Origin of the sequence: Pseudomonas sp. LFS044, assembly GCF_047978245.1 — a bacterium.
Lineage (GTDB): Bacteria > Pseudomonadota > Gammaproteobacteria > Pseudomonadales > Pseudomonadaceae > Aquipseudomonas.
In genome coordinates this window covers 1-55,706 of sequence record NZ_JBFPFX010000037.1, presented here as the reverse complement: position 1 = coordinate 55,706, position 55,706 = coordinate 1, and the positions used below count along the sequence as shown (strand labels likewise).

The window sequence follows — 55,706 nt, the reverse complement described above, 5'->3', positions numbered from 1 at the left end:
CCACGCGCAGGCGCTCTGGCGCCTGGCTGTCACGCCAGGCCTTGAAGCGCGCCAGCTCATCGGCCACGGTCTTCAGCACCCAGCCGAGCACGGCAATGTCATCCAGGAAGCCCACCCCCAGCAGCCAGTCCGGAATGGCATCGATGGGGCTGACGAAGTACAACAGGCCGGCGACGATGGTTACCAGGGCCTTGGGGCTGATTGCACGGTACTCGCCGCGCCACCAGGCCAGGCACAGCGACTGCAGCAGCTTGATGTCACCGCGCAACTGGCCGAGGCGCGGGCCTTTGCGGGCCACTGCAAACAACAGGGCCGGCAACCGGCCGCGGCTGAGCAGGCGCTCGGCCAAGGGCAGGAAGCGGGCGAAATTCCAGGGTGCGCTCATGGAGCCTCCAACGGGGAAAGGTTATCCACATTTATTGTGGATAACCTTGTGAACAGGGCGAAGTTTCTGACGGCAGGTGCCCACAAGGCAAGGGCCCCGGTCAGATCGGGCGTTTTTTACACAGTCGTTTCAATGGCGCAAACGATTTGCGTCAGAAGCCTCCTGCTTCTCCACGCTGCATTCTCTCGGACACTTTCAGGCCCACGAGGTTCGGCCCGGTGCCGGGCGCAGAAATGACAACGCCCCGTCGAGACGGGGCGTTGTGCTGCTACCGGCCAGTATTACTTGGCAGGTGCTTCAGCTGGGGCTTCGCCTTCCGGCGCTTCACCTTGCAGCTGGGCTGGATCCTTGATGGCGATCAGCTCCAGGTCGAAGACCAGCACCGAGTTTGCCGGGATCAGCGGGCTTGGGCTCTGCGCGCCGTAAGCCAGTTCAGCCGGGATGAACAGCTTGTACTTCTCGCCGACGTGCATCAGTTGCAGGCCTTCGACCCAACCCGGGATGACGCCGCTGACCGGCAGGTCGATCGGGCTGCCACGCTCTACCGAGCTGTCGAACACCTTGCCATCGGTGAGCTTGCCTTCGTAGTGGACAGTGACCACGTCGGTAGGCTTGGGCTGAGGGCCATCAGCCTTCTTGATCACTTCGTACTGCAGGCCCGAAGCGGTGGTAACGACGCCAGGCTTCTTGGCGTTCTCTTCGAGGAATTTCTTGCCGGCAGAGGCGGCTTCTTCGCTGGCCTTGGCCAGGCGCTCTTCGGCACGCTTTTGCAGGGAGGTGAAGGCCTCTACCAGCTCTTCGTCCTTGATGCGCTGTTCTTTCTTGCTCACGGCGTCTTCGATGCCGAGGGCGACGGCTTTGGAATCAAGGTCTTCCATGCCTTCCTGAGCCAGGCTCTTGCCCATGTTCAGGCCGATACCGTAGGAGGCTTTCTGTGCCGGAGTTTTCAGCTCGGGGCTGCTGGCTTGTTGATCACAGCCAGCCAGTACCAGGCCTACTAGGGCAACCGCAGCCGCCAAACGATGCTGTTTCATGCTATTTCCTTGTTCATGCGCCATGTGGGCAATCAGGGTAAAGCCGCGAGCTTATCAGGCGGCCATTACCAATGGCTACCGGCATAAGAGCGGGTTCTGGTAAGGAAGTTCAGTACTTAAAAGGTTATTCATCCACGGGCTACAGCCATTGGCCAGTATTGACCCATGATTGCGCTTTTGCCCGAAAATTATGGCGATTTATGTCTGAAGGGTATGAAGCTGCACCATCAAGGGTATGAGCCTTCCCTGTACTGCCCTGCCACCTCCCGCAGCACCTCGCACACCCATTGCCCCGGCAGGCTCTGCGGCGCTGCGGCATTACGGCAAATACCCACCGAGCCACCCGGCTCGCTCACCCCGAGGTCCAGTTCCGCCAGCTCACCGCGGCGCAGGTCGAGCAGCACCGCGTCGCGCGGCGCTACCCACAATGCATCACTGCCCAGCAGGTAACGGCGGCTCAAGGCCAGTGAAAGGGTTTCCAGGCGTTGTGCGGGAAGCTGGATGCCGCACTGCACGAACAGGCTGTCGGCGTGCTGGCGAATGGTGGTGCCGGGGGGCGGCAACACCAGGGGATAACGCCCCACGCGTGCGCGCTCTACCGGTGTGCTGGCCAGCAACGGGTGCCCGGGGCGTACCACCAGGGCCATCGATTCGCTGTACAGGTGCTCGAACGACAAGCCCTGAATCTGTGGGCTGTCGGTCATGCGCCCAACCACCAGTTCCAGCTCGCCCAAGCGCAACTGCCCGAGCAGCTGTGCACTGACCCCGGTCACCACGCTGATCAGCAGCGCCTCGTGACGTTGATGCAGGCGGCACAGCACTTCAGGCATCAACAGGCCCTCGACGGTCGACAGCACACCAATGCGCACCTGCGAAGGCGCCCGCGCTTCACCGCGCAGGCTGCTTACGCCATCGCGCAACGCCTGCACACTGGGCCCGGCATAACGCATGAAGCGCGTGCCGGCGGGGGTCAGCTCGACGCCCTGCCGGCTGCGCTCGAACAGGCGCGTCTCGAGCAGGTCTTCGAGCTCCTTGAGGGTCTTGGAAATCGCCGGCTGGCTGATCGCCAGAACGTCGGCGGCCCTGGCCAGGCTGCCCTGCCGGGCAATCTCCAGGAAACACAGCAGGTGGCGGTATTTGATACGGGTGTCGAGGTTCATGCCGGCAAGCTTAACGCATCGCCACCTGCGGCGTATCCGGGTCGCGCTGCTGGCGACGGAACTGCCCCGGCGGCAGGCCGTGAATCTGACGGAAGCGCCGCGAGAAATAGGCTTCGTCGGCGAAGCCGCACAACCGCGCCACCTCCCCCACCGGCCGGTTGCCGTTAAGCAGGTAGTTGCGCGCCGCGTGCATGCGCCGCTCCAGCACCAGCTCACTGAAGGTCTTGCCGATTTCCTTGCGCAGCCAGTGGGTGAGGTAGCTGGGTGACAGGTAAGTGGCTGCCGCCACCTTGTGCAGGTTGAGGTCGGGGTCGTCGATATGCCGGCGCAAGTACTCGCTCATGCGCCCAAGCGCGGCGCGGCGGCTGAGCTGCGCCGCGTTGCTATCGGCCAGCTCACGCAAGGGCTCGGCGTACAGGCCGCAGACCTGGCCGATCAGTTGCAGCAACAGGCCCTTGAGGACTTCGCGGCTACCGAAGCGGCGGTTGGCATCGAGCTCGCGCATCTGCGCCAGGATGCGCCCAACCTCGGCAAAGTCGGCCTCGGCAAGGCAGAAGTCCAGGTGCTCCTGGAAGCGGAACGGCGACAGTTCGGGGGCTTGCAGAATCGACACTTCTTCCAGGTCCATCGGGTCGCAGGCCAGATGCGGCAGCAGGAACGTCTGGGAAAAGTTGATCACCACAAAATCGCTGTCGGCTGGGTGGGGAATCACATGCACCCGATGCGGCAGGATAAACGCCAGGGTGTTGCGCCGGAACGGCCGCTGCACGTTGCCGATGTGCTGCACCGTGTCACCGCCAAAGTTGACCTGGATCTGAAAGTACTCGTGGCGGTGCGGCGCGGTCTCTGCGGGGCGGCCACGCTGGTCGCGGATGTAGAAATCCATCAGCTCGCTGCGCTGCTGCATGAGGTAGGTCGGCACCTCGCGCTTGGGGGGCATGGGCAATCTCCGGTGTACGGGAAATAAGTTGTACGACGTCGAAACACCTCAATTTAACCCCTTCTGCAAAAACCGGCGCAACCGCAAATGCACGCAGCCCTTGTAGAACGCTGGATTCAGCGAAAAAAACAGGCAAAACCCGGTCGCTCGATTTTTTTGGACAGCGCAGCCAGCCCACGGTCTGAGTGAAAAAAACGGTCTAAAACCACCGTTGCATTCGACTCGTTGTACGACCACCTTAGGGGCGGGACTGCAGCCCAACCTCTACCAACAACAACAAACGAGGTCGACTCATGTCGAGCACGCCTACCTCCCGCACCGCCGCGCCGTCGTTCGCGCGGGACGCGGCCGCATCACAACGCCTGCCCACCCGCCGCCGCTGGTTCATGCTCTCGCTGCTGCTGGTGGCAACCATCATCAACTACGTCGACCGGGTCAACATCTCCATCGCTGCCCCGTTCATGGCCAAGGACCTGGGCCTGGACAAGGTCGAGATGGGCCTGATCTTCTCAGCCTTCGCCTGGACCTACGCCTTGGCGCTGGTGCCCGCCGGGTTCATCGCCGACCGTTTTGGCTCGCGCCTGACCTACGGCGTGTCACTGATCAGTTGGTCGGCGGTGACGGTGGCCCAGGGCCTGGCCACCGGCTTTGCCTCGCTGTTCGGCTTGCGCCTGGCGGTCGGCGCCATGGAGGCGCCGGCGTTCCCCGCCAACAGCCGCGCGGTAACCGTATGGTTCCCGGCCCGTGAACGCGGCGTGGCCAGCAGCATCTACGTGTGCGGCCAGTACCTGGGTACCGCACTGTTCACCGGTGCCCTGCTGTGGCTGGCCACCACCTACGACTGGCGCCATGTGTTCTACAGCACGGGCCTGGTCGGCATCCTGTTCGGCGTGGTGTGGCTGTTCCTGTACCGCGACCCGCTCAATTGCAAGAAGGTCAGCAAGGAAGAACTGGCCTACATCGAAAACGGCGGAGGGCTGGTGAAGAGCAGCCAGCAGCGCACCCGTTTCGACTGGCGGCAAGTGGCCGAGCTTTTCCGCTATCGGCAAGTGTGGGCGATCTGCCTGGGCAAGTTCGCCAGCACCTCGGCGCTGTATTTCTTCCTGACCTGGTTCCCCACCTACCTGATCGAAGAGCGCCAACTGACCTTGATAAAGGTCGGCATCTTCGCGGTGATGCCGTTCATTGGCGCCACCGTCGGCATCCTCCTGGCGGGGATCGTCTCCGACCTGCTGATTCGCCGCGGCTATTCGCTGTCGTTCGCGCGCAAGCTGCCGCTGGTGGTGGGTTCGATGCTGGGCATGTCGATCGTGCTGGTGAACTTCACCGACTCCAACGTGCTGTGCATTGCCGTGCTCACCCTGGCGTTCTTCGCCCAGGGCATCGCTTCGTCGTCGTGGGCTGCGGTGTCGGAAGTCGCGCCCAAGGAGCTGATCGGCCTGACCGGCGGCATCACCAGCCTGGCGGCCAATATCGGCGGCATTGTCACGCCGATCGTGATTGGCGCCATCGTGCACATGAGCGGCTCGTTCGCCCTGGCGTTCTGGTTTATCGGCGCGGTGGCGCTGATGGGCACCCTGTCGTACTCGCTGCTGCTCGGCAAGCTGTACCGCATCGAACTGAAGACCGCGGCATGAGCCGGGATTTGTCCAAGCCAACCCCGCTTTCGTCCAACTTTGCCCGCCTGGCACTGGCTACGCTGGCCACTCCCCAACGGAGGATCCACCCATGACCTACCTGTTCAACCCGCCCGCCGTCGTCAGCCTGCCTGTACTCGGCAGCGCTGCGCGCTTCCCGGTCGGCCGGGTGTTCTGCCTGGGCCGCAACTACCCTTGGCCCGAGACGGCAGGCCCCGCCCCACGCGAGCCGGTGTTCTTCATGAAGCCCGCAAGCAACGTGGTCGAGGCACTGGGCGAACTGCCCTTTCCGCCACTGACCGAGGAGTTCTGCCATGAAATCGAACTGGTCGTGGCCATCGACAAGGGCGGCGCCAACATCAGCCCGGAGCAAGCGCGCGAGCATGTGTTCGGCTTTGCCGCGGGCCTGGACCTGACCCTTCGCGACCGCCAACGGCAAGCCAAGCACGAAGGCCTGCCGTGGGAAGGCGCCAAGGTGTTCGAGGCATCCGCACCGATGACCGCGATCACCCCCGCCAGCCAGCTGCCATGGCCACTGGACGCCTCGCTGTGGCTGGCCGTCAACGGCCAGGAGCGCCAGCGCGCACACCTGAGCCAACAGACCTGGGCACTGGCCGAGGTGATCAGCCGCTTGTCCCGCCAACTGCCGCTGCGCCCGGGCGACCTGATCATGACCGGCAGCCCGCCCGGCGTGGCGCCGCTGAACCCGGGCGACCTGATCCACGCTGGCATAGATGGCATCGGTGAGCTGCACATGCGCGTCGGCCCACGCCCCACCAGCCAAACCGCAGACGCTGCCTGAAACACAGGAGACGGACATGAGCCAAAACAAGAAAGTTGCCCTGGTCACCGGGGCTGGCAGCGGCATCGGCCGCGCGGTCGCCCTCGCCCTGCTGGAAGATGGCTACAGCCTGGTGCTGGCTGGCCGCCGTGCCGAGCCGTTGCAGGCGCTGGTGGAGCAAGCGCAGGCAGCTGGCGGCGAAGCCCTGGCGGTGCCCACCGACGTGCGTGATGAACAAAGCGTCGCGCATTTGTTCGCCACCCTCGAGGAGGTGCATGGGCGCCTGGATGTGATCTTCAACAACGCCGGGGTCAACGCGCCGGCCGTGCCGGTCGATGAACTGCCCCTGGAAAACTGGCGCAACGTCATCGCCACCAATGTCGACGGCGTGTTCCTCTGCGCCCGAGCCGCGTTTGGCCTGATGCGCCGCCAGCAGCCACAGGGCGGGCGGATCATCAACAACGGTTCCATCTCGGCGCATACCCCGCGCCCGTTCACCGCCCCCTACACCGCCAGCAAGCACGCGGTGCTGGGCCTGACCAAGGCCCTGGCACTGGACGGCCGCCCCTACAACATCGTGTGCAGCCAGGTGGACATCGGCAACGCCCTGACCGAGCTGTCCGAGCGCATGACCCGCGGCGTGCGCCAGGCCAACGGCGAGATCGCCGCTGAACCGATGCTCGACGTGCGCCATGTGGCCGACGCGGTGCGCTACATCGCCGCGCTACCGCTGGAGGCCAACGTGCTGAACATGACCGTGATGGCCAGCAACATGCCCTTTGTCGGCCGTGGCTGACCCCTGCATTGAATGGAGTGACTGATGAAACCTGAAGTCCTGCAACTGAGCCCAATTCTTATCCCGGCCATCCGCGAGCGCCTGGAGCAACTGTTCACCGTGCACCGCTATTACGAGCAGGCCGACAAGGACGCTTATGTCAGCCTGCATGGCGGCAACATCCGTGGCGTGATCACCGGCGGCCACACCGGTATCAGCCAGGCGCTCATGGCGCGCCTGCCCAAGCTTGAAGTGGTGGCGGTAAACGGTGTGGGCACCGATGCGGTAGACCTGGCCTATGCCCGCGACCGAGGAATTCAGGTAACCGCCACCCTCGGCGCGCTGACCGAGGATGTCGCCGACCTGGCGATCGGCCTGCTGATCGGCGTGTGCCGCGGCATTGCCACAGGCGACCGCTTCGTGCGCGCCGGCCATTGGGCGACCAGCGCCACCCCCCTGGCGCCGTTGCCACTGGCGCGGCAGGTGTCGGGCATGCGCATCGGCATCGTCGGCATGGGCCGGGTCGGGCGCGCCGTGGCCCAGCGGGCGGCGGCGTTTGGCTGCCCGATCCGCTACACCGACTTGCAGGCGCAGGATGTGCCGTACGGGTTCGAGCAGAACCTGGCGCAACTGGCCAGCGACAGCGATGCGCTGATCCTGGCAGCGGCGGCGGACAAGGGCGAAGCCTTGGTCAACCGCGAGGTCCTGCGGGCACTAGGGCCTGAGGGCTATCTGATCAACATTGCGCGCGGCAAGCTGGTGGATGAACCTGCGTTGATCGCGGCGCTGCAGGCGGGTGAGATTGCCGGTGCGGCGCTGGATGTGTTTGCCGATGAACCACGCGTGCCGCAAGTGCTGTTCGAACGCGAAGATGTGCTGCTGCAGCCGCATCGTGCCAGCGCCACGGTGCAGACCCGGACGCGCATGGGCGAGATGGTGGTGGCAAGCCTGGTGGAGGTGTTTGCCGGGCGTACACCGCAAGGGTTGGTTATCTAAGCGGCCCATACCGCCCTCATCGCCGGCAAGCCAGTGATGAGGGCAGCAGCGATGGTTCAGGCCACCGCCACTTCCACAGCCCCGCCGTTCAAGCGCACCGGCCACACCCGCAGCCGCTGGCCGGCATCTTCCAGGCACTCGCCGCTGTGCAGGCTGAAATGCTGCTTGTAAAGCGGCGCCGCCACCACCAATTCCCCCTGCAGGCTACCCACCAACCCACGGCCGATGATGTTGGCTCCGGAGCGTGGGTCGCGGTTGCCCACCGCGTACAGGGGTTGTTCATGACCGGGCAGGTAGAACAGTGCCACCTGTTCACCCTCGAGCCACACCACCACGCCGGAGTCGGCGACTAGGTCATCGGCCCGGCACACCGCTTGCCAGTTGCGTTGCTTTGCCACAACAGCGTTGGACAGGTTCATCAGACAGCCTCCTCAATGGTTGGGATCAGGTGCAGCGGTGCTACCGGGCGGCGCTGGTCGCGCTCGCGAACAAAGTGCACGTCCGGGTCGGCGCGCCGGTCGTTGACGAACGTGCGGAAGCGCTTGAGCTTTTCCGGGTCGTTGAGGGCGTTGGCCCACTCGCATTCATAGTGGTCGACCACATGCTGCATCTGCGCTTCCAGCTCGGCAGCCAGGCCCAGGCTGTCGTCCAGGACCACCTGCTTGAGGTAGTCCAGGCCGCCTTCCAGGCCTTCACGCCACACCGACGTACGCTGCAGCTTGTCGGCGGTGCGGATGTAGAACATCAGCACGCGGTCGATCAGGCGCACCAGGGTTTCGTCATCCAGGTCCGTGGCGAACAGCTCGGCATGCCGTGGGCGCATGCCGCCGTTGCCGCACACGTACAGGTTCCAGCCCTTCTCGGTGGCGATCACGCCGATGTCCTTGCTCTGCGCCTCGGCGCACTCCCGGGTGCAGCCAGAGACCGCGAACTTGAGCTTGTGCGGGCTACGCAGGCCCTTGTAGCGGTCCTCCAGGCGCAGCGCCATGGCCACGCTGTCCTGCACGCCGTAGCGGCACCAGGTGCTGCCCACACAGGATTTCACCGTGCGGGTCGACTTGCCGTAGGCGTGGCCCGTCTCGAAGCCAGCTTCGATCAATTCGCCCCAGATCAACGGCAGTTCGTGAAGCTGGGCGCCGAACAGGTCGATGCGCTGGCCGCCGGTGATCTTGGTGTAGAGGTCGTATTTTTTAGCCACCTGGCCGATCACGATGAGCTTGTCGGGGGTGATTTCACCACCTGGTATGCGCGGCACGACCGAGTAGGTGCCGTTTTTCTGCATGTTGGCCATGAAGGTGTCGTTGGTGTCCTGCAGCGGCACCAGCGCCGGGTCCATGATCGGCTGGTTCCAGCACGAAGCGAGAATGTTGCCCACCGCCGGCTTGCAGATGTCGCAACCGACGTGGCCCTTGCCATGGCGTGCGAGCAGGTCACTGAAGCTGCGGATGCCGCCGACGCGCACCAGCCCGTAGAGCTCCTGGCGGGTGTAGGCGAAGTGCTCGCACAGGCTTTTGTCCACGGTCACACCACGGGCAGTCAGTTCATGCTCGAAGACCTGCTTGAGCAACGCCGCGCAGCCGCCGCAGCCAGTGGCCGCCTTGGTGCAGCCCTTGACTGCCGCAAGGTCGCCGCAACCGCTGTCGATTGCCGCGCATACCGCGCCCTTGCTGACGTTGTGGCACGAGCAGATGGTCGCGCTGTCGGGCAGCGCATCAGCGCCCAGGGCTGGCGCACCGCCGCTTTGCGGCAAGATCAGCGCCGCAGGGTCGGCCGGCAGGGCGATGCCGTTCTGGGCGTATTGCAGCAGGGTGTCGTAGTAACTGTTGTCGCCCACCAGAACTGCGCCGAGCACGTGCTTGCCGCTGGCATCCACCACCAATCGGCGATAGGACGCGTTGGCCTCGTCGATGAAGCGGTAGCTGCGTGCGCCCGGTGTGGTGCCGTGGGCATCGCCGATGGAGCCGACATCGACGCCCAGCAGCTTGAGCTTGGTCGACATGTCGGCGCCGGTGAATTCGCCAGCCGCCTCGCCCAGCAGCAGCGCTGCCAGGTTGCGCGCCATGCTGTAGCCCGGCGCGACGAGGCCGAACACACTGCCGTTCCACGACGCACACTCACCGATGGCGAAGATGCGCGGGTCGCTGGTGCGGCAGTGGTTGTCGATCACCACACCCCCGCGCGCGGCAATTTCCAGCCCGCAGGCACGGCCGAGGGCATCCTGTGGGCGGATGCCGGCGGAAAAAACGATCAGGTCGGTTTCCAGGTGCTCGCCGCCATCGAAGTTCATGCGATAGCGGTAGGCCTCGCCGGCGCTGATCGACTGGGTGGCACGCGACAGGTGCACGCCGACACCCAGGGCTTCGATCTGGGCCTTGAGCGCTGCGCCACCCTCGCCGTCCAGCTGCACCGGCATCAGCCGCGGGGCGAATTCCACCACGTGCGCTTCGAGGCCCAGCGACTTGAGCGCGTTGGCAGCTTCGAGGCCCAGCAGGCCGCCGCCGACCACTACACCCCGGGTCGCATCGGCGGCAGCGCTGCGAATTGCATCGAGATCGTCGAGGGTGCGGTAGACCAGCCGGGCATTGCCGCTGGAGCCTTCGATCGGCGGCACGAAGGGATACGAACCGGTGGCCAGGACCAACTGGTCGTAGCCGTAGCGCCCCTCTGCGGTGACCACTTCGCGGCGCTCGCGGTCAATCTCCAGCACGGCTTCACCCAGGTGCAGGTGCACGCCGTTATCGCCATAGAAACCTTGCCCACACAGGGCCAGGGTTTCGGCACAGCTGCCGCCGAAGTACTCCGACAGGTGCACGCGGTCGTAGGCACGTTGGCGCTCCTCGCCGAACACATGCAGCTCGAAGCGCGCCAGCGCGCCGCGTTCTACCAATTGCTCGACGCAATGGTGGCCGACCATGCCGTTGCCGACGATGACCAGTCGCTCCCGTTGCCCGCTGCTCGCTGTTGCCTTCATAAGCCGATCCTCGATCAAAAAAAAAGCGCCTGGAGCCGAAGCTCCAGGCGCCTTTGCCTGTATTCATCACGGAGTGCCCCTGGGTTGATCGCCGTTGATCAGTGGGGCTTGTTGTGCTGTAGATAAAGCAGGGAATGTGCCAGTTGTGTTGGCTGGGCTGGCCCCTCGCGGGCAAGCCCGCCCCTGCACGGTTGGAGCGGGCTTGTGGGCGACAGGGCCCACCCAGTCAATGCACATTCACGGTGCAACGCTCCCCATCCTGGAGCACTTCAGTACACATCACGACGGTACCGCCCGGCCTTGCTCAAGCTGTCCATGTAGGCATCCGCATCCACCCGGCCATGCTCGGCAATGATTTCACGCAGCGCCGCATCCACATCCCTGGCCATGTGCTGGGCATCACCGCAGACGTAGAAGTACGCCCCCGCCTCCAGCCACTGCCACACCTGCGCGCCCTGCTCGCGCAGGCGTTGCTGCACGTAGATCTTCTCGGCCTGATCCCGGGAAAACGCCGTGTCCAGGCGCAGGTGGCCGCTGGCCTGCCAGGCCTGCAATTGCGCCTGGTAATAAAAGTCGGTGGCGGCGTACTGCTCGCCAAAGAACAACCAGTTGGCGCCTTTGGCACCGCGCACTTCGCGCTCTTCGAGGAAGGCGCGAAACGGCGCTACCCCTGTGCCGGGGCCGACCATGATCACCGGCACGGCGTCGTCTTCGGGCAGTCGAAAGTGCTTCGACACCTGCGGGAAAATCGCCACTTTGACGGCCTGCCCGCGGTCGGCGAGGAAACTTGAGCAAACACCTTTGCGCTCGCCATAGCGCACGGTCGAAACGGTAAGGTGCACCTGATCTGGATGCGCCAACGGGCTGGAACTGATCGAATAGAGCCGCGGCTGCAACGGCTTGAGCAGGTCAAGCCAGGTGGCCAGCGGCAGGTCCTGGGGGAATGCCTGCAGAACATCGATCAATTGCCGGCCCCAAAGCCAGTCCTGCAATTCTCTTTTGCATTCGGGCCGCAACAGGCGCTGCAGGTCGGCGGTTTGTTGGCTGAACCGCTGCAGTTGCTGCGGGGTGACCTTGGCGATTTCCAGATGCGATTCCATCGCTTCGGCCAAGGGCATGACCGGCTGGCCTTTGAGCTGCACCTGGGCCTGACCATCGAGCTGCATCACAGCCAGCAGTTCCTCGACCAGCGCCGGGCAGTTGCGCGGCCACACACCCAGCGCATCGCCGGCGGCATAGGTGAAACCGCTGCCGGCAAGGTCGAACACCAGCTGGCGGGTTTCCTTGCTGGCGCCCGGGCCATTGAGCAGGCGGTTCTCCAGCAAGGTGGCGGACCAGGGTTGCTGCTTGCTGTAGCTCGCAACGGCTTCGCTCACCGGCAACGGCGCAGCGGCACTGCCCAGCGCTGGCAACAACGCGTCGAGCCAGGTGGCGAAGGCCTCATCGAAGTCGGGCTCGCAGTCGACCCGCGGCAGCAAGCAACGCGCCCCCAGCTCGGCCAGGCGCTGGTCGAGCTTGCGGCCAAACCCGCAGAATTGACCGTAGCTGGAGTCGCCCAGGGCCAGCACGGTATAGGGCACTTCGGCGCAATGAACGCCCTCTTCGCCTTGCAGCGCCTGCCAGAACGCCGTGGCGCTGTCCGGTGCATCGCCATCGCCGAAGGTGCTGGCGATCAGCACCACACTGGCGGCGCCGCGCAACTGCCGCGGGCTCACCGCCTCCATGCAACTGAGCTGCACCTCCAGGCCGGCATTGCGCAAATGCGCAGCGCAGCGTTCGGCCAGTGCCTCGCCGTTACCGGTCTGCGAGGCCCACAGCACCTGGTGACGCGGTACCTCGGCGGGCGCTGCCGGTTGCGCGAACAGCCCGGCCAGCAGACCGTCGACGAACAAGCGTCGCGACGCCGCCAGCGGTGCACTGGCCGGCAAGCTGGGCACGCCCTCGGCACGGGCCTGGTCGAGGCCGAGCAGAAAACCCTGCAGGTAATGACGCTCCTCTTCGGCCAGCACGGGGGCTGGCAGGGTATCCAGGCCGAGAAGGCGAGAAAGGGTCGCGGTGGGCATGCGGGCAGGCTCCGGTATTGGCGTGGCGCCAGTCAGGTCGAGGGCTTCGATGCGTTCGCCAGCAACCCGCTCCAGGGCTACGGCGCAGTGCTTGAACGCGGGTTGCAGCGACAGCGGGTCCACCGCATCACAGGTGACGGCATTGATCGCCAGCTGCTCGCCGACCACATCGTTCCAGTGGAACGGCGCGAAACAATTGCCGGGCATGACCCGGTCGCTGACCCGCGCTGGCAGCACGGCCTGGCCACGGCGGGAACGGATGGCCACCTGGTCCTTGTCGTGGATACCCAGCCGGGCGGCATCCTCGGGGTGGATTTCGACAAAGGGGCCGGGCTCCAGTTTGTTCAGCGCCGGCACCTTGCCGGTCTTGGTCAGGGTGTGCCATTGGTGCTGTACCCGGCCGGTGTTGAGCACCAGCGGGTAGTCGGCGTCTGGCAGCTCTGGCGCGGGGAGCCAGGGCCGGGCGAAGAAACGCGCCTTGCCGCTGGCGGTTGGAAACACCACGCTGGCGGGGTCGCCGTTTTCGACATAACGCAGTGGGCTGCGGTCATCCACCCGGCCGGGGGCGCAGGGCCATTGGCGCGGCTTGTCGCGCAGGGCCTGATAGCTGATACCACGCAGGTCGTAGCCGGTGGCCGGGTTGTAGAAGCGGCGGATTTCGTTGTACACCGCTTCGGCGTCGGGGTAATCGAACGCCTCGGCATAGCCCATGGCGCAGGCGACCCTGGCGATGATCTGCCAGTCCGGCAGGCTCTCACCCGGCGCTTGCACCGCACGGGGCATCAAGGTGAGGTTGCGCTCGCTGTTGATCATCACGCCCTCGCCTTCGGCCCACAGCGCGGCGGGCAGCAGGATGTCGGCGTAGCGGTTGGTTTCGGTATCGAGGAAGGCGTCCTGGGTGATCACCAGCTCAGCGTGGCGCAGGCCGTCGATCACCTGCTGGCGATTCGCGACGCTGGCCACCGGGTTGCTGCAGATGATCCAGCAGGCTTTCACGTCACCCGCCTTCATCTGCTCGAACACCGCCACTGTGCCTTCGCCGCCTTCTGCGCGCAGGCTACCGGGGGCCATGCCCCACTGCGCCTCGACGAAGCTGCGGTCGCCTGCGACCAACGCCGAGCGCTGGCCGGGCAGGCCCGGCCCCATGTAGCCCATTTCGCGCCCGCCCATGGCATTGGGCTGGCCTGTGAGCGAAAACGGCCCGCTGCCGGGCCGGCAGATGGCGCCGGTGGCCAGGTGCAGGTTGCACAGCGCGTTGCTGTGCCAGGTGCCATGCACGCTCTGGTTCAAACCCATGGTCCAGCAGCTCATCCACTGCCCGGCAGTGCCGATCAGCTCGGCAGCTTGGCGGATGTCGGCTTCCGAGAGCCCGGTGATGGCCGCCACGCGTTCCGGCGTGTAGTCGTCGAGGAACGTGGGCAGCTCATCCCAGCCCTCGGTGTGGCGGGCGATGAATTCGCGGTTGGTCTGGCCGTTGCGGTGCAGCAGGTGCAGCAGGCCGTTGAGCAGGGCCAGGTCGCTGCCGGGGCGCACCTGCAGGAACAGGTCGGCCTTGTCGGCGGTGGCGGTGCGGCGCGGGTCGACGACGATCAACTTTGCCCCGGCTTTGACGCGGTCCAGCAGGCGCAGGAAGAGGATCGGGTGGCAGTCGGCCATGTTCGCACCGATCACCAGGAATAGGTCCGCGCGCTCGAAGTCCTGGTAGCTGCCAGGCGGGCCGTCGGCGCCGAGGGACAGTTTGTAGCCGCTGCCAGCACTGGCCATGCACAGGCGCGAGTTGGATTCGATATGGCGGGTACGAATAAAGCCTTTGGCCAGCTTGTTGGCCAGGTATTGGGCTTCCAGCGACATCTGCCCCGAGACATACAGTGCCACGGCATCCGGGCCATGCTGGTCGATGATGCCGCGCAGCCGCTCGGCGGCTTGGGCGATAGCCTGGTCCAGGCTGCTGCGTGCCGGTTCGTGGTCGCGTTGCTGGCGCACAAATGCACGTTCCATACGCCCGGCGGCGGTCAGCGGAATGTGTGCGGTAAGGCCCTTGGTGCACAGCCGGCCGAAGTTGCTCGGGTGCTGCTTGTCGCCGCTGACCTTGCTGACCTTGCCGTCGGCCACGCTCATGACGATGCCACAGCCGACGCCGCAATAGGGGCAGACGCTGCGGACTTCAGTACGGGTCATGGGCGGGTCTCCTGGAGCAAACGCAAAAGGCGCCGGCTGCCCCGGCTTGCTTGGCAAGCGGGGGCAACACGGCGCCTTTGTCGTGAAGGGTTGAAGGCGGTCGACGTTGACGGCCTTGGTAAAGGTCAGTCAGCAATTGTTGGGCCAGCTGCAGTCCTGAGGGGCGCAAGGCCGCACCTTCAGGGCCTCTGTCGTTGCTGCAGGGCCGAGGTGTATCAGGAACAGGCCGCGCAGCAGCCCCAAAACGGTGACCAACGCACCATCAGGTGGCAGCCATGACGCTCATGGCGCTATGCTGAAAGCTTTCCGCCGCAGAGCTACTTCGCCCCCACTATGTCCCAGGTGATCCTCAAGACCCCCGCTCAACTCGACCTGATGCGCAACGCCGGCCGTTTACTGGCCCAGGTGTTCGCCGACCTCGACAGTTTCATCCGCCCCGGCGTGACCACGATGCAGATCAACGACCGCGCCGAGGCGTTCATCGTCAGCACCCTCAAGGCACGCCCGGCGAGCAAGGGCCAGTACGGGTTCCCCTACGCGCTCAATACCTCGGTGGACCATGTGGTCTGCCACGGCATGCCCAAGGCGGATGAAGTGCTAAAGGAAGGGTCGATCATCAATGTCGACATCACCCTGGAACAAGGCGGCTACATCGCCGACTCGTCGAAGATGTACAGCGTCGGTGAGGTGAGCGACAATGCCCGCAGGTTGGTCGAGACCACCTACGATGCGCTGTGGAAAGGCATCGAACAGGTGCGCCCAGGGGCAACGCTTGGCGACATCGGCCATGCCATCCAGCTACACGCCGAGGCTGCCGGCTACAGCGTGGTACGCGAGTACTGTGGGCATGGTATCGGCCAGCAGATGCATGAAGGGCCCGAGGTGCTGCATTTCGGCCAGCGCGGCATGGGCATGAAGCTCAAGCCCGGGATGGTGTTTACCATCGAGCCGATGATCAACCAAGGTGGGCGAGGCACGCGGACGTTGAAGGACGGCTGGACAGTGATTACCCGCGACCACACGTTGTCGGCGCAGTGGGAGCATACCGTGGCAGTGACAGAAGATGGGGTTGAGGTGCTGACGTTACGGCAGGAAGAGCGCAATCGCTGATGCGGGCGTAGAAACAAAAAAAGCGACCCTAAGGTCGCTTTTTTTGTAACTTCCGGGTGTTCAGTGGGCCCTGGAAGTTGAATATGGCGCAGCGGACGGGACTCGAACCCGCGACCCCCGGCGTGACAGGCCGGTATTCTAACCGACTGAACTACCGCTGCGCTATTTCATCGAGTGGTGGGTGATGACGGGATCGAACCGCCGACCCTCTGCTTGTAAGGCAGATGCTCTCCCGGCTGAGCTAATCACCCTTCGTCTCGGTGAGGCGCGCATTCTACGGAGGAACCGACACCTTGGCAAGTGCTTGGCCGGTTTTTTTTCACAGCCCGGCAAGATACAAAATGCAAAACAAAAAAAGCGACCCTAAGGTCGCTTTCTCTGTTACTTCCGGGTGTTCAGTAGGCCCTGGAAGTTGAATATGGCGCAGCGGACGGGACTCGAACCCGCGACCCCCGGCGTGACAGGCCGGTATTCTAACCGACTGAACTACCGCTGCGCTATACATCGAGTGGTGGGTGATGACGGGATCGAACCGCCGACCCTCTGCTTGTAAGGCAGATGCTCTCCCGGCTGAGCTAATCACCCTTCGTCTCGGTGTGGCGCGCATTCTACGGAGGGAGTGCCACCCTGGCAAGCACATTTTTCAACTTTTCTAAAAAAAATTCCCAGGGCTTTCAAAGACCTAGCGCAATCGGCCGTTTCCTGCCGCTTTACCACTGCTGGCCCTGTGACAGGGCTGGCCTGGAACGGCCGCTCGGAGAATAATGCCCCCCTTATGCATTAAGGAGAGACTCACCCTCATGTGGTTCAAGAACCTGCTGTCCTACCGCCTCACCCAGGAAGTGCCGTTCGAGGCTGAAGCACTGGAAGCCGCCCTGGCCAGCAAGCCGGCCCGCCCCTGCGCCAGCCAGGAGCTGACCACCTATGGTTTCGTCGCGCCGTTCGGCAAAGGCGAAGACGCTCCCCTGGTGCATGTCAGCGGCGAATTCCTGCTGATTGCCGCACGCAAGGAAGAACGCATCCTGCCAAGCAGCGTCGTCAACGATGCGGTTAAAGAGAAAGTCGAAGAGATCGAGACCGAGCAGATGCGCAAGGTCTATAAAAAGGAACGCGACCAGATCAAGGACGAGATCATCCAGGCGTTCTTGCCGCGTGCGTTCATCCGCCGCTCGATGATCTTCGCGGCCATCGCCCCGCGCCTGGGCATGATCCTGGTCAACTCGGCCAGCGCCAAGCGTGCCGAAGACCTGCTGTCGACCCTGCGCGAAGTGATGGGCTCGCTGCCGGTGCGCCCGGCCACCGTGAAAATCGCGCCGGTCGCGACCATGACCGACTGGGTCAAGTCGCAACAGGCCGCCGAAGGCTTCTATGTACTGGACGAATGCGAACTGCGCGACACCGCAGAAGACGGCGGCATCGTGCGCTGCAAGCGCCAGGACCTGACCGGCGAGGAAATCCAGCTGCACCTGAGCACCGGCAAGGTGGTGACCCAGCTTGCCCTGGCCTGGCAGGACAAACTGTCGTTCGTGCTGGACGACAAGATGGTCATCAAGCGCCTGAAGTTCGAGGAACTGCTGCAGGAGCAGGCCGAACAGGATGGTGGTGATGAAGCCGCGCAGCAGTTCGATGCCAGCTTCCTGCTGATGATGATGACTTTCACCGAATTCCTGCCGGTGCTGTTCGAAGCACTGGGTGGGGAAGAGATTCCGCAAGGGGTCTGAGCAGGATGATCGACCGGTGCTGGCCTTGAAGTATGCTGCGCCAGCACCGGCCTTTCGCGGGCAAGCCTGCGAAGAGTCCATCGAAAATCACACCTATAAGTACAAGGACTTGCCCATGCGTGCCCTCGCCGCCTTCAGCCGCTTCGTCGGCAACACCTTCGCCCTGTGGGTGCTGGTGTTCGCCTGCCTGGCCTTCCTGCAACCGCAATGGTTCATCGCGCTCAAGGTTGCCATCGTGCCGCTGCTGGGCCTGGTGATGTTCGGCATGGGCCTGACCCTCAAACTCGACGACTTCGCCGCCCTCGCCCGCCAGCCCTGGCGCGTGGCGCTCGGGGTGGTCGCGCACTTCGTGATCATGCCCGGCATGGCCTGGCTGCTCTGCCAGTTGTTCCAGCTGCCAGCGGAAATCGCCGTGGGCGTGATCCTGGTCGGCTGTTGCCCGAGCGGCACGGCATCGAACGTGATGGTGTGGCTGTCCAAGGGCGACCTGGCGCTGGCGGTGGCGATCGCTGCGGTGACCACCCTGCTGGCACCACTGTTGACCCCGGCGCTGATCTGGTTCCTGGCCTCGGCCTGGCTGCCGGTGTCCTTCATGGACATGTTCTGGTCGATCCTGCAGCTGGTGATGCTGCCGATCGTGCTCGGCGTGCTGGCCCAGCGCCTGCTGGGTGCGCGGGTGCAGCTGGCAGTGCAGGTGCTGCCGCTGGTGTCGGTGGTGAGCATCGTCATGATCGTCTGCGCGGTGGTGGCGGCCAGCCAGGCGAAGATCGCCGAATCGGGGCTGCTGATCATGGCGGTGGTGGTGCTGCACAACAGCTTTGGTTACCTGCTGGGCTACCTCACCGGCAAGTTCTGCAAGCTGCCACTGGCGCAGCGCAAATCGCTGGCACTGGAGGTGGGGATGCAGAACTCGGGATTGGGGGCGGCGCTGGCAGCGGCGCACTTCTCGCCGCTGGCGGCAGTGCCGAGTGCGCTGTTCAGCGTTTGGCACAATATTTCCGGGGCACTGCTGTCGACCTGGTTCCGGCGCATGGGGGCGCCTTCACCTGAAGCTGAAAACGGCGAGCCTGTGCGCCACTGACTTGCCATCTCACCTGCAAATGGGCACTCTGGTGCCCACTGTGAGGACGGCCTCACGACGCACCGCGTGACCATTCCGGGGACGGCCCCATCATTCAAACGATGGAGACATACTCATGTCCTGGATCATCCTGTTCTTCGCCGGCCTGTTCGAGGTTGGCTGGGCTGTCGGCCTCAAATACACCGACGGCTTCACCCGCCCACTCCCCACCGTGCTCACCGTCGGCGCCATGGTCATCAGCCTGGGCCTGCTGGGCCTTGCAATGAAGGAACTGCCACTGGGCACCGCTTATGCCATCTGGACCGGCGTGGGCGCAGTGGGCACAGTGATCGCGGGGATCATCCTGTTCGGCGAATCCATGGCCCTGGTGCGGCTGGTCAGTGTGGCGCTGATCGTCTGCGGCCTGATCGGCCTGAAAGTCAGCGCCAGCTGACCACCCCCCGCTTAGCGCAGGTCGCCGCGCAAGCGGCTGACTTGCTCACGCAACAGCTCTGGCTGCGCAGCCTCCACCGGGATGGCGGCGCCCGCCACGATGGTCACGCGTGACCACAAGCGCTTGAAGAAGCCCTTGCCGGGATCACGGCTGAAGAAACTCCCCCACAGCCCCCGCAGCGCCAACGGGATCACCGGCACAGGGGTTTCTTCCAGAATGCGGCTGACACCGCCCCTGAATACATCGATCTCGCCATCGCCGGTCAGCTTGCCTTCCGGGAAGATGCACACCACCTCCCCCGCCGCCAGGTAGTGGGCGATGCGGGCGAACGCGCGTTCATAGATGGCAGGGTCCTCATTGCGCCCGGCAATCGGAATGGCGCCTGCGGTGCGGAACACGAAGTTGAGCACCGGCAGGTTGTAGATCTTGTAGTACATGACGAAACGGATCGGCCGACGGATCGCCCCGCCGAGCAGCAGCGCATCGACGAACGACACATGGTTGCACACCAGCAGCGCGGCGCCTTCGTCCGGGATGCGCTCGAGGTCGCGGTGCTCCACGCGGTACATCGAATGGCTGAGCAGCCAGATCAGGAAGCGCATGGTGAATTCGGGCACGATCCTGAAGATATAGGCGTTGACCAGGATATTGAGCAGCGACACCACCAGGAACAGCTGCGGGATGCTCAAGTCGGCGAGGCCCATCAACACGATGGTAAGGACCGCCGACACCACCATGAACAAGGCATTGAGAATGTTGTTGGCGGCGATCACGCGCGCCCGCTGGTCTTCGGCGGTACGCGCCTGGATCAGCGCATACAGCGGCACGATATAGAAGCCGCCGAACACCCCCAACCCGACGATCGACACGAGGATCCACCAGGCCTGGCCCATGCCTAGCAACTGCAACCAGTCGTGCGGCACTGCCGCAGCCGGCACATCGCCGGAATGCCACCACCAGAGCAGGCCGAACAGGGTCAGGCCGAACGAGCCAAACGGCACCAGGCCGATCTCGACCTTGCGCCCACTGAGGCGTTCGCACAGCAGCGAGCCCAGGGCGATGCCGACCGAAAACAGGGTCAGCACCAGTGTCACCACCGTGCCATCACCGTGCAGCCAGTCCTTGGCGTAGGCTGGGATCTGGGTCAGGTAGATGGCGCCGACAAACCAGAACCATGAGTTGCCGACGATCGAACGCGACACCGCTGGCGGCTGGCCCAGGCCCATGCGCAGGATCACCCAGGACTGCTTGAAGATGTTCCAGTCCAGCGGCATCTGCGGTGATACCGCTGCGGCGCGGGGGATCCAGCGGCTGGCCAGGTAACCCAGCACTGCGGTGCCGACCACCCCGCCCGCCACCACCGTGGCATAGCTGTCGCTGGCCATCATCACCCCGGCGCCAATGGTGCCGGCCAGGATGGCAAGGAAGGTACCCATCTCCACCAGGCCATTGCCGCCAACCAGCTCTTCTTCACGCAGGGCCTGGGGCAGGATCGAGTATTTCACCGGGCCGAACAACGCCGAGTGGGTACCCATGCCGAACAGGGCCACCAGCATCAGCGCCAGGTGGTTGGTGACAAAGCCCAGCGCGCCGATGGCCATGATGGCGATTTCGGCCAGCTTGATCGCGCGGATCAGCGCGTCCTTGGCGAACTTCTCGCCAAACTGGCCACCCAGCGCCGAGAACAGGAAAAACGGCAGGATAAACAGCAAGGCGCAGAGGTTGACCCAGATCGAACGGTCGCCATCGCCAAGGCTGAGCTTGAACAGGATCGCCAAAATCAGCGACTGCTTGAACAGGTTGTCGTTGAAGGCACCCAGTGACTGGGTGATGAAAAACGGCAGGAAGCGCCGTTTGCCGAGCAAGGTGAATTGCGAGGAATGACTCATCGTCCTTGTTCCCTGAGGGGCTTTAGTCATTGGAGGCCCGTAGGCCGCAAGAAGCCACAAATCTGCACGGGAAACCCTGGCGTTGGCAAGCAGTGCGCGCCGGGGCCAACACCTGCATGGCCTGATGGCAGATTGCCCCCAAATTGATTACAGATTTTGTTACATCTGCCGATAATTCATATAGATGACTATATCTGACAGAAGTAACGGACCTACGGTCTCCTCCAACGCATAAGAAAAGGAGCTCAGCAGTATATGTTTACCTGGTTCGGCGACGTGAAAATCGCCCACAAACTTTTCCTCGGTTTCGGCCTGGTGCTGTGCCTGACTTTGATCCAGTCGCTGATCGGTTGGAATGGCCTCGGTAGCCTGGTGCGGCGCAGTGAAGTGGTCAGCGACGTCTCGCGCCTCAACGATGCACTCGGTGACCTGCGCGAAGCCCGCCTGCGCCATGCCATGGCCAACGGCGGGGAAAACGAAGGCAAGGCGTTGCAACAGGCACTGCAAGCGTTTCAGGCGCCGCTGGCGCAGTTGCGCGGGACGCTGGTAAAGCCACAAAGCCTCGCGCTGGTCGACAAGGCCGAGCAGACGCTGAACGGGTATGCCGCCGGCCAGGCACGCAGCTTCCAGTCGTACCAGAAGATGCGCGCAGCGCAGAAGGAAATGGGCACCCTCGCCAGCAACGCGTTCGCCAGCATCGAGGCGATTCGCAAGCAGGTCCGCGCCCTGCCCGACGCCGAGCAGCGCTTTGTGCGCAGCGAAGCGATCAACCAGATCCGCGAAAACCTGATCCTGCTGCGCTACCACGTGCGCGGCTACACGGGTAACACCAACGCTGACACCGAACAGCTGATGAACGCGCAGATCGCCACCACGGTGAACGACCTGCCCGGCCTGGTGGCGCGGTTCAATGGCGGCTTCGCCGAGCAATTCACCACGATGAACCAGCAGGTGCGTGCTTATGCCGAAGCGGTAGAGGCGTTTCGGGGTGAAGTCAGCAAACTGGTCGAGTACCGCGCCGCCATGGCTGCAGGCATCGACACGCTTAACGGCCTGATCGGCCAACTGCTCGATGCCCAGGCGGTGTCGGTGGTCAGCGACAGCCAGTTCGCCAGGAACCTGCAGATCATCACCACGGTATTGGCGCTGTTGATCGGCATCCTCGCCGCCGTGGTCATCGCCCGGCAGATCAGCACCCCGCTGCAGCAAGCCTTGCGCGCCATGCAGCAGGTGGCTGCCGGTGATCTCAGCGAGCAACCTGCCAGCCGCCGCCGCGACGAAGTCGGCCAGTTGCAGAATGCCTTGCAGGGCATGACCCGCAACCTGCGCGAGCTGATCGCCCAGGTGCGCGACGGCATTTCGCAGATTGCCAGTGCCACCGAGGAGCTGTCGGCGATCACCGAGCAGACCAGCGCCGGGGCCAACAACCAGAAGGTCGAAACCGACCAGGTGGCCACCGCCATGCAGGAAATGGCCGCCACCGTACACGAGGTGGCGCGCAATGCCGGCGAGGCCTCGCTCGCGGCCAGTGCCACGGATGAAGAAGCCCGCGAAGGCGACAGCGTGGTCAACCGCGCCGTCGCGCAGATTGGCCGCCTGGCCAGCCAGGTGGACGCCACCGGCGAAGCCATGGGTGCACTGCGCAGCGAAAGCCAGCGCATCGGCAAGGTGATGGACGTGATCAAGGCCGTGGCCGAACAAACCAACCTGCTGGCGCTCAATGCCGCGATCGAGGCGGCCCGTGCTGGTGAGGCAGGCCGGGGCTTTGCCGTAGTGGCGGATGAAGTGCGCAGCCTGGCCCAGCGCACCCAGGCGTCGACCCTGGAGATCGAGTCGGCGATCGGCAGCCTGGAGCAAGGCACCCGCTCGGTGAGCGAGCTGATGGAACAGAGCCAGAGCCTGACCGAGAGCAGCGTGGCACTGGTGCGTGAAGCGGGTGTGGCGCTGGAGGGGATTACCCAAAGGGTGTCGGGGATCCAGCTGATGAACCAGCAGATTGCTGCAGCCTCGGAGCAGCAAAGTGCGGTGGCCGAAGAGATCAGCCGCAGCGTGGTAACGGTGAGGGATATTTCAGAGCAGACGGCTGAGGCCAGCCAGCAGACTTCTGCGTCCAGTGTCGAGCTGGCGCGCCTCGGTGGGCAGTTGCAGCAGATGATCAGCCGGTTCCGGTTCTGATAGTGGGCGGGCAGTAACGGCCCTATCGCGGGCAAGCCCGCTCCTACAGGCTGCGCGATACCTGTAGGAGCGGGCTTGCCCGCGATGAGGCCAGCACTGACGCTGCATCACTCGAACCCGAACAACCCCCGCGCCGTATCCACCAACAGCGCCCGACGCAGTTCGGCCGAACACCCCAGCGCCTCGAACTGCTCGACCACCGCGGCAAAGCTCACCGCCGATTCATGCTGGGTGTGCGGCCAGTCACTGCCCCACATCAAACGCTCGGCACCATAGTGCGCCTCAAGGGCCCCCAGCGCCTGGCGCGCAAACGCCAGGTTCTGCTCCGGCGAACCCTCCAGGCGATAGATGCCGGACACCTTGACCCAGACCCTGCCCTTGCCACCCAGTGTCAGCAGCTCGGCAAACCCCGGCTGCCCCAAGCCCAGGCGTGCGTCGGGCCGGCCAAAATGGTCGACGACGAGGTTCAGGCCATACGGCTCCAGCGCCCGAACCAGCGCCGGAATGTCCGCCACATGGCGGTGCAGCTCCACGTGCCAGCCCTGCTCGCCGATACGCTCCAGCAAGGTTTGCCATGGCCTGGCACGCAGATCAGGCAAGGCCTGGCCCATGAGATTCAGGCGCACGCCCCTGACCCCAAGGCCGGCCATTTCTTCCAGGGTTTCGCGCTCGACGTCCTGCTCCAGCATCACCACCCCGCGCAACTGCCCCGGCACGGTCTGCAGGGCGCTGAGCAGGTAACGGTTGTCGGTGCCCAGGAAACTGGGCTGCACCAGCACGCCATGGCTGAAGCCATGGCCCTGCAACTGGCCCAGGTAATCGCCCAGCGGCGCGTCGTAACTCGGCGCGTAGCGGCGCTCGCTGGCCAGGTTCAGGCCACGGCTGAACACGTGGGCATGGCTGTCGATGGCGGTAATCAATGAAGCTGGAACGTCGGGCATGGTTTTCAGTCGGGACAAGGGTCAGGGTTACTTGGCGGCAGCGCCGGCAATGTGTGGCGCGGAGGTGGCCTCAAGGTTGCGGCCGCGGGTTTCCGGCAGGCACAGTGCGGCGATCATGGCAACGCCGTAAGCGATGCCAGCGTCGATGCCGATCGCGCTGCCCAGCGACATGGACTCGCTCATGTGGCCGACCAGAAACGGGAACACTGCCGACAGCACACGGCCAAAGTTGTAGCAGAAGCCAACACCGGCGCCGCGCACATCGGCCGGGTACAGTTCGTTGAAGAACGACCCCAGGCTGGCCGGAATACCGGCGGCGAAGAAGCCCAGCGGGAAGCCCAGGAACAGCATCTGGGTGTTGGTCAGCGGGAAGAACACATAAGCCTGCACGGTCAGCACGCAGCACAGGGCGAACAGCAGGATGTTCTTGCGTCGGCCGATGCGGTCGATCAGCAGGCCGCTGATCACGCAACCGCACCAGAAGGCGAAGATGATCACCGCCAGGTAGCCGCCGGAGTTCAGCACCGAAAGGTTGCGTTCAGTCTTGAGGAAGGTGGGCAACCAGGTCATCACCGCATGATAGCCGCCGTGAGCACCCAGCCCCAACAGGCCGCCAAGCAGGGTCACGCGCAGCAGCTCGGGGCGGAAGATGCCGGCCATCGATTTGAAGAAGCTGACCGGAATGGCCTTTTCCTTCTGCAGGCGTTGGAAGCTGTCTGGCTCTTCCACGTTGCGGCGCACCCAGATGATCAGCAGCGACGGCAGCAGGCCGACGAAGAACATCACCCGCCAGGCGTATTCCGCCGGCACCAGCGAGTAGATCAGCGTGAACAGTGCCACCGCCAGCCCCCAGCCCACCGCCCAGGCGCTCTGCACCGTGCCCATGACCTTGCCGCGGTATTTCGGGTTGATGGTCTCGGCCATCAACACCGCCCCCGCTGCCCACTCACCACCGATGCCAAAGCCTTGCATGGCCTTGACGAACAGCAGCGGGTAGAAGCCGGTGACGAATGCCGACAGGAAGGTAAAGAAGGAGAACCAGAGGATCATCCACTGCAGGGTGCGCACGCGGCCATAACGGTCCGACAGGGTGCCGCCGAGCCAGCCACCGATGGCCGAGGTGACCAGGGTGAGGCCGCTGATCAGGCCGGCGTCGCCCTTGGTCAGGGAGAACGCGGCAATCAGCGCCGGGATGGCCAGGCCGAACATCTGCACTTCCAGCGCATCAAGCGACCAGCCGCCGAAGCAGGCCCAGAACGTCTTGCGTTCCCTTGAGGTGATCTGGCGGTACCAGCTGAACATGATTTTTATCCTTCTTGGTCGTGTGTGTGACGGCCGGGCGTACCGAAGCTCTGGGCACGCTGGCGACCGGGCAGGCGAAGCCACCGCGCCGTGGCAGAACGGCGCAGACGGGTAACAGGGCGAAACAGCCGTGGTCAGCGAATGTCGATGCGGTACCGGAAGTGCTGGGCATGGCCACGCGAGCGGCGCCATTCCAACGGTTTGCCGGCGTAGTCACGGGCCAGACGCTCGATCACCACCACCGGGCTGTCGGCCGGCAGTTGCAACAAGCGCCCATGCACCGCATCGACCGCCTCGGCGGTCAGGGTTTCCTCGGCGTAGGCGACCACCTGGCCGCACAGCTCTTCGTAGATCGGGTAAAGCAGCGGGCCCTTGCTCTGCAGCTCGACCTCGAGCAGCGGCTGGAACGTCTGGCGCGGCAGCCAGATTTCTTCAGCCAGCACTGGCTGGGCGCCGAGCAGACGGGTACGGACGATACGAATCACCTCGGCCTCGGCCGCCAGCCCCAATGCCTCGGCAACCGCTGACGGTGCCGGTACGGGCTCGATGGAGAGGATGCGGCTTTGCGGCATCACCCGTTCGCCGTTGGCGCTTTCGAACCGGAAGAAGCGGAACAGCGAAGACTGGAACTGCGGGCGGCGGATAAAGGTGCCGCGGCCTTGCTGGCGTTCCAGCACCCCTTCGGCCACCAGCACGTCGACCGCCTTGCGCACCGTGCCGACGGACATGTCGAACTCGGTCGCCAGTGCCGCTTCGGTGGGGATCGCTTCGCCGGGGCGCCAGCGGTTATTGGCAATCTGCTCGATCAGGTGGTCGCGCAGTTGCTGGTAGCGGGGTAGTCGAGCATCACCGGACAATGGGGGCATGGTCGCTCTCGTCTTGTTATATAAACATATATATGAATTTTTCCGAGAGTATTCCCGCTGGATGGCAGGGTGTCAATCCTCCGCTGGTCGCCTGTGCAGGCCTCTTCACCGGCCAGCCGCAGCGCCGCACCGGTGCGCCTACAACCATCGTCTGCGCTGACGAACGCTCAGCTGCGTGCCAAACTGGTTGATCGGGACCGCGTTATCTTTCTTGCTTCGGAGTTTTCATGTCGTTGTCCAGCGGGCTGATCGCCGTGGTCGCCCTGGCCTATATGGCCGTCATGTTCGCCATCGCCTTCTATGGCGACCGCCGCAGCACGCCGCTGCCGCCGCGCCTGCGCGCTTGGGTGTACAGCCTGTCACTGGCGGTGTACTGCACCAGCTGGACGTTCTTTGGCGCGGTCGGCCAGGCGGCCGAACAGCTGTGGGCGTTCCTGCCGATCTACCTGGGCCCGATCCTGCTGCTGCTGTTCGCACCCTGGGTGCTGCAGAAGATGGTGCTGATCAGCAAGCAACAGAACATCACCTCGATCGCCGACTTCATCGCCGCCCGCTATGGCAAGTCACAGACGCTGGCAGTGGTGGTGGCGCTGATCTGCCTGGTGGGCGTGTTGCCCTACATCGCCCTGCAGCTCAAGGGCATCGTGCTCGGCGTGAACCTGCTGATTGGCGCCAATGCCGATGCCACCGGCACCCGGGTGCAGGACACGGCGCTGGTGGTGTCGCTGGTGCTGGCGCTGTTCGCCATCGTCTTCGGCACGCGCAGCCTGGACGTCACCGAACACCACCGCGGCATGGTCCTGGCGATTGCCTTCGAGTCCCTGATCAAGCTGCTGGCCTTCCTTGCGGTCGGCGTGTTCGTGGTGTTCAACCTGTATGACGGCTTTGATGACCTGTTCACCCAGGCTCGCCAGTCGATCCACCTGGAAAGCTACTGGCAGGAGACCATCAACTGGCCGTCGATGGTGGTGCAGACGGCCGTGGCGATGATGGCGATCATCTGCCTGCCGCGGCAGTTCCACGTGACCGTCGTGGAGAACATCGAGCCGCAGGACATGCGCCTGGCGCGCTGGGTGTTCCCGATGTACCTGGCCCTGGCCGCGCTGTTCGTGGTGCCGATTGCCCTGGCCGGGCAGATGCTGCTGCCCGGTACGGTGATATCCGACTCGTTCGTGATCAGCCTGCCGCTGGCCGAAGCGCACCCGAGCCTGGCCTTGCTGGCCTTCATCGGCGGCGCCTCGGCCGCCACCGGCATGGTCATCGTCGAGGCTGTGGCGCTGTCGACCATGGTGTCCAACGACATGCTCCTGCCTTGGCTGCTGCGCCGCAACAACGCCGAACGGCCGTTCGAGGTGTTCCGCCACTGGATGCTGTCGGTGCGCCGGGTGACCATTGTGGTGATCCTGCTCCTGGCCTACGTCAGCTATCGCCTGCTGGGCTCCACTGCAAGCCTGGCGACCATCGGCCAGATTGCCTTCGCCGCCGTGACCCAACTGACCCCGGCCATGCTCGGCGCGCTGTACTGGAAGCAGGCCAACCGCCGCGGCGTGTTCGCCGGCCTGGCGGCGGGCATTTTCCTATGGTTCTACACCCTGGTACTGCCGATCACCGCCCACAGCCTCGGCTGGTCGCTGGAGCTGTTCCCAGGCCTTGCCTGGCTGCATGGCAACCCACTGAGCCTGCCGATCACCCCCCTCACGCAAGGCGTGGTGCTGTCGCTGGCGGGCAACTTCACCCTGTTCGCCTGGGTCTCGATGCTGTCACGCACCCGCGTGTCGGAGCACTGGCAGGCCGGGCGGTTCATCGGCCAGCAGACCAGCGCGCGGCCCAATGGCAAACCGCTGCTGGCGGTGCAGATCGATGACCTGCTGACCCTGGCTTCGCGCTTTGTCGGCGAGGAACGTGCACGGCAAAGCTTTATCCGCTTCGCCTACCGCCAGGGCAAAGGCTTCAACCCCAACCAGAACGCCGACGGCGACTGGATCGAACACACCGAACGCCTGCTCGCCGGCGTGCTCGGCAGCTCCTCGACCCGCGCCGTGGTCAAAGCGGCCATCGAAGGCCGCGACATGCAGCTGGAAGATGTGGTGCGTATCGCCGACGAAGCCAGCGAGGTGCTGCAGTTCAACCGCGCTCTGCTGCAAGGCGCCATCGAGAACATCAATCAGGGCATCAGCGTTGTCGACCAGAACCTTCACCTGGTGGCCTGGAACCGCCGTTACCTGGAACTGTTCAACTACCCCGACGGGCTGATCAGCGTCGGCCGGCCGATTGCCGACATCATCCGCTACAACGCCGAACGCGGCCTGTGCGGCCCCGGCGAGGCACAGGTGCATGTAGCCCGGCGCCTGCACTGGATGCGCCAGGGCCGTGCGCATTCGTCCGAGCGATTGTTCCCCAATGGCCGGGTGATCGAGCTGATCGGCAACCCGATGCCCGGCGGTGGTTTCGTCATGAGTTTCACCGACATCACCCCCTTCCGCGAGGCCGAACAGGCATTGCGCGACGCCAACGAGGGGCTGGAGCAGCGCGTGGCCGAGCGCACCCATGAACTGTCGCAGCTCAACCAGGCCCTGTCGGAAGCCAAGAGCCAGGCAGAAGCGGTCAGCAAGTCCAAGACCCGCTTCCTGGCAGCGGTCAGCCACGACCTGATGCAACCCCTCAATGCCGCACGGCTGTTCTCCGCCGCCCTGTCGCAGCACGCCGAGGGTTTGAACGATGAAGCCCAGCAGCTGGTCCAGCACATGGACAGTTCGTTGCGCTCGGCCGAGGAACTGATCAGCGACCTGCTGGATATCTCGCGCCTGGAAAACGGCAAGATCACCCCGGACGCCAAGCCGTTCGCCCTCAACGACCTGTTCGACACGCTGGGCGCCGAATTCAAGGTGCTGGCCGCCGAGAAAGGGTTGGAGTTCCGCCTGCGCGGCAGCCGGTTGCGGGTGGACAGCGACATGAAACTGCTGCGCCGGGTGCTGCAGAACTTCCTTACCAATGCCCTGCGCTATGGCAAGAGCCCGATATTGCTGGGTGCACGCCGCCAGGGTGAGCAGCTGTGGCTGGAAGTATGGGACCGCGGCCCGGGCATCGCCGACGACAAGCTGCAGGTGATTTTCCAGGAATTCAAACGCCTGGACAGCCACCAGACCCGCGCCGAGAAAGGCCTGGGGCTGGGCCTGGCGATTGCCGACGGCCTGTGCCGGGTGCTTGGCCACCCACTACAAGTGCGCTCATGGCCTGGCAAAGGCACGGTGTTCCGCGTCAGCGTGCCAATCGCCCGCCAGGCCGCAGTCGCGCCGACAGCACCGGTGGAACAGGCCAGCCAGCCGCTGGGCGGCCTGCAGGTGCTGTGCATCGACAATGAAGACAGCATCCTGATCGGCATGAACAGCCTGCTCAGCCGCTGGGGCTGCACGGTATGGACAGCGCGCAACCGCGCCGAATGCGAGGCCTTGCTGAGCGAGGGCATGCGCCCGCACCTGGCGCTGGTGGACTACCACCTGGATGACGGCGATACCGGCACCGCGCTGATGGGCTGGCTACGTGCCCGCCTGGGTGAGCCGGTGCCGGGCGTGGTGATCAGTGCCGACGGCAGCAAGGAAACCCTGGCCACGGTGCACGCCGCCGGCCTGGACTACCTGGCCAAGCCGGTCAAGCCGGCGGCCTTGCGCGCCCTGCTCAATCGCCATCTGAGCCTGGTTCAGTAACGGCCTCGTCCGGCAGTTTTTCATCCGTCAGTGCCCGTTCCAGCAGGTCGGCCGGCAGGCTCTTGCTGGCACGGGCGCCGAGCAGCTTGAGCTGTTCGCTGCGGCTGACCAGGTTGCCGCGCCCTTCGCAGAGTTTATTGCGCGCCGCAGCGTAGGCCTTGTCGACCTGCTGCAGGCGGCTGCCCAGCTCGTCCAGGTCCTGGATGAACAGCACGAACTTGTCGTATAGCCAGCCGGCGCGCTCGGCGATCTCGCGGGCGTTCTGCCCCTGGCGCTCCTGCTTCCACAGGCTGTCGATCACCCGTAACGTGGCGAGCAAGGTGGTTGGGCTGACGATCACGATCTGCCGGTCGAACGCTTCCTGGAACAGGTTCGGCTCGGCCTGCAAGGCTGCCGAAAACGCCGCTTCGATGGGTACGAACAGCAGCACGAAATCCAGGCTGTGCAGCCCTTCGAGGCGGCTGTAGTCCTTGCTCGACAAGCCTTTGACGTGGCTGCGCAGCGACTGCACGTGCTGCTTGAGCGCGTTCTCGTCGCTGCTGCTGACATACTGCTGGTAGGCGGTCAGGCTGACCTTGGCGTCGACCACCACCTGTTTGTCGCCCGGCAGCAGGATCAGCACGTCGGGCTGGAAGCGCTCGCCATCGGCGCTCTTCAGGCTGACCTGGGTCTGGTACTCGCGGCCCTTCTCCAGGCCGGCATGTTCCAGCACGCGCTCGAGGATCAGTTCGCCCCAGTTGCCCTGGGTCTTCTGGCCTTTGAGCGCCTGGGTGAGGTTGGTGGCTTCGTCGGACAGGCGCTGGTTGAGCTGCTGCAGGCGCTCCAGTTCCTTGCCCAGCGAGAAACGCTCACGCGCTTCTTGCTGGTAGCTTTCCTCGACGCGCTTTTCAAAGGCGTGGATGCGTTCCTTGAGCGGGTCGAGCAACTGGCCCAGGTGCTGCTGGCTGGTCTGGGCAAAGCGTTGCTCGCGCTCGTCGAAGATTTTCGTGGCCAGGTCGGCAAACTGGGCGCGCAGGGTATCGCGGGCTTCCTGCAGGTCTTCCAGGCGTTGCTGGTGGCTGTCCTGCTGCTCGCGCAATTCAGCCTCCAGCCGCGCGCCCTGAGCCTCCAGGCGGCGCAATTCGGCTTCGCGGCTGGCCCGTTCCAGGTGCCAGGCGTGAGCTGCGTCACGGGCATTGTCGCGGTCGACCTGCAACAACTCCAGCTCACGGCCCTGGGCGGCCAGCTGAGCCTGCTTGACGGCGTTGGCTTCACTGAGGTCGCTGACCTCGTCACGGCTGGCATCCAGCTGCGCCTGCAGGCCAGCCTGCGCCAGCTGGGCGCCATTGAGGCGCTCTTCGAGCAAGGCCTGCTCGCCCTGCCGGGCGCTGTGGCGACGCTGCACGTGCATGACCCACCCCAGGCAAGGCAAGGCGCCTGCCACCAAGCCCAGCAGAATGCTGGTCAGATCCACTGCCATGCTTACCCCGAACGAACCGTTGCAAATGAGCTGCAGCTTATCAGTCTGCTTGCTCTGGCGCCTGCTCCGGCGCATCGGCCTGGCACAGCCGCGCATACTCCACTTGCGCCCGTTGATCACCGGCCCGCGCAGCCTGGCGCAGCAGGTCCTGGCCGATACGCCGGTCGCGGGCATTGCCGCAATCGCGGCAGAGCATCTGCCCTAACCGGCTCTGGGCCACCACCACCCCTTGGCGCGCTGGCTGCTTGAGCAGCCGCCCGGCCAAATGCTTGACCTGAGGCTTGTCGCCCAGGCGCGGGTTATCGAGCAGCCATAAAGCCACTTTCATAGAAAAGCGTTTGGGCGAAGGGACTGGATGCGTCACAGCGGGGCTGGCGAGGTGTTTACCGCGAAATTTCATCACAAACAGGGAATGGCAACTCGAAAGGCGCGCCACTCTACTCTTTTTTGTGCCGGATGGCCTGTCGATTTTTGGAGGGTTGAAAAAAAATTTCACCGATCTTTTCTTGACGTTTCCAAGTGGATGACCAACCGGTCTGCTGGTGCCTGATGATTGTCGGACAGTTCTGATATTTGCTGGCACACCCGTCCTAGAGCAAGCGCTCGGGACAATCCACAGTTCCTGTGGATAACTCGGTGGACAACCCCCGTATTGACCCCGCAAACCCCTATGAAATGGGGCTTACAGTCAAACTGTCGATTTTTTCACCAGCTAAAATTAGTGTTTTTTTTCATTGACTTAAGGTGCCAGTCAAGGCATTGGCGAGCTTCTGCAGGGCTGTTGCCGGGCTGTTACAACCCCCGCCTCGAATGTGAACAAGTGCACCGAAAACCCGCATTCGAATGCACGAAATTGGTACATCCGGCCAGTTGCAGGCCACTTGCCCCCTCTTCCCACGGCGCGAAAGAAGCGCCATACTGCTCGGCTACCTGAGGGAGTGACGCAAGGCTTGCAAAGCCCGCCGAGTTCCGGTAAGGTGCCCCTCGTTAGTACCAAGCTGAAAGTCAATTCTGGCCAGAAGCGTCCTTGCAGTAGAGCTCCCCCCAAGAGCATCACTGCTGAAACCAGGACCGGCCCTTTCGATGATTCACTCGCCAGCTCCGCGCTGTTCAAGCACGAATCACGTGACAGATTGATCAGGATTCCATACCGATGGCCTAGAACCTTGGCCCCGGCATGCTGCCTGCCCTCTGAAGTACCTACCAGTCAGCCCAAGCGCCCACTTTTGATTGCGCCTCCTCTGGCTGCCCTGTTCCAGTCAGGTTCGTTCGTCCCTTAATAAAGGCGTCACTGGAACGTTTCTATCATGCACGGATCATAACTCCCGTGTTTAAAGCAGGAACATCCAACAATATGCATACTCATCATCAAATTCAGGCTGCCATTGGCACCCTTTCCCAGGCCTTCTCCCCGTTGAAGTGCCTGATCACTGCCCCACGCAAGGGCAATTTCAGCTTCACCCTGGTGGACGAGCATGGCATCGCCTGTCACACCGAACGCCTGTACCCAGAGCAGTACAGCCGCTCGGAACCGCTGCAAGCCGTCATCGCCCGGACCCGCCAGTCGCTCACTGCGTGAGCGGCGAATACCGGTGCATTCAAGCGCTGAATGTACCGCGTCGCACGCTACCTGTTCGTTCTTTGCTTAAGTGCCGCAAGGCATATAGCGCAGAACGTCAGGCAGCAATCGATTTAAAAACAGCCCTTTACACCATGATTATCACACTACACTTCAACTCGAGCGGTGCTTACCGCTTCCGGCGGGCCTGAACACTCACCAGCTGCCAAGCTCCAGCGCCCGTCGGTCCCTTACTGCTCGAGGGCATCATGGGTATTGCGGCGAATGAATTGTGTCAGTATGTGATTCGACCAACCTTGGTCTACCTTGATCGTCACTGTGCCAGTGCCGAAGCCCTTTTGCTCGGCATCGCAGCCAGCCAATCCGCGCTCGGCTCCGCACTGCATGACCGCCGTGGCCACGGCCTCTACCGCATCGGCGAGCATCGCCATCAAGCCGTCTGGGATGATTTCCTCGCCCGTGATCCGGAGCTAGCCAGCCTGGTACGCGGCCTGGCGAGCCAGCACGCGTTTCTGGGTGGGCCGCACCTGGAACTTGCAGTCAACCTGCGCTACTCCACCGCCATTGCCTGGATGCTCATCGAGGCGCAATCAACGCCCTTGCCTGCCGCCGACGATCTGCTGGGCCAGGCGCGCATCTGGCGGCAAATCTTCCACCCCCAAGGTCGCTTGCGCGACTTCACTCAGGCCTGGCATCTGTGTATTGATCAGAAGTTTCCACAGGCATCTTAAGAAACGCCCTACATGTTTACCGGAAAAAAAGGAATTTTGGTCGGATTGTCCTACAAAACCGCTCTATCTCCTGTGATTGAGGCTATAGCGCGGCGCGTGATTTGTTGGTAGCTTTTCGCCCCGGAGATCCCAAGGAGTTTCTAATAATGAAAAAAGTAATGCTCAAAACCTCCCTCGGCTTAGCCGTTGCTTTCGCTTCCAGCCAACTGTTCGCTGCCGGCTTCGCACTCAACGAACAAAGCATCAGCAGCATGGGGACAGGTTTCGCGGGACGTTCTTCTTCTGCCGAAGATGCCAGCACCGTGTTTGGCAACCCAGCAGGCATGTCCCGCCTCAAGCGCGAACAAATCACCGTGGGCGGCGCAGCCGTCATCGCCAAGTCTGATATCTCAGGCCCTGGCAGCAACCTCGGGGGGGAAACCGACGGTGACATGGTGCCTGTGGTCGGCGTACCGATGGGCTACTACGTCAAGCCGATCGATGATCACTGGAGTGTCGGTTTCGGCATCTACGTGCCCTTCGGCCTGGTCACCGACTACGGTAGCGACGATGCCGCGCGCTACTGGGGCAAGAAGAGCCACGTCGAGGTGATCACCTTCCAGCCAACCATCAGCTACGCCTTCAACGACAAGGTTTCGATCGGTTTCGGCCCGACCATCAACCGTATCAAAGGCGAACTGGGTTCGAGCCTGATCAACCCGTTCACGCCTGGCCGCAACGATGGTGAAGTCAAGATCAAGGGTGACGATACCGCCGTTGGTTACAACATCGGTATCCTGGTACAGGCCACCGACAGCACCCGTGTCGGCCTGACCTACCATTCCATGGTCGACTACAAGCTCGAGGGCAAGACCCGCGTCAGCACCCCGCTGATCGGGCCATTCAACGGCAACAAGTTCGATGCCAGCCTGAAGATCAAGACGCCGGAATCGGTTGACCTTTCGGTCACCCATGAGCTCGATGACCAGTGGACCCTGTACGCAGGCAGCACCTGGACCCGCTGGAGCCGCCTGAAAGACATCACCGTGCAGAACGATGTACCGGCACCGCTGGCTGGCTCGGCGTTCCAGACCATCTCTGAAGAGCAGAACTGGCACGACACCTGGGCACACGCCATTGGCGCGTCCTACAAGGTGAACAAGGAATGGGTACTGCGCACAGGCTTCACCGTCGACCAGTCGCCAACCAACAACCACGACCGTTCACCCCGCATCCCTACCGGCGATCGCAAGGTGTTCAGCCTGGGTGCAGGTTGGAGCCCGAACGACGACATGACCATCGACGTGGCTTACTCCTACCTGTGGGAAGAAGACACCAAGGTCAACCAGGTCAGCGCCACCAAAGGCAGCTACCAGGCCAAGTACGAAAACAGCGCGCACGGTGTCGGTGCATCCCTCACCTACCGCTTCTGATTCGTATCGCTGCATGAAAGAAACCGCCCTCGAGGTAGTGCTTTTCACTTGAGAATGCCCGGGCCGCATAGCGGCCCCGCCATTCTCAAGTGACCAGCATTACGCCCGCGTGGCGGTTTTTTTACGCCTGGACCTGCCAGCTGTCACCCAGCGAATCGCGCAAATAGTCCATGAATGCACGCACCTTCGGCGTCATGGCGAAGCGGTCGGCCAGGCACAGGTAGATGTCCATCGGCTCGGTCTGGGCATACGCCTGGCGGTTGTCGCGGTATTCGAACAATGGCACCAGCGCACCGCAAGCCAGGTGCGGTGTGACCATGAACTCCGCCAGCCGGGTGATGCCACCGTCGTTGAGCGCCATCTGGGTCAGGGCATCGATATCGTCACTGATCAATACCGAGCCGAACTCCGCCTCGAAACGCAGGCCGTCACGCATGAACCCCCAACGCAGGAAGCGGCCATCTACCGGGTAGCGGAACACCAGGCAGCGATGCTCGCGCAGCGCCTCGGGCGTGGCCGGCAAGCCTGCGCTCGCCAGGTAGCCGGGGGACGCGCAGCAGATGAATGGGATACGCGCGATATGCCGCGCCAGCAACTGATCCTCCAGTTGTGGGGCAATGCGCAGGCTGACGTCAATGTCCTCACGGGCGTGATTGACCCGTCGGTCGGTCGTTACCAACTCTATCGAAAGCAACGGGTAACGTGCGCTGAATGCAGGGATCAGCGGCGCCAGCACGTGGCGCCCGAATGCCGAAGTGGAGGCAATGCACAGCCGCCCCTGGGGCTCGCTGTCGGGGGTGGTGACAGCCTGTTCGGCCTGGGCAAGGTCCCGCTCTACCAACCTGACTCGCTCGTAATAAAGCGAACCGGCAGGCGTCAACGCCATGCTGCGAGTGGTGCGGCTGAGCAGACGCACTTGCAGATGGCCTTCGAGGCGGGCGATGTTCTGACTGACCGCTGCCGGGCTGATCCCCAGGCTCCGCGCCCCGCCGGCAATACTGCCGGCCTCGACCACCTTGATGAAACTGCGGATGGTATTGAGCAAATCCATGCCGAGCCCTTTGATTCGTAAGAATCTCTTTATAAAGAACTCAGCATTGCCGGTCTACAGCCGTGGCCCACTGCATTGCTAACCTGCGCCTCCAGCCATTTTTCAGGAGTTCGCATGAGCAACCTGTCCCAAGCCCGCAGCCGGCGCAAACTACGCCCCAGTGCCACGCCCTATGTCTTTGCGTTCTACATGTCGTCAATCATGGCGCTGTTGATGTGCTTCGTGATCACTGCTGCCAATGCTGGCGTCAACCCGCAGTACCTGAACAACGTGCTCAAGGCTTACCAACTGGCCATGCCCGTGGCATTCGTGTGCGTGCTGATGGTGAGGCCTGTGGTGTTGCGCCTGGTTGCACTGACCGTGCACCCACACTGAAGAGAGCCGCGCCTTCCAGCGCGTAGGCCCATGGATGGGCCGTTGCTGGCGGCACGGCGGTGGCGAGAAGCCCCAAAGCGGCGCTTCTCAAGGCTGCGAAGCGATAGCCTTCTCGATCGCCGCCCTGAACGCCGGATCATCCGGCTTGGTCAGGCTGGAGAAATTGCCGACCACCTTGCCCTTGCGATCCACCACATACTTGTAGAAATTCCACTTCGGCGCACTGCTCTGCTGCGCCAACTCCACGAACAGCGGCGTCGCATCCTTGCCCCGCACCGCCTGGGTCTTGGTCATGGTGAAGGTCACACCATAATTGGCGTAACAGACTTTGGCTGTCTTCTCGCTGTCAGCGTCTTCCTGCTTGAAATCATTGGAGGGCACACCGAGCATTTCCAGCCCCTGCTCGTGGTACTCCTTGTAGGTACTCTCGAGCCCCTCGAACTGCGGCGCAAACCCGCAATAGCTGGCGGTGTTGACCACCACCAGCGGCTTGCCGGCAAAGCGCTGGCACAGGTCGACCTGCCCCTTGCCACGCAACTCAGGCAAGCTGCCCTGCAACAACGCCGGGCAATCCGCAGCCCAGGCAGAGCTGGCGGCGAAGAGGGCCAGCAACGGCATTATCAACCCATGTGCACGCATCGTTCGGTTCTCCTGCAAGACATTCCTTGAACTTGCAGGGTAGCGCCTAACAACCGCCCATGCCCAGCTGCATCAACGCCATGCCGCCCTGATGCCAGCCCCACCACGCCAACACCAGCAACAGGGCGGCGGCGAGGGCCAGCAGGCCGCGGGCCAGGTAGCGCTTCATGCGGCCTGGGCCTGCAGGCGGGCGACCGGGCGTTCACTCACCGGCCAGTTGAGCGCCGCAGCCAACAGGCTCAGCAGGATCGAGATCTGCCAGACCAGGTCGTAGTTGCCGGTGCGGTCATACACCACCCCGCCCAACCAGCCGCCGAGGAAGGCGCCCAACTGGTGGAACAGGAAGACGATGCCGCCCAGCATCGATAGATTGCGCACACCGAACACGGAGGCCACGGTGCCATTGGTCAACGGCACGGTCGAGAGCCACAACAGGCCCATGGCGATACCGAACAGGTAGGCGCTGTACTGGGTGACCGGCGCCCAGAGGAACAACACGATCACCACTGCGCGCAGCAGGTACAACGCCGTCAGCAGGCGCGGCTTGGACATGCGCCCGCCCAGCCAGCCTGCCGTGTAGGTACCGACGATATTGAACAGCCCGACCAGCGCCAGCACGGTAGTGCCGGTAGTGGCAGGCAGGTGCTGGTCGACCAGGTAGGCCGGCAAGTGCACACCGATGAACACCACCTGAAAGCCGCAGACGAAAAAGCCCAGGGCCAGCAGCCAGAACCCGGAGTGCGAGCAGGCTTCGTGCAGCGCCTGGCCCAGCGTCTGCTCGGCACCGTGGCTGGGCAGCGGGCGGTCACGCAGCATACCGACAAAAGGCACGATCAACGCCACCAGCAGGCCAAGCACCAGCAAGGCGGCCGACCAGCCCAGCCACTCGATCAGGCCGAGGGTGCCGGGCAACATGGCGAACTGGCCGAACGAACCGGCCGCACTGGCGATACCCATGGCCATGCTGCGCTTTTCTGCCGGAACAGCCCGGCCGACCACGCCCAGAATGACCGAGAACGAAGTGCCGGACAGGCCGATGCCGGTCAGCAGGCCGGCGCTGAGCGACAGCGACCAGGCCGAGTCGGCGGTGCTCATCAGCAGCAACCCGGCGGCATACAGAATGCCGCCAATGACAACCACCTTGGCAGCGCCGAGGCGATCGGCCAGCGCGCCGGCAAACGGCTGCGCCAGGCCCCAGATGAGGTTCTGCAGGGCGATGGCGAAGGCGAACACCTCGCGCCCCCAACCGAAATCGGCGCTCATCGGCGCCAGGAACAGGCCGAAGCCGTGCCGAACACCGAGTGACAACGCCAGGATCAGCGCCGCCCCTGTCAGTACCCACCCGCTGGTTCGCCAAACCGAAGTCATTGTCGTTATCTCCAGCACATCGCAAGGTTATACGGGTATATACCCGCTTATAATCGTAAGCATCACGCCAGTTGCCCCAGCAGACGCACCAGCTCGTCACGCTGCCCCTCACCCAGTTGCTCTACCAGCAGGCGCTGGGCCTGTTCCCAAGCCGGGTACGCCGCTTGCAGACGTTCTGCCCCAGCCGCCGTCAACAGCACCACGCGGTTGCGTTGATCGTCACCGTCGGCCAGCGCCACCAGGCCCTCGGCCTCGAGCACCCGCAGGTTGCGGCCCAGGGTGCTGCGCTCAAGGCCCATGGCTTCAGCCAGGCTGGTGATACTCGGGCGGTCGAGCCGCTGCAGATGGCGCAGCAGGGAAAACTGGGCGACATTGATGCCGAAGCCGACCAGGGCTTCGTCGTAATGCCGGCTCACCCCACGGGCGGCGCGACGCAGATGGGTGCAGATGCATTCACTGGTCAACATGGATACGTGTATATACCCGCGATATGGATGTTGCAAGAAGTTTCACTGGGCACTCTGGACCAACCGCCGCCGGATTGGCTCGAATTCGCTCGTCGCCTGGCGGGCCAGCGGGTCGGCTGTGCCCTTCTCAATAGCCTGCCAATAGCGCCAAGGGACCTTGGCCGACCCCAACTCGTAATCCATGCCATCCCAGCTGTCTTCACGAAAGCTGTAGAAGGCCCAGTGCAACTGATTGTGATCAAGCACCTTGAGCACGTCCTCCAGGTATTGCTGACAACCTGGCAACCGACGCATGCAGCCAAACTCGCCGACCACCAGCCGCGTGCTTGGGACCTTCATGGCCGCCAACCACGCCAGCGGCTGCTCCAGGTATTGCGCCACGCGCCGGCCATCCCACTGCTCGCTCTGCCCGGCGAAAGGTACAGTACCCGGATAGGCCAGCGGCTGTTTGCGGGTCATGTTCGGCGCGCTTGTGGCGGCGTAGGGCTCGTACATATGGATGCTGTAAAGCACACGATCGTCCTGCAACGGCTCAGGCCAATAGCTGAATGCATCGGCTGCAGCGTACCAGCCAGCGTCGACCATGACCGGAGTGACCTCATCCACTTCACGAACCGCCGAAAGCAGCTGGCGATACAACCCCGGCAGGTCGCGTGCACCGCCCTTCTCACGCTCATACCATCGCTGCATCAGAGGGGCAGCCGCATGCTCGGCAAGCCCGCCCTGCATTTCGGGTGCCGGTTCGTTGATCAGGTTGTAGGCGGCAATGGCCGGGTGCCCCTTCAGCTCGCGAGCCAGGTCACGCCAGAAGTCCGCAGCCTGCGACCAGTAGCGTTTGTCCTGCCACAAACGGTCATCGAACTGGCCATCGTTGTTCTGCGACCAGCGCATGCCTGGCAGGGACAAGGGCGTGATCACCACCTTCAGGCCTGCCTGGTGAGCGCGGTCGAGCACCGCGCGCAATTGCTCAAGGTCTGCCTTGGGCAAGCCCTGATAGTGGTCGGCATCGCCCAGCAGAAAATCCCGTTGCGCCGGCTGCCATTTGTCGTAGGAAAGCCGTACCCAGGTCGCGCCATAACCGCGCAAGGCCTCGAAGTAGGCCTGATCAGGGGGTAGCCGGTTGAAACTGTTGCCGCCGTGGCGCGGCGTGCCCCAGAAGTCGATAAGGTCGGCGGCGCTGGCCGACAATGAGTGCAGCCCGAGCAGACAGGCAAGGATCCAGTAATGCATGAAGGCCACCCCGGTCAGCATTTTCGAAGCGCCGAGCGTACGCCCCTTCTGTACGGGAATCAGTTACCCATGCTTTGCGGGATATTGCCGCCGCCCGTCAGCTGCTCAGAAAGCCAACGCCAGGGCCAACACGACCGCGAGCTCAAGCAACTCCAGGAGCGCCCCGGCCGTATCCCCGGTGGCCCCTCCCAGCCGCTGGCACATCAGCCGGCGCAGCCAGAGGAACACACCGATTGCCACAACCATGGGCCAGACAGCGCGCAGGCCACCCAGTAGCAGGCACAGCAGCATGCTACCCAGCAGCACCCAGCCCGCCGCGCGCCGCGGCAGGTGCTCGGCCAGTGCCTGCCCCAGTCCACCCGGGCGCACGTAGGGCGTCCCGAGGAACAGCCCCAGCATCGCCGCCCGCCCCACCACCGGCGCCAGTACCAATAGCGCCCCTGCACCGCGCTCGACCAGCACCCACAACGCACAGAACTTCAGCAGCAACACCAACACCAGGGTCACCACCGCAATTGGCCCGCTACGCGGATCCTTCATGATCTGCAGCGTACGCTCCCGGTCGCCGAACCCGCCCAGCCAGGCATCGGCGCTGTCGGCCAGGCCGTCCAGGTGCAGCGCTCCACTTAGCAGTACCCATAACGCCAGCAACAAGGCCGCATGCAACGGGGCGGGCGTGCCTTGCAGCAGGTGGCTGGCCAGCCACAGCAACACCCCGAACAGCAGGCCCACCAGTGGATAGCACAGCAGCGAGCGCCCCACTTCGCGCGGCTCGGGCATCCCCGGCAAGCGTACCGGCAGGCTGCTCAGGAACTGCAGGGCAATCCAGAACGGCAGCATCTCAGCGCACCTCTTCCACCAGCCCGTCTTCATTCATCAGCACGCGCAGCAACGCGCCGTGCCCCACTTCGACTTGCAGCAATTGCTCTTTCGGCAGGCCACGGGCGCGCGCCAACAGCAAGCGCATGACGCCGCCGTGGGTGACCAGCAGTACCCGTTTGCCGGCATGCTGCTGGTACAGCCGAGCAACCGCAGCGAGCACGCGCTCGGCGAACGCACTCACAGGCTCGCCGGCAGGCGGCGTATAGCCGTAGGGGTCCGCCCAGAAACGCCCAAGTTCATCGGCCTGGGTTTGCATGATCTGCAAGGCGCTGCGCCCTTCCCACTCACCGAAATGCAGCTCCTGAAGGCCCGCCTCGCGCTGCACCGGCAAACCCAGGCGCGCCCCCAGCTCGTCGGCAAACCGCGCGCAGCGCTGCAAGGGCGAGCTGACCAGCACCTGCCAAGGCCCGCCCTCACGTACAGCATCGCGCATCTGCGCCCAGCCCTGTTCGGTCAAGGCGTCGTCAAGGCTGCCACGCAAGCCGCCGCCCTGTTCGGTTTCACCGTGGCGCAGCAGGTCGAGGATCATGCCGGGCGGTCCGCCACGGCCGCTTCGGCGAAGGTCGCCATCTGCCCGTGCAGCACGCAGGCCAGGCGCATCAGCGGCACGGCCAGGGCGGCACCACTGCCCTCACCCAGGCGCAGGCCCAAGGCCAGCAGCGGCTCGGCCTGCAGCGCTTCAAGCAAGGCCTGGTGCCCTGGCTCGGCGCCCTGGTGGGCGAACAGCAGCCAGGCGCGGCAGTGCGGGTTGAGGCGCACTGCAACCAGCGCGGCGACGCTGCAGATGAAGCCATCAACCAACACGGCAATGCCCTGCTGCGCGCAGGCCAGGTAGGCCCCAGCCAGCGCAGCGATCTCGAAGCCGCCGACACAGCCCAGCGCCTGCAGCGGGTCGTCGGCGCGCAGGCCGTGCAGTACCAGGGCGCGCTCGATCACCTCAGCCTTGTGGCGCACGCCGGCAGCGTCCAGGCCAGTGCCCGGGCCGCTCAGGTCACCCGCCGGGCAGGCCAGCAGCGTGCTGGCCAGTGCCGCAGCTGCGGTGGTGTTGCCGATGCCCATCTCGCCGCCGATGAACAGCTGCGCGCCGTTAGCCGCGGCGCGCTGGGCGCTGTCGCGGCCGGCCTGCAAGGCGGCATGCAGTTGCGCGTCGGTCATCGCGGGTTGGCGGGCGAAGTTGGCGGTACCCGCGCCCAGGCGCAAATGGCGGACACCCGGCAGCTCGAGTGCCGGGTCGACGGTGCCCAGGTCGACCACTTCCAGGCTGGCTTGCAGCTGGCGCGCCAGCACGCTGATCGCCGCGCCGCCGCCGACGAAGTTGCGCAGCATCTGCCCGGTCACCGCTTGCGGGTAAGCCGAGACGCCCTCCTCGACCACGCCATGGTCACCGGCGAAAATAGTGATGGCGACCTGGTCCAGGGTCGGCCGCTCACGCCCTTGCAGGCCGGCCAGGTGCACGGCCAGGCCTTCCAGCTGGCCGAGCGATCCGGCAGGTTTGGTCAGCTGCTGCTGACGGGCGCGGGCCTGGTCCATGGCGGCGGTGTCGAGAGGTTGGCAGGCGTCACGCCACCAGGTCGGGTTCATAGTGCAGGTCCTTTGAGCATCAGGGGCAGGCCAGCGACGGTCAGTACCACCCGCTGGCAGCGTTCGGCGACGGCCTGGTGCAGCCAGCCGGCCTGGTCGACATAGCGCCGGGTCAGCTCGCCCATGGGCACCACGCCCAGGCCGGTTTCGTTGCTGACCAGGAGGATCGTGCCGGGCAGCTGCACAAGGCAGTCGAGCAGCGCGTCGCGTTCCTCGGCCAGGCGCTGCTCGTCTTCGAGCATCAGCAAGTTGGTCAGCCACAGGGTCAGGCAGTCCACCAGCAGGCAGCGCCCTTCGGCGGCCTCGGCGCGCAGCACGGCGGCCAGGGCCAGGGGTTCCTCGATCAGCCCCCAGTCGCTTGGCCGACGCTGGCGGTGCAGGCGCACGCGTTCGCTCATTTCGCCATCGAGCGGCTGGCTGGTGGCGATGTAGGTCACCGGCAGGCCGCTGTCGGCAGCCAGTCGTTCAGCCAGGCGGCTTTTGCCCGAGCGGGCGCCGCCAAGGATCAGGTTGAGCATGTCAGGCGACCCCACAGAGCTGGCGCAGGTGCGCGGTATCCAGGTGTTTTTCCACCAGGTCGGCCAGGCGCTCGATATCGCGCTCGCGCAGGGCCTCATAGTCGACCTGCTGCACGCCCTCCAGCCCCGCCCAGCGCAGCAGTGCGGCGCACGACTGGCTGCCTTCGAACAGGCCGTGCAGGTAGGTGGCAAGGATCTGCCCGTCGGCGCTGACGGCGCCATCGCTGCGGCCATCGGCCAACTGCACGGCCGGGCATTGCAGCGCAGGGCCGTGGGTGACACCGGCATGAATTTCGTACCCTGCCACGGCTGCTTGCTCAAGGCTCAACGCCCCGGCCACGTTGCGCAGTTGCTTCTCGGCTTCGAGGGTCGTGGTGTAATCGAGCAGCCCCAGGCCCGGGCTGGAGCCTGCAGCCCCTTCCAGGCCAAGCGGGTCGTGCACGTGGTGGCCGAGCATCTGCAGCCCACCGCAAATACCGATCAGCTTGCCGCCATAGCGCAGGTGCCGGGCGATGGCCGTGTCCCAGCCGCGCGCACGCAGTTGCGCCAGGTCGCCGCGCACGCTCTTGGAGCCCGGCAGGATGATCAGGTCGGCCGGCGGAATCGGCTGGCCAGGGCCGATGAACTGAAGGTCCACCTGCGGGTGCAGGCGCAGCGGGTCGAAGTCGGTGTGGTTGCTGATGCGCGGCAACACCGGAACGATCACCTTGAGCACGCGCTCATCCTTGGCCGCCTGGCGCACATCGATACCGTCTTCGGCCTCCAGGTGCAGGTCGGTGACATACGGCAGCACGCCCAGCACCGGTTTGCCGGTGCGCTGCTGCAGCCAGTCGAGGCCCGGCTGCAGCAAGGCGATGTCGCCACGGAAGCGGTTGATGACGAAGCCCTTGACCCGCGCCTGCTCGCTCGGCGACAGCAGTTCGAGGGTGCCGACCAGGTGGGCGAAAACCCCGCCCCGGTTGATGTCGGCCACCAGGATTACCGGGCAGTCGACCGCTTCGGCGAAGCCCATGTTGGCGATGTCACCGGCGCGCAGGTTGATCTCGGCGGGCGAGCCCGCCCCTTCGACCATCACCACCGGGTATTCGGCGCTCAGGCGCTGGTGTGACGCCAGTACCGCCTGCATGGCGATGGCTTTGTAGTCGTGATAGGCCACCGCATTCATGCTGGTGACTGCGCGGCCATGGATGATCACCTGGGCACCGGTGTCGCTGTTGGGCTTGAGCAGCACCGGGTTCATGTCGGTGTGCGGCGCCAGCCGGCAGGCCTGGGCCTGTACAGCCTGGGCACGGCCGATTTCGCCACCATCGGCGGTCACTGCGCTATTGAGCGCCATGTTCTGCGGCTTGAACGGCACCACGGCCACGCCCTGGCGCAACAGCCAGCGGCATAGCGCGGTGACCAGCGTGCTCTTGCCGGCATCGGAGGTGGTGCCTTGCACCATGAGGGTGGTCATGCCGTTTCCTTCTGATAATCGGCCAGGGCTTGTGCCAGGCGCTGTTCATCGGCCCCGCTGGCGGGCAGGCCCAGGCGCACGGCTGGCGGGTACTCGAACAGGCGGACGAGGATGCCCCGGCGGGCGAGAAAGTCATGCAGGTGCGCGGCACGGTCGCTACGCACGTACTGGAACAGGTCGCAGCTGCCCGTAGGCGCAAGGCCGCTGCGTTCCAGAAGCACGGCCAATCGCTGGCTGGCCTGGGCGCAGCGTTCGATCTGCGCCGGGTGCGCTGCCTGGTCGGCGAAACAGGCCTGGGCCACGACTCGGGTCGGGCCGCTGACGGTCCACGGGCCAAGCAGGTCGGCGAGGCGCTGCAGCAGTGGCAGTTCGGCTGCCACGCAGCCAAGCCGCACACCAGCCAGGCCGAAGAATTTGCCGAACGAACGCAGCACGATCAGCCCGGGGCGCTCGGCACACTGCACCACGCTGTGTTCGGGGGTGTTGTCCATGAACGCTTCATCGACCACCAGCCAGCCGCCCCGCTCGGCCAGGCGGGCATGCCAGGCAAGCAGCTGCTCGCGGGGTGTACGCCGGCCGGTGGGGTTGTTCGGGTTGACCAGCACCAGCACATCGAGGCTGTCGAGTGTGCCCTCGACCTGCGATTCATCCAGCTCGATCAGCCGGTGCCCTGCCCGCTGCCAGGCCTGCGGATGCTCCGCGTAGCACGGCGACATGACGCCAACCCGACCCGTCGGGCGCAACTGCGGCAAGGCCTGGATCGCCGCCTGCGAGCCGGCCACTGCCAGCAACTGGCGAGCGCCGTAATAAGCGCGTGCAGCAGCTTCGAGGCCATCCTCCGTTTCCGGCAGGCGGGCCCAGGCATCCACCGGGATCGGCGGGATCGGGTACGGCCAGGGCGCGATGCCGCTGGACAGGTCGAGCCAGGCCTCACGGGCAATGCCGTACTGCCGTACCGCCCGCAACAGGCGGCCTCCGTGCTCAAGCATTCAGGTACGCTCCCAGGCAAATCAGCAGCAACCACAGCCACACGCCACGTTGCACCAGGCTCCAGCCACGCTCGATAGCGTCGGCGTCGGCCATCGGCCCTTCGCCCAGACGCGGGCGCTCGTGCAACTCGCCGTGGTACACGGCCGGGCCGCCGAGCTCGACGCCCAGCGCCCCGGCACCTGCTGCCATCACCGGCCCGGCGTTAGGGCTGTCCCACAACGGCGCCTGTTTGCGCCAGCAGGCCAACGCCAGGCGGGCCTTGCCGAGCAGCGCGTAGGTCAGCGCCACCAGCCTGGCGGGCATATAGTTGAGCACATCGTCGATGCGCGCCGCGCACCAGCCAAAGCGCTCGAAACGTTCATTGCGATAGCCCCACATGGCGTCCAGGGTATTGCTCAGGCGGTACAGCACCACGCCCGGCGCACCGGCGATGATGAACCAGAACAGCGCGGCGAACACCGCATCGCTGCCGTTCTCCAGCACCGATTCGGTGGCGGCTCGGGCCACAGCGGGTTCATCGAGCTCGCGGGTTTCGCGGCTGACCAGGTAGCCCACACGCCGCCGTGCTTCTTCCAGGTCGCCCTGGCGCAGGGCACTGGCAACTGGCAGCACGTGCTCGCCCAGGCTGCGCAGGCCCAGCGCGCAATACAGCGCCAGCACGTCCACCAGCCAGCCCACATAGGGCAGCCACGACAGGATCAGCGCGACCAGCGTCAAGGGCACCACGGCCAGGAACCAGGCACTCACGCCATGGCTGCGCCAGCCTCGCCCTCCGGCATTCAGGCGCCGCTCCAGGCCCGATGCCAGGTTGCCAAAGGCCACCAGCGGGTGGCGCCGCTGCGGCTCGCCCAGCAACGCATCCAGGGCCACACCGGCCACGGTCAGCAAGGCCACGCTCATTGGCGCTCTCCCCATTGGTTCTCGAACAGCATGTCACCCAAGGGCCGCTCTTCGGCCCAGTTTTCCATCACCAGCATGGGTGCCGGATAAAATTCGGTTACCGGCCCAAGGCACAGCACTGCGACCGGCTTGGCGCCGGCCGGCATGCCCAGCAGCTCGGCCAGTGCCTGGGGCTCGAACAGCGAAACCCAGCCCATGCCAAGGCCTTCGGCACGGGCCGCCAGCCAGAGGTTCTGAATGGCGCAGGCCAGCGAGGCCAGGTCCATTTCCGGTAAGGTTCGGCGGCCGAAAATGTGTGGCTCACGGTTGTCCATCAACGCCGCCACCCACAGTTCGGCGCAATCGTTGATGCCTTCGACCTTGAGCTTCATGAAGGCGTCGGTACGCTCGCCCAAGGCCTCGGCCGTGCGCAACCGCTCCTGCTCTACCAGCGCCTTGATGCGCCCGCGCAGTTCGCCCTGCGTGATGCGAACGAAGCGCCACGGCTGCATCAGGCCAACGCTGGGGGCCTGATGCGCGGCGCCGAGCAGGCGGCCGAGCACCTCGGGGGCCACCGTGCCGCCGGCAAAGTGGCGCATGTCGCGACGCTCGCCGATGGCCCGGTAGACCGCGGCGCGCTCGGCATCACTGAAGGCGTGTTCGCTCATGGCCGCAACAGCGCCGCCGCCGCCTCGGGGTTGGACGGGAAATAAAAGTGCACGTAAGACGCAGTGAGCCGGCCCAGGCGGTAGACCGCTTCGTTACCGCGCCCACCATTGGGGCTCAGGCCCCGGGCAATCGGTTCCAGCGCGGTGCTGGTCAGCGAGTGGTGGTAGGTATGCCCGCGCAGGGTACCCTCGGGCAGCTCGACGGCCTGCAGGGCAAGCGCTGCCAGGCGTTTCTGCATGGTCGCCTCGCCCGGCAGCAGGCCGAGCAGCGCAGCACGTTCACCGGCAACGTCGGTCAAGGCATCGAGCAGGTAGAGCATGCCGCCGCATTCGGCCAGCAGGGGCTTGCCCGCGGCGTGATGGGCACGGATGGCTTCGGTCATCGGCGCGTTGGCAGCCAGGGCATGGTGATGCAGCTCGGGATAGCCGCCCGGCAGGTACAAACTGTCCACATCGGGCAGCGCCTGATCGTGCACAGGCGAGAAGAATGTCAGCTGGGCGCCCAGATCGCGCAGCAGGTCGAGGTTGGCGCCATAGGTGAAGGCAAACGCTTCGTCCTTCGCCACGCCGATGCGCACGCCAGCCAGCGACGCGGCGCAGGGCTGCGGCGAGGGTTCGGCGAAGGCCACCGGCGGCGGCAATGCTGCATCGCAGCTGCTGCCCAGGGCTTGGGCGGCAGCGTCCAGGCGCGCATCCAGGTCATTCAGCTCACTGGCCTGCACCAACCCCAGGTGGCGGCTGGGCAGCTCGATGCCGCGCTCGCGCGACAGCCCGCCGTACCAGCGCAGCCCCTCGGTAAGGCTGCCTTCAAGCAGTTGCGCATGGCGCAGGCTGCCCACCCGGTTGGCCAGCACACCGGCGAACGGCAGGTCGGCCTGGTAGCGCGCCAGGCCCAAGGCCAGGGCGCCAAAGGTCTGGGCCATGGCAGTGCCATCGATCACCGCCAGCACCGGTACGCCGAAGTGGCGGGCCAGGTCGGCGCTGGACGGGGTACCGTCGAACAGCCCCATGACCCCCTCGATCAGGATCAGGTCAGCCTCGCCCGCCGCTTCCCACAGCAGGCGGCGGCTCTCTTCGGCGCCGATCATCCACAGGTCGAGCTGGTACACCGGCGCACCGCTGGCGCGCTCGAGGATCATCGGGTCGAGAAAATCAGGCCCGCACTTGAACACCCGGACTTTACGCCCGAGGTTGCGGTGCAGGCGGGCCAGGGCCGCAGTCACGGTGGTCTTGCCCTGGCCAGAAGCCGGGGCCGCGATCAGTACGGCCGGGCAGTGTCGCGTGTGGCTCACAGTTCGACGCCCTTCTGCGCGCGGATGCCCGCCTGGAACGCATGCTTGAGCATGCCCATCTCGGTGACCGTGTCGGCCAGCTCGATCATTTCCGGCTTGGCCGCGCGGCCCGTGACGATCACATGCTGCATGGGGGGACGCGCCTGGATGTCGCAGAGCACCTGGTCGAGGTCGAGGTAGCCATGCTTGAGCGCGATGTTCAGTTCATCGAGCACCACAAACTGCACGGACGGGTCTTGCAGCAATTGGCGCGAAACCGCCCAAGCCGCTTCAGCGGCGGCGATGTCGCGCTGACGATCCTGGGTTTCCCAGGTAAAGCCCTCGCCCATCACGTGGTAGCGCACCTGCTCGGGGAAGCGCCGGAAGAACAGCTCCTCGCCGGTGCTGTTGCGGCCCTTGATGAACTGCACCACGCCGCACTGCATGCCATGGCCCAAAGCGCGCGCGAGCATGCCGAAGGCCGAGCTGCTCTTGCCCTTGCCGTTGCCGGTAAGTACCAGCAACAGGCCGCATTCGTTAGGGGAATTGGCGATGCGCTCGTCGATGACTGCCTTCTTGCGCTGCATGCGCGCCAGGTGGCGTTCGTCGCGGTCGGTGAGTTCGCTCATGGGGGGTACTCCGCAGGCTGACGCCACGCGAAGAAGCGGCGACAGGTCGATAGACAGGCAGGCGGAGAGCGCGAAGGAGCCGTGGCCAGACGCCACGGTGCACCGCGCATCACCCTCCGTGATGCCGTTGGCAGTGACAGGCCGGTCTCCGGGCTTGTGAGCGGGCGTCGGCCCAGCCTGCGCGCCTTCCCGGATGCTGGCATCCAGTGGCCCTGCGCGGCCTTTGACTCACCTACCGTTGCGGGGGCAGCGCCGGACTCGCGCCCTTTATGGCGCCCACCGGCTTCCCAGTTTCACCCCACCCAGACAAGGCTGGCAGGGCACCTGAAACACGCGCGAAGGTTAGAGGGTTGAATGGGGAGCGTCAATCGAACGGGGGTGATTTCACGAAGCCCATCGCCGGTTGCCGACGATGGGCTTTCAGCTTTAGCGACGAATCAGCGCCAACACTGCATCGGTCACTTCACGGGTGGTGGCCTTGCCGCCCAGGTCAGGCGTGTGCAGGCCACTTTCGGTGACCGCTTCGATCGCGGCCATCAGCTCGCGCGCTGCAGCGTGTTCGCCCAGATGCTCAAGCATCATCACCGCGGTCCAGAAGGTAGCGATGGGGTTGGCCACGCCCTTGCCGGTGATATCGAACGCCGAGCCGTGGATGGGTTCGAACATCGACGGGAAGTCACGGCCGGGGTTGAGGTTGGCGGTGGGCGCGATGCCCAGGCTGCCGGACAGCGCGGCAGCCAGGTCGGACAGGATGTCGGCATGCAGGTTGGTGGCCACTACCACATCCAGCTGCTCGGGCTTGAGCACCATGGTCGTGGTCACGGCGTCCACCAGCTCGCGGGTGGTGCGCACATCGGGGTAATCCTTGGCCACCTCCTCGAACACCTCGTCCCACAGCACCATGCCATGGCGCTGCGCGTTGGACTTGGTTACCAGGGTCAGGTGTTTTGCCGGGCGAGTGCGGGCCAGCTCGAAAGCGAAGCGGTGGATGCGCTCGACGCCAACGCGGGTGAAGGTCGAGACCTCGGTGGCCACTTCGATCGGCAAGCCCTGGTGGACACGGCCGCCACTGCCGGAGTATTCCCCTTCGGAGTTCTCCCGCACGATCACCCAGTCAATTGCCTTGCCCTTGGCCAGCGGGCTGGTCACCCCTGGCAACACGCGGGCCGGGCGTACATTGGCGAACTGATCGAAGCCCTGGCAGATCGGCAGGCGCAGGCCCCACAGCGACACATGGTCCGGTACTTCCTGGCTGCCCACGGCGCCGAAGAAGATGGCATCGAAGGTTTTCAGCCGTTCCAGGCCGCCCTCGGGAATGTATTGGCCTTCGCGCAGGTAACGCTCCGAGCCCCAATCGAAATGCTCGAAATCGATGCCGAAACTGCCGCGCTTGGCAGCCAGTGCCTGCAGTACCTCGACACCCGCGGCGATCACCTCGACACCAATGCCATCACCCGGAATTGCCGCGATCTTGTAGTTGCTCATGCCTCGACTCCCATGCTTGTTGTGGCCCGCCGGGCTTGTGCTGGCGGGTATGAGCCGAGTATATGTAGTGAACCCAGGGCAGCAGTTAACCCTGAATTACCTCTTAAGTAACCATGGGTTAATGATGAATCCAACACAGGACCTGGGCTTCTTTCACCTCCTGGCCAAGCAAGGCAGCCTGGCAGCCACCGCACGCGAGCTAGGCGTCACGCCGCCGGCGGTGAGCAAGCGCCTGGCAGCACTGGAGGCACGCCTGGGCGTGCGCCTGGTCAACCGCACCACCCGCTCCATGAGCCTGACCGCCGAGGGCGAGCTGTACTTCGCTCACGCCGCGCGCATCCTCGTCCAGGTCGATGAAGTGGAACAATTGATCGGCCGCCACCGCGCCGAGCCCAAGGGCTTGATCCGGGTGAACGCCTCGCTGGGCTTTGGCCGCCGCTACATCGGCCCGGCCCTGGCCGACTTCTACGCGCGCTACCCGGACATCGAGGTGCAGCTGGAAATCAGCGACCACCCGCTGGACTTGGCCAGCCACGGCTTCGACCTGGGGATTCGCTTCGGCAGCCTGCCGGACGCCTCTTTCCATGCCCGCAAGATCGCGTCCAACCGCCGCCTGCTGTGCGCTTCACCGCTGTACCTGGAAAAGCACGGCACACCGCTGAGACTGACGGATCTGGCCCAGCACAACTGCATTTTCCTGCGCCAGAATGAATCGCCCTATGGCGTGTGGAGCTTCACCAACGGCGGGCGCACGCAGAACATCAAGGTGCAGGGTGCACTGAGCTGCAACGACGGTGAGGTGGCACTGAACTGGGCGCTGCAGGGCCATGGCATCTTGCTGCGCGCCGAGTGGGACATTGCCCGCTACGTGCGTAGTGGGCGTTTGCGGCTGTTGCTGGAAGATCAGACGCCAACCCGTGCTGACGTCTACGCGGTGTACCCGCAGCAGCTGCACCTGTCGGCGCGGGTGCGCAGGCTGATCGACTTTTTGATCGAGCGTTTCGAGCGCATCGACCACCTGGACCTTGAAGAAGTTGGATGAACTGGCATGCCTGGCCGCGCTCTGAATACTGAGAGACCTACTCAGGAGCGCGGCGTCCATGAATCGCATCGGCATTCTCTTACCCTGGGCGCTGGGCGCCTTTCTGGCGGGATGCGGTGACACCGCATCACTGGGTGTCGATGCAGGCAGCGGGCCTGCACCGCAATTGCCTGCGCCCAACCCGACACTGATCCCGACCGTCAACATCGCACCCGCCATCGGCTGGCCTAGCGGCGGCAAGCCCAAGGCTGCAGCGGGCACGCAAGTGGCGGCCTTCGCCGACAAACTCGATCATCCGCGCTGGCTGTATGTGCTGCCCAATGGCGACGTGCTGGTTGCCGAGACCAACGCCCCGCCCAAGCCCGATGATGGCAAGGGCATCCGCGGCTGGGTGATGGGCAAGGCGATGAAGCGCGCAGGCGCCGGGGTGCCTAGCGCCAACCGCATCACGTTGCTGCGGGATGCCGACCATGACGGCGTTGCCGAACTGCGCACGACCTTTATCGAGGGGCTCAACTCACCGTTCGGCATGGCTTTGGTGGGCAATGACTTCTATGTCGCCGACACCGACCGACTGCTGCGTTTCAAGTACTCGCCAGGGGCCACGCAGATTCGCGAGCCCGGCAAGGCAGTTGTCGATTTGCCCGGCGGGACGCTCAACCACCACTGGACCAAGAACGTGATTGCCAGCGCTGATGGCAAGAAGCTGTATGTGACCGTGGGCTCGAACAGCAATGTCGGCGAGAACGGCCTGGACCAGGAGCAGGGTCGCGCGGCGATCTGGGAAGTCGATGCCGCCAGCGGCACGCACAGGATTTTTGCCTCAGGCTTGCGCAACCCCAACGGCCTGGCCTGGGAGCCGCATACGGGTGCCTTGTGGACGGCGGTCAACGAGCGTGACGAGATTGGCAGTGACCTGGTGCCGGACTACATCACCTCGGTCAAGGATGGCGGATTCTATGGGTGGCCTTACAGCTACTACGGGCAGCATGTCGATGAACGCGTCAAACCGCAGGATCCGCAGAAAGTAGCCCGCGCGTTGGTGCCAGATTATGCAGTAGGCCCACATACCGCCTCGTTGGGGCTGGCGTTCGCACAACCTGGCGTGCTGCCACCGCCGTTTGATCACGGCGCATTGGTCGGCCAGCATGGTTCGTGGAACCGCAAACCGCACAGCGGCTACAAGGTCATCCTGGTACCGTTCGACAGCGCCGGTAAACCTACGGCGAAGCCGGTCGACCTGCTCACAGGCTTTCTCGACAGTGATGGCAGGGCCATGGGGCGACCGGTCGGGGTCGTCAACGACCAGCGCGGCGGCGTGCTGGTGGCGGACGATGTCGGCAACGTGGTGTGGCGGGTCAGCAAGGCGCCGTAGCGCCTGGCTTGATCAGGGGTTCTGCGCCAGGTGGCCTTGGGGAATAACCCGTTTGGCCTGCAGGTAGGCCTTGGACCAATAGCTGTTGGAGAGGTAGTCCAGGCGCACCGTGCCGCCAGTGGATGGCGCATGCACAAAGCGTCCCTCACCCACATAGATACCGGCGTGGCTGACCTGCGAGCCACCGCTGGTGGCAAAGAACACCAAGTCACCGGATTGCAGCGCCTTCATATCCACGGTGGGTGCACGCATGACGATCATCTCCCGCGTCGAGCGCGGCAGGCTGATACCGGCGGCATCGCGATAGACATAGCCGATCAGGCCGCTGCAATCGAAACCGGAATCCGGCGTGTTGCCCCCCCAACGGTACGGCGTACCGACCAGGCCGATCGCGCGGATCAGCACGTCGTCGGCAATGGGCGAACCATCGGGCTGGCTGTAGGTGATCTTGGGTTGCACAACCGGTGCCGGTGCAGGCGCACGGCTGGAGCAGGCGGCAAGCAATGCCACCAGGGAAAGGAATGCGAAGCGCGCCATCATCTTCATGGCCAGAACATCCTGTCTGAGACCGCAGGCCGCAGCCGAAAAGTGTTGAGAATTTAGATTAGACGCTTTCTGTAAATGCGCACGGCGGCGAGCTTTTTTTATCAAGCATCGCCGCCGCGGCAAGATACATCATTTTGATATCAGTTGCGCGCGATATTGGTGGTCGGCGCCATGGCCAAGGCACGCTTGGCTTCAATGAAGGTCTTGCTCCAGTAGCGGTCACCGAGGTTGTCGATGCGCACACCACCGCTGCGGCGGCTGCTGGAGTGGATGAACTGATTGTCACCCAGGTAGATGCCGGCATGGCTGACCCGGCCACGGCCATTGGTGCTGAAGAACAGCAAGTCGCCTGGCTTGAGCTTGTTGCGGGCTACCTTGGGTGCATCGACGTTGATCATTTCGCGGGTCGAACGCGGCAGGTTCATGCCGGCCTCTTCACGGAACAGATAACCGATGAAGCCACTGCAGTCGAAGCCGGAGGCCTCCGAGGTACCACCGAAGCGGTAGCGGGTGCCGATCAGCGACATGCCGCGCTCGAGAATGCTGTCTGCCAGCACTGGCAATTGGTAAGGCTTGCTGCCGCTGGAGAACGCTTGCAGATCATCTTCGGTGGCCAGTTCTTCCTGTTCGCCGAAGACGGAGGAAGCCGAAGCTTTGGCCTTGGTCACCGATTGCGAGGCAACCGGGGTGTGATCCTGGGGCTGGGAAACCGGGCTTTGTGCCGCACAGCCAATCAACAGGGTCACGAGTGCGAGGGGCACGAGGGGTGCGAAGCGCTTTAGCATGGGCACGACCGTGTCTGTAATCCTTTAGAAGGGGGAAACTATGCCTTCTATCGGGACCATTTGCAAATTTTATCGAAAAAGATGTGACTTTTTCGTTTTGCCGCTCAAAGCCCCGTATTTACGGGCTTACCAGCCGAGTGTTTCTTTCAGGAACGGGATGGTCAATTTGCGTTGCGCCTGCAACGAAGCCTGGTCGAGGCGTTCGAGCAGGTCGAACAGCGCACTCATGCTGCGGGTGCCACGGGTGAGGATGAAGTGGCCGACCTCGTCGGTCAGGTGCAGGCCGCGGCGCGAGGCACGCAGCTGCAGGGCGCGGAGCTTGTCTTCATCGGACAGGCCGCGCATCTGGAAGACCAGCGCGAGGGTCAGGCGCGATTTGAGGTCAGGGAGTTTGATGGGCAGTTCGCGGGGGGACGCCGAGGCGGCCAGCAGCAGGCGCCGGCCGCTGTCGCGCAGGCGGTTGAACAGGTGGAACATCGCCTCTTCCCAATCGGCCTTGCCGGCGATCACGTGCAAGTCGTCGATGCACACCAGCTCGTACTGCGCCAGGTAGTCGAGCAGCCCGACGCCTCGGTCAAGCAGTTGCGCCAGGGGCAGGTACACGGCGGCTTCGCCGCGCTGCTGGAAGCGGTGCGTCGCGGCCTGCAACAGGTGACTGCGGCCGACACCCTGCTTGCCCCACAGGTAGATGAGGCTCTCGGTCCAGCCGGCGTCGGCTTCGCATAGCCGCTCGACGTAGCCCAATGCCGCAGCATTGGCGCCCGGATAGTAGTTGATGAAGGTGGCGTCATCGCGCAGGCGCACACCCAGGGGCAACTGGATCGGTGGTTTCATGCTCGCGGGCGGTCGGGAGGACCACAGGGGGCCTAGGGTGATCGGTGTGCAAAGTCTATACCTGCATTGCAGGGTACACAATCACGTAGGCGGATAGCCCAAGTAAAATCAATAAGTTGCAGAGCAAAAACATTGGCTGGGCTTTGGCTGTGGCTGTGGCTGTGGCTGTGGCTTTTGATCTTGCTTTCTATACGCGAAGGTCCAGACGACACAGATTGCGACTTCAGGAGGCCGAGCGGAGGTCTTGCGGAGGGAGGTGACGGGCAGGATGCCCGTCAAGCGCTTCGGCCCATGGATGGGCCGTGGGCGCGG

48 protein-coding genes, 4 tRNA genes, 2 pseudogenes and 1 riboswitch (1 of these 55 running past the window's edge) are annotated in these 55,706 nt (G+C 64.4%); of the genes and pseudogenes, 17 read left to right on the top strand and 37 right to left on the bottom strand.

Going from position 1 to position 55,706, the window contains the following annotated elements; genetic code table 11:
* The 4 genes from ACNQPL_RS24270 to ACNQPL_RS24255 form a co-directional block, all read right to left on the bottom strand.
* Positions 1-385, bottom strand: partial view of a YkvA family protein gene (locus ACNQPL_RS24270; RefSeq protein ID WP_346615733.1) — the 5' portion only. It extends 56 nt beyond the left edge of the window; 385 of the gene's 441 nt are visible here — the first part of the coding sequence; it begins with the start codon at positions 383-385; the stop codon falls past the left edge of the window.
* 281 nt (positions 386-666) lie between these two features.
* Positions 667-1,419, bottom strand: coding sequence for an FKBP-type peptidyl-prolyl cis-trans isomerase (locus ACNQPL_RS24265; RefSeq protein ID WP_346615734.1), 753 nt, complete (start codon positions 1,417-1,419; stop codon positions 667-669).
* A 227-nt stretch (positions 1,420-1,646) separates the two neighbouring features.
* Entirely contained in the window at positions 1,647-2,579 is a 933-nt protein-coding gene (gene pcaQ, locus ACNQPL_RS24260; protein ID WP_346615735.1) for a pca operon transcription factor PcaQ, read from the bottom strand.
* A 10-nt stretch (positions 2,580-2,589) separates the two neighbouring features.
* Positions 2,590-3,519 carry a helix-turn-helix transcriptional regulator gene (locus ACNQPL_RS24255; RefSeq protein WP_346615736.1) on the bottom strand — a complete coding sequence of 310 codons (930 nt, stop codon included), beginning with the start codon at positions 3,517-3,519 and terminating at the stop codon, positions 2,590-2,592.
* 293 nt (positions 3,520-3,812) lie between these two features.
* Here ACNQPL_RS24255 and ACNQPL_RS24250 point away from each other — a divergent pair, with 293 nt between their 5' ends.
* The 4 genes from ACNQPL_RS24250 to ACNQPL_RS24235 all read left to right on the top strand — a co-directional run bounded on the left by ACNQPL_RS24250 (position 3,813) and on the right by ACNQPL_RS24235 (position 7,708).
* Complete coding sequence (locus ACNQPL_RS24250; RefSeq protein WP_346615737.1) at positions 3,813-5,156, top strand: MFS transporter; 1,344 nt, start codon at positions 3,813-3,815, stop codon at positions 5,154-5,156.
* Positions 5,157-5,247: 91 nt separating this feature from the next.
* The gene (locus ACNQPL_RS24245) at positions 5,248-5,958 is read left to right on the top strand and encodes a fumarylacetoacetate hydrolase family protein (protein WP_416468104.1); all 711 of its coding nucleotides are present in this window, start codon (positions 5,248-5,250) and stop codon (positions 5,956-5,958) included.
* 16 nt (positions 5,959-5,974) lie between these two features.
* Positions 5,975-6,733, top strand: a complete 759-nt coding sequence (locus ACNQPL_RS24240) for an SDR family oxidoreductase (protein ID WP_346615739.1) — start codon at positions 5,975-5,977, stop codon at positions 6,731-6,733.
* A gap of 24 nt (positions 6,734-6,757) precedes the next feature.
* Positions 6,758-7,708, top strand: coding sequence for a 2-hydroxyacid dehydrogenase (locus ACNQPL_RS24235; protein WP_416468103.1), 951 nt, complete (start codon positions 6,758-6,760; stop codon positions 7,706-7,708).
* Positions 7,709-7,764: 56 nt separating this feature from the next.
* Here ACNQPL_RS24235 and nirD read toward each other — a convergent pair whose 3' ends face one another.
* The 3 genes from nirD to ACNQPL_RS24220 form a co-directional block, all read right to left on the bottom strand.
* Entirely contained in the window at positions 7,765-8,127 is a 363-nt protein-coding gene (nirD, locus tag ACNQPL_RS24230; protein WP_416468102.1) for a nitrite reductase small subunit NirD, read from the bottom strand.
* A complete protein-coding gene (gene nirB, locus ACNQPL_RS24225) occupies positions 8,127-10,679 on the bottom strand; it encodes a nitrite reductase large subunit NirB (RefSeq protein WP_346615742.1) in 2,553 nt (850 codons plus the stop codon). The genes nirD and nirB overlap by 1 nt, the downstream gene beginning before the upstream one ends.
* Before the next feature lie 269 nt (positions 10,680-10,948).
* Entirely contained in the window at positions 10,949-14,920 is a 3,972-nt protein-coding gene (locus ACNQPL_RS24220; RefSeq protein ID WP_416468101.1) for a molybdopterin-dependent oxidoreductase, read from the bottom strand.
* Between the two features lie 333 nt (positions 14,921-15,253).
* Here ACNQPL_RS24220 and map point away from each other — a divergent pair, with 333 nt between their 5' ends.
* Positions 15,254-16,030, top strand: a complete 777-nt coding sequence (gene map / locus ACNQPL_RS24215) for a type I methionyl aminopeptidase (RefSeq protein WP_416468100.1) — start codon at positions 15,254-15,256, stop codon at positions 16,028-16,030.
* An 84-nt stretch (positions 16,031-16,114) separates the two neighbouring features.
* Here the strand turns inward: map and ACNQPL_RS24210 are convergent.
* From ACNQPL_RS24210 to ACNQPL_RS24195, 4 genes are all read right to left on the bottom strand, one after another.
* A tRNA-Asp gene (locus tag ACNQPL_RS24210) sits at positions 16,115-16,191 on the bottom strand.
* Positions 16,192-16,205: 14 nt separating this feature from the next.
* Positions 16,206-16,281, bottom strand: a tRNA-Val gene (locus ACNQPL_RS24205).
* Between the two features lie 168 nt (positions 16,282-16,449).
* A tRNA-Asp gene (locus ACNQPL_RS24200) sits at positions 16,450-16,526 on the bottom strand.
* A 13-nt stretch (positions 16,527-16,539) separates the two neighbouring features.
* Positions 16,540-16,615: transfer RNA gene (locus ACNQPL_RS24195), tRNA-Val, on the bottom strand.
* Between the two features lie 215 nt (positions 16,616-16,830).
* On the opposite strand from ACNQPL_RS24195, the gene rdgC reads away from it, so the two are divergent.
* The 3 genes from rdgC (at position 16,831) to sugE (ending at position 19,265) form a co-directional block, all read left to right on the top strand.
* Positions 16,831-17,751, top strand: coding sequence for a recombination-associated protein RdgC (gene rdgC / locus ACNQPL_RS24190; protein WP_346615745.1), 921 nt, complete (start codon positions 16,831-16,833; stop codon positions 17,749-17,751).
* A gap of 115 nt (positions 17,752-17,866) precedes the next feature.
* A complete protein-coding gene (locus ACNQPL_RS24185; RefSeq protein ID WP_416468099.1) occupies positions 17,867-18,832 on the top strand; it encodes a bile acid:sodium symporter family protein in 966 nt (321 codons plus the stop codon).
* A 115-nt stretch (positions 18,833-18,947) separates the two neighbouring features.
* Entirely contained in the window at positions 18,948-19,265 is a 318-nt protein-coding gene (gene sugE, locus ACNQPL_RS24180) for a quaternary ammonium compound efflux SMR transporter SugE (protein WP_054900524.1), read from the top strand.
* Positions 19,266-19,276: 11 nt separating this feature from the next.
* Here sugE and ACNQPL_RS24175 read toward each other — a convergent pair whose 3' ends face one another.
* Positions 19,277-21,154: a 1-acyl-sn-glycerol-3-phosphate acyltransferase gene (locus ACNQPL_RS24175; protein WP_346615747.1), complete on the bottom strand. Its 1,878-nt coding sequence runs from the start codon at positions 21,152-21,154 to the stop codon at positions 19,277-19,279.
* Between the two features lie 255 nt (positions 21,155-21,409).
* Here ACNQPL_RS24175 and ACNQPL_RS24170 point away from each other — a divergent pair.
* Positions 21,410-22,474: pseudogene (locus ACNQPL_RS24170) on the top strand (methyl-accepting chemotaxis protein); the annotation flags it as partial.
* Positions 22,466-23,329, top strand: a complete 864-nt coding sequence (locus ACNQPL_RS24165) for a methyl-accepting chemotaxis protein (RefSeq protein ID WP_416468105.1) — start codon at positions 22,466-22,468, stop codon at positions 23,327-23,329. The pseudogene ACNQPL_RS24170 and the gene ACNQPL_RS24165, both read left to right, overlap by 9 nt.
* Before the next feature lie 107 nt (positions 23,330-23,436).
* Here the strand turns inward: ACNQPL_RS24165 and ACNQPL_RS24160 are convergent, their stop codons facing one another.
* From ACNQPL_RS24160 to ACNQPL_RS24150, 3 genes are all read right to left on the bottom strand, one after another.
* The gene (locus ACNQPL_RS24160; RefSeq protein WP_416468098.1) at positions 23,437-24,270 is read right to left on the bottom strand and encodes an amidohydrolase family protein; all 834 of its coding nucleotides are present in this window, start codon (positions 24,268-24,270) and stop codon (positions 23,437-23,439) included.
* 27 nt (positions 24,271-24,297) lie between these two features.
* Positions 24,298-25,572, bottom strand: coding sequence for an MFS transporter (locus ACNQPL_RS24155; RefSeq protein WP_416468097.1), 1,275 nt, complete (start codon positions 25,570-25,572; stop codon positions 24,298-24,300).
* 134 nt (positions 25,573-25,706) lie between these two features.
* Positions 25,707-26,438: a GntR family transcriptional regulator gene (locus tag ACNQPL_RS24150; protein ID WP_416468096.1), complete on the bottom strand. Its 732-nt coding sequence runs from the start codon at positions 26,436-26,438 to the stop codon at positions 25,707-25,709.
* A gap of 227 nt (positions 26,439-26,665) precedes the next feature.
* On the opposite strand from ACNQPL_RS24150, the gene ACNQPL_RS24145 reads away from it, so the two are divergent.
* Complete coding sequence (locus ACNQPL_RS24145) at positions 26,666-30,142, top strand: NahK/ErcS family hybrid sensor histidine kinase/response regulator (protein ID WP_387532606.1); 3,477 nt, start codon at positions 26,666-26,668, stop codon at positions 30,140-30,142.
* On the opposite strand, the gene rmuC is transcribed toward ACNQPL_RS24145, so the two are convergent.
* A complete protein-coding gene (rmuC, locus tag ACNQPL_RS24140) occupies positions 30,114-31,487 on the bottom strand; it encodes a DNA recombination protein RmuC (RefSeq protein WP_346615778.1) in 1,374 nt (457 codons plus the stop codon). The genes ACNQPL_RS24145 and rmuC overlap by 29 nt on opposite strands.
* Positions 31,488-31,659: 172 nt before the next feature.
* Positions 31,660-32,001: pseudogene (locus ACNQPL_RS24135) on the bottom strand (sel1 repeat family protein); the annotation flags it as partial.
* 954 nt (positions 32,002-32,955) lie between these two features.
* Between ACNQPL_RS24135 and ACNQPL_RS24130 the strand changes: the two are divergent.
* From ACNQPL_RS24130 to ACNQPL_RS24120, 3 genes are all read left to right on the top strand, one after another.
* Positions 32,956-33,180 carry a hypothetical protein gene (locus ACNQPL_RS24130; RefSeq protein ID WP_346615753.1) on the top strand — a complete coding sequence of 75 codons (225 nt, stop codon included), beginning with the start codon at positions 32,956-32,958 and terminating at the stop codon, positions 33,178-33,180.
* A gap of 248 nt (positions 33,181-33,428) precedes the next feature.
* Positions 33,429-33,911 (top strand): hypothetical protein, encoded by a 483-nt coding sequence (locus ACNQPL_RS24125; protein WP_387532609.1) that lies wholly within the window; start codon positions 33,429-33,431, stop codon positions 33,909-33,911.
* Between the two features lie 146 nt (positions 33,912-34,057).
* Complete coding sequence (locus tag ACNQPL_RS24120; RefSeq protein WP_416468095.1) at positions 34,058-35,323, top strand: OmpP1/FadL family transporter; 1,266 nt, start codon at positions 34,058-34,060, stop codon at positions 35,321-35,323.
* Positions 35,324-35,444: 121 nt separating this feature from the next.
* On the opposite strand, the gene ACNQPL_RS24115 is transcribed toward ACNQPL_RS24120, so the two are convergent.
* Entirely contained in the window at positions 35,445-36,374 is a 930-nt protein-coding gene (locus ACNQPL_RS24115) for a LysR family transcriptional regulator (RefSeq protein WP_416468094.1), read from the bottom strand.
* Positions 36,375-36,488: 114 nt separating this feature from the next.
* On the opposite strand from ACNQPL_RS24115, the gene ACNQPL_RS24110 reads away from it, so the two are divergent.
* On the top strand, positions 36,489-36,749 hold the full coding sequence (locus ACNQPL_RS24110) for a DUF2798 domain-containing protein (RefSeq protein ID WP_346615757.1): 261 nt from the start codon (positions 36,489-36,491) through the stop codon (positions 36,747-36,749).
* 87 nt (positions 36,750-36,836) lie between these two features.
* On the opposite strand, the gene ACNQPL_RS24105 is transcribed toward ACNQPL_RS24110, so the two are convergent.
* From ACNQPL_RS24105 to ACNQPL_RS24030, 16 genes are all read right to left on the bottom strand, one after another.
* Positions 36,837-37,388, bottom strand: a complete 552-nt coding sequence (locus ACNQPL_RS24105; protein WP_416468093.1) for a glutathione peroxidase — start codon at positions 37,386-37,388, stop codon at positions 36,837-36,839.
* A 46-nt stretch (positions 37,389-37,434) separates the two neighbouring features.
* Positions 37,435-37,557 (bottom strand): hypothetical protein, encoded by a 123-nt coding sequence (locus ACNQPL_RS24100; protein WP_416468092.1) that lies wholly within the window; start codon positions 37,555-37,557, stop codon positions 37,435-37,437.
* The gene (locus tag ACNQPL_RS24095) at positions 37,554-38,756 is read right to left on the bottom strand and encodes an MFS transporter (RefSeq protein WP_416468091.1); all 1,203 of its coding nucleotides are present in this window, start codon (positions 38,754-38,756) and stop codon (positions 37,554-37,556) included. Before ACNQPL_RS24095 ends, ACNQPL_RS24100 begins: the two co-directional genes overlap by 4 nt.
* 62 nt (positions 38,757-38,818) lie before the next feature.
* Positions 38,819-39,223: a MarR family winged helix-turn-helix transcriptional regulator gene (locus ACNQPL_RS24090; protein WP_346615761.1), complete on the bottom strand. Its 405-nt coding sequence runs from the start codon at positions 39,221-39,223 to the stop codon at positions 38,819-38,821.
* 42 nt (positions 39,224-39,265) lie between these two features.
* Positions 39,266-40,453, bottom strand: a complete 1,188-nt coding sequence (locus tag ACNQPL_RS24085) for a glycoside hydrolase family 5 protein (protein ID WP_416468090.1) — start codon at positions 40,451-40,453, stop codon at positions 39,266-39,268.
* Between the two features lie 105 nt (positions 40,454-40,558).
* The gene (locus tag ACNQPL_RS24080; RefSeq protein ID WP_346615762.1) at positions 40,559-41,293 is read right to left on the bottom strand and encodes an adenosylcobinamide-GDP ribazoletransferase; all 735 of its coding nucleotides are present in this window, start codon (positions 41,291-41,293) and stop codon (positions 40,559-40,561) included.
* Position 41,294: 1 nt separating this feature from the next.
* Positions 41,295-41,864, bottom strand: coding sequence for an alpha-ribazole phosphatase family protein (gene cobC / locus ACNQPL_RS24075; protein WP_416468089.1), 570 nt, complete (start codon positions 41,862-41,864; stop codon positions 41,295-41,297).
* Entirely contained in the window at positions 41,861-42,916 is a 1,056-nt protein-coding gene (gene cobT / locus ACNQPL_RS24070; protein WP_346615764.1) for a nicotinate-nucleotide--dimethylbenzimidazole phosphoribosyltransferase, read from the bottom strand. The genes cobC and cobT overlap by 4 nt, the downstream gene beginning before the upstream one ends.
* On the bottom strand, positions 42,913-43,434 hold the full coding sequence (gene cobU / locus ACNQPL_RS24065; RefSeq protein ID WP_416468088.1) for a bifunctional adenosylcobinamide kinase/adenosylcobinamide-phosphate guanylyltransferase: 522 nt from the start codon (positions 43,432-43,434) through the stop codon (positions 42,913-42,915). The genes cobT and cobU overlap by 4 nt, the downstream gene beginning before the upstream one ends.
* A 1-nt stretch (position 43,435) precedes the next feature.
* Positions 43,436-44,890 (bottom strand): cobyric acid synthase, encoded by a 1,455-nt coding sequence (locus ACNQPL_RS24060; RefSeq protein WP_416468087.1) that lies wholly within the window; start codon positions 44,888-44,890, stop codon positions 43,436-43,438.
* Entirely contained in the window at positions 44,887-45,879 is a 993-nt protein-coding gene (gene cobD / locus ACNQPL_RS24055) for a threonine-phosphate decarboxylase CobD (RefSeq protein WP_416468086.1), read from the bottom strand. The genes ACNQPL_RS24060 and cobD overlap by 4 nt, the downstream gene beginning before the upstream one ends.
* Entirely contained in the window at positions 45,872-46,780 is a 909-nt protein-coding gene (cbiB, locus tag ACNQPL_RS24050) for an adenosylcobinamide-phosphate synthase CbiB (RefSeq protein ID WP_416468085.1), read from the bottom strand. Before cbiB ends, cobD begins: the two co-directional genes overlap by 8 nt.
* On the bottom strand, positions 46,777-47,427 hold the full coding sequence (bluB, locus tag ACNQPL_RS24045) for a 5,6-dimethylbenzimidazole synthase (RefSeq protein ID WP_416468084.1): 651 nt from the start codon (positions 47,425-47,427) through the stop codon (positions 46,777-46,779). Before bluB ends, cbiB begins: the two co-directional genes overlap by 4 nt.
* The gene (locus ACNQPL_RS24040) at positions 47,424-48,719 is read right to left on the bottom strand and encodes a cobyrinate a,c-diamide synthase (RefSeq protein ID WP_346615770.1); all 1,296 of its coding nucleotides are present in this window, start codon (positions 48,717-48,719) and stop codon (positions 47,424-47,426) included. The genes bluB and ACNQPL_RS24040 overlap by 4 nt, the downstream gene beginning before the upstream one ends.
* On the bottom strand, positions 48,716-49,327 hold the full coding sequence (cobO, locus tag ACNQPL_RS24035; protein WP_416468083.1) for a cob(I)yrinic acid a,c-diamide adenosyltransferase: 612 nt from the start codon (positions 49,325-49,327) through the stop codon (positions 48,716-48,718). The genes ACNQPL_RS24040 and cobO overlap by 4 nt, the downstream gene beginning before the upstream one ends.
* 121 nt (positions 49,328-49,448) lie before the next feature.
* Positions 49,449-49,670: riboswitch (cobalamin riboswitch) on the bottom strand.
* 83 nt (positions 49,671-49,753) lie between these two features.
* Positions 49,754-50,812: a tartrate dehydrogenase gene (locus tag ACNQPL_RS24030; protein WP_346615772.1), complete on the bottom strand. Its 1,059-nt coding sequence runs from the start codon at positions 50,810-50,812 to the stop codon at positions 49,754-49,756.
* A 124-nt stretch (positions 50,813-50,936) separates the two neighbouring features.
* Here ACNQPL_RS24030 and ACNQPL_RS24025 point away from each other — a divergent pair, with 124 nt between their 5' ends.
* Both ACNQPL_RS24025 and ACNQPL_RS24020 read left to right on the top strand, forming a co-directional pair.
* Positions 50,937-51,854 (top strand): LysR family transcriptional regulator, encoded by a 918-nt coding sequence (locus ACNQPL_RS24025; RefSeq protein WP_416468082.1) that lies wholly within the window; start codon positions 50,937-50,939, stop codon positions 51,852-51,854.
* A gap of 58 nt (positions 51,855-51,912) precedes the next feature.
* Entirely contained in the window at positions 51,913-53,229 is a 1,317-nt protein-coding gene (locus ACNQPL_RS24020) for a PQQ-dependent sugar dehydrogenase (RefSeq protein WP_416468081.1), read from the top strand.
* A gap of 12 nt (positions 53,230-53,241) precedes the next feature.
* Here ACNQPL_RS24020 and ACNQPL_RS24015 read toward each other — a convergent pair whose 3' ends face one another.
* From ACNQPL_RS24015 to hda, 3 genes are all read right to left on the bottom strand, one after another.
* The gene (locus tag ACNQPL_RS24015) at positions 53,242-53,775 is read right to left on the bottom strand and encodes a C40 family peptidase (protein WP_346615775.1); all 534 of its coding nucleotides are present in this window, start codon (positions 53,773-53,775) and stop codon (positions 53,242-53,244) included.
* A 140-nt stretch (positions 53,776-53,915) separates the two neighbouring features.
* Positions 53,916-54,560, bottom strand: a complete 645-nt coding sequence (locus tag ACNQPL_RS24010) for a C40 family peptidase (RefSeq protein ID WP_346615776.1) — start codon at positions 54,558-54,560, stop codon at positions 53,916-53,918.
* A gap of 126 nt (positions 54,561-54,686) precedes the next feature.
* Entirely contained in the window at positions 54,687-55,394 is a 708-nt protein-coding gene (gene hda / locus ACNQPL_RS24005) for a DnaA regulatory inactivator Hda (protein WP_346615777.1), read from the bottom strand.
* Between the last annotated feature and the right edge of the window lie 312 nt (positions 55,395-55,706).

Bases quoted from the DNA above. Each gene is read 5' to 3' on its own strand.
- ACNQPL_RS24265 (WP_346615734.1), bottom strand. From the start codon at position 1,419: ATGAAACAGCATCGTTTGGCGGCTGCGGTTGCCCTAGTAGGCCTGGTA.
- pcaQ (WP_346615735.1), bottom strand. From the start codon at position 2,579: ATGAACCTCGACACCCGTATCAAATACCGCCACCTGCTGTGTTTCCTG.
- ACNQPL_RS24255 (WP_346615736.1), bottom strand. From the start codon at position 3,519: ATGCCCCCCAAGCGCGAGGTGCCGACCTACCTCATGCAGCAGCGCAGC.
- ACNQPL_RS24250 (WP_346615737.1), top strand. From the start codon at position 3,813: ATGTCGAGCACGCCTACCTCCCGCACCGCCGCGCCGTCGTTCGCGCGG.
- ACNQPL_RS24245 (WP_416468104.1), top strand. From the start codon at position 5,248: ATGACCTACCTGTTCAACCCGCCCGCCGTCGTCAGCCTGCCTGTACTC.
- ACNQPL_RS24240 (WP_346615739.1), top strand. From the start codon at position 5,975: ATGAGCCAAAACAAGAAAGTTGCCCTGGTCACCGGGGCTGGCAGCGGC.
- ACNQPL_RS24235 (WP_416468103.1), top strand. From the start codon at position 6,758: ATGAAACCTGAAGTCCTGCAACTGAGCCCAATTCTTATCCCGGCCATC.
- nirD (WP_416468102.1), bottom strand. From the start codon at position 8,127: ATGAACCTGTCCAACGCTGTTGTGGCAAAGCAACGCAACTGGCAAGCG.
- nirB (WP_346615742.1), bottom strand. From the start codon at position 10,679: ATGAAGGCAACAGCGAGCAGCGGGCAACGGGAGCGACTGGTCATCGTC.
- ACNQPL_RS24220 (WP_416468101.1), bottom strand. From the start codon at position 14,920: ATGACCCGTACTGAAGTCCGCAGCGTCTGCCCCTATTGCGGCGTCGGC.
- map (WP_416468100.1), top strand. From the start codon at position 15,254: ATGTCCCAGGTGATCCTCAAGACCCCCGCTCAACTCGACCTGATGCGC.
- rdgC (WP_346615745.1), top strand. From the start codon at position 16,831: ATGTGGTTCAAGAACCTGCTGTCCTACCGCCTCACCCAGGAAGTGCCG.
- ACNQPL_RS24185 (WP_416468099.1), top strand. From the start codon at position 17,867: ATGCGTGCCCTCGCCGCCTTCAGCCGCTTCGTCGGCAACACCTTCGCC.
- sugE (WP_054900524.1), top strand. From the start codon at position 18,948: ATGTCCTGGATCATCCTGTTCTTCGCCGGCCTGTTCGAGGTTGGCTGG.
- ACNQPL_RS24175 (WP_346615747.1), bottom strand. From the start codon at position 21,154: ATGAGTCATTCCTCGCAATTCACCTTGCTCGGCAAACGGCGCTTCCTG.
- ACNQPL_RS24165 (WP_416468105.1), top strand. From the start codon at position 22,466: ATGACCCGCAACCTGCGCGAGCTGATCGCCCAGGTGCGCGACGGCATT.
- ACNQPL_RS24160 (WP_416468098.1), bottom strand. From the start codon at position 24,270: ATGCCCGACGTTCCAGCTTCATTGATTACCGCCATCGACAGCCATGCC.
- ACNQPL_RS24155 (WP_416468097.1), bottom strand. From the start codon at position 25,572: ATGTTCAGCTGGTACCGCCAGATCACCTCAAGGGAACGCAAGACGTTC.
- ACNQPL_RS24150 (WP_416468096.1), bottom strand. From the start codon at position 26,438: ATGCCCCCATTGTCCGGTGATGCTCGACTACCCCGCTACCAGCAACTG.
- ACNQPL_RS24145 (WP_387532606.1), top strand. From the start codon at position 26,666: ATGTCGTTGTCCAGCGGGCTGATCGCCGTGGTCGCCCTGGCCTATATG.
- ACNQPL_RS24130 (WP_346615753.1), top strand. From the start codon at position 32,956: ATGCATACTCATCATCAAATTCAGGCTGCCATTGGCACCCTTTCCCAG.
- ACNQPL_RS24125 (WP_387532609.1), top strand. From the start codon at position 33,429: ATGGGTATTGCGGCGAATGAATTGTGTCAGTATGTGATTCGACCAACC.
- ACNQPL_RS24120 (WP_416468095.1), top strand. From the start codon at position 34,058: ATGAAAAAAGTAATGCTCAAAACCTCCCTCGGCTTAGCCGTTGCTTTC.
- ACNQPL_RS24115 (WP_416468094.1), bottom strand. From the start codon at position 36,374: ATGGATTTGCTCAATACCATCCGCAGTTTCATCAAGGTGGTCGAGGCC.
- ACNQPL_RS24110 (WP_346615757.1), top strand. From the start codon at position 36,489: ATGAGCAACCTGTCCCAAGCCCGCAGCCGGCGCAAACTACGCCCCAGT.
- ACNQPL_RS24105 (WP_416468093.1), bottom strand. From the start codon at position 37,388: ATGCGTGCACATGGGTTGATAATGCCGTTGCTGGCCCTCTTCGCCGCC.
- ACNQPL_RS24100 (WP_416468092.1), bottom strand. From the start codon at position 37,557: ATGAAGCGCTACCTGGCCCGCGGCCTGCTGGCCCTCGCCGCCGCCCTG.
- ACNQPL_RS24095 (WP_416468091.1), bottom strand. From the start codon at position 38,756: ATGACTTCGGTTTGGCGAACCAGCGGGTGGGTACTGACAGGGGCGGCG.
- ACNQPL_RS24090 (WP_346615761.1), bottom strand. From the start codon at position 39,223: ATGTTGACCAGTGAATGCATCTGCACCCATCTGCGTCGCGCCGCCCGT.
- ACNQPL_RS24085 (WP_416468090.1), bottom strand. From the start codon at position 40,453: ATGCATTACTGGATCCTTGCCTGTCTGCTCGGGCTGCACTCATTGTCG.
- ACNQPL_RS24080 (WP_346615762.1), bottom strand. From the start codon at position 41,293: ATGCTGCCGTTCTGGATTGCCCTGCAGTTCCTGAGCAGCCTGCCGGTA.
- cobC (WP_416468089.1), bottom strand. From the start codon at position 41,864: ATGATCCTCGACCTGCTGCGCCACGGTGAAACCGAACAGGGCGGCGGC.
- cobT (WP_346615764.1), bottom strand. From the start codon at position 42,916: ATGAACCCGACCTGGTGGCGTGACGCCTGCCAACCTCTCGACACCGCC.
- cobU (WP_416468088.1), bottom strand. From the start codon at position 43,434: ATGCTCAACCTGATCCTTGGCGGCGCCCGCTCGGGCAAAAGCCGCCTG.
- ACNQPL_RS24060 (WP_416468087.1), bottom strand. From the start codon at position 44,890: ATGACCACCCTCATGGTGCAAGGCACCACCTCCGATGCCGGCAAGAGC.
- cobD (WP_416468086.1), bottom strand. From the start codon at position 45,879: ATGCTTGAGCACGGAGGCCGCCTGTTGCGGGCGGTACGGCAGTACGGC.
- cbiB (WP_416468085.1), bottom strand. From the start codon at position 46,780: ATGAGCGTGGCCTTGCTGACCGTGGCCGGTGTGGCCCTGGATGCGTTG.
- bluB (WP_416468084.1), bottom strand. From the start codon at position 47,427: ATGAGCGAACACGCCTTCAGTGATGCCGAGCGCGCCGCGGTCTACCGG.
- cobO (WP_416468083.1), bottom strand. From the start codon at position 49,327: ATGAGCGAACTCACCGACCGCGACGAACGCCACCTGGCGCGCATGCAG.
- ACNQPL_RS24030 (WP_346615772.1), bottom strand. From the start codon at position 50,812: ATGAGCAACTACAAGATCGCGGCAATTCCGGGTGATGGCATTGGTGTC.
- ACNQPL_RS24025 (WP_416468082.1), top strand. From the start codon at position 50,937: ATGAATCCAACACAGGACCTGGGCTTCTTTCACCTCCTGGCCAAGCAA.
- ACNQPL_RS24020 (WP_416468081.1), top strand. From the start codon at position 51,913: ATGAATCGCATCGGCATTCTCTTACCCTGGGCGCTGGGCGCCTTTCTG.
- ACNQPL_RS24015 (WP_346615775.1), bottom strand. From the start codon at position 53,775: ATGAAGATGATGGCGCGCTTCGCATTCCTTTCCCTGGTGGCATTGCTT.
- ACNQPL_RS24010 (WP_346615776.1), bottom strand. From the start codon at position 54,560: ATGCTAAAGCGCTTCGCACCCCTCGTGCCCCTCGCACTCGTGACCCTG.
- hda (WP_346615777.1), bottom strand. From the start codon at position 55,394: ATGAAACCACCGATCCAGTTGCCCCTGGGTGTGCGCCTGCGCGATGAC.